Source organism: Actinokineospora guangxiensis (assembly GCF_042657845.1).
Lineage (GTDB): Bacteria > Actinomycetota > Actinomycetes > Mycobacteriales > Pseudonocardiaceae > Actinokineospora > Actinokineospora guangxiensis.
In genome coordinates this window covers 169,813-225,763 of the sequence record NZ_JBHSKF010000005.1, presented here as the reverse complement: position 1 = coordinate 225,763, position 55,951 = coordinate 169,813, and the positions used below count along the sequence as shown (strand labels likewise).

Below are 55,951 nucleotides of genomic sequence, written 5' to 3'. Positions count from 1 at the left end.
GAGTCGTGCGGCGCGGTGAAGGCCACCATCGACACCGTCAACGGCAACGCCCACCTCACCGGCGACATCAGCGTGCTGGTCCGGTCGATCGAGCCCGCCGTCCGGGCCACCCCGGTCGACCCCGACCCCGCGCGCCACCTGGCCGCGTGCGTCGCCGAGCAGACCCGGCGCTCGGCCGCCTACCTGGTCGAGCGGTCGTCGATCATCCGCGAGGCGGTGGCCCACCACGGCGTGAAGGTGGTGCCCGCGACCTACGAGCTGCGCACCGGCAAGGTCACCCGCCTGGGCTAGTTCGTCAGCCCAGGCCCACGCCGAGGTCGAGTGCGGCGAGGCTGACGCGCTTCATCTCGGCCTTGTGCGCCATCGGGTCGGCCAGCGGCATGACCGCGTCGGACTCGGCGATGATCACGTGCCGGTCCAGCACGGTCGAGGCGAAGCCGCCGCGGCTGAGCCGGGGCAGGCCCGGCACGGTGGCCACGCCGTCGCGCAGCACGTCGTTGACGCTGCCGGTGCCGTCGGCGCGGACGAGGTCGCCCAGCCGGGCGGCGTCGTCCGCGCCGCGCATCCGCACCACGGCGACCGAGGTGTGCACGGTGCGGCCGTCGGCCGTGGCGGTGGTGAACAGCGCGCGGACGAGCTGCGCGCAGGGGGTCGCCCGCAGGAACTCCTTCGTCTGGCCGTAGGAGTGGGTGGAGCAGTCGCTGTCCAGCACGGCCTCGCGGGTCTCCTCGGCGCGCTGGAAGGCGAACTCGGCGGCGGGCGGCGGCGCCGCCTGCGGCGCGGGCTGCTCCTCATCGGCGGGCCACCACAGCATCGCCGCGCCCACGACGATCAGCACGAGCCCGACCGCGACGCCGAGCAGCAGTCCCCTGGACCGCTTGGGCTCCTTGGGCTGCGCGACGGGCGCGGTGCGCAGCGTCGCGGGCAGCTGCTCCGGCAGGGAGCTGACGATCAGCGAGCTGCGGTCGTCGGGTCTGGGCGGAAACTTCGGCAGGGAATCCGACACGCGGTAACCGTAGCCAATCCCCCACTTGGGTGACCAAAGACCCACCCAGTGGTCGCCGAACCGTCGCTCAGTCGCGCTTGGTGAGCAGGTTGGGGCCGAGGATCTTGCGCGCGACGCGTCGGGCCAGGCTCTTCTGCGGCCTCGGCGCGACCGGCTTGACCGCGGTGGGCGCATCGGCTTGCGCGGGTGCGCCCGGGGTGACCGGCGGGGCCGCGGCGGAAGGGGCGTCCGCGGACGGGGTGGCAGGCGGGTGGGTGGCTGCGGGGTGGATGGCAGCAGGGTTGCTGGCAGCGGGGTTGGTGGCAGCGGGGTTGGTGACGGTCAGCGCGGCGGCGGTCAGACCGGCGGCGGCCGAGGCGGCGGCGGGCAGGGCGGCGACCGGCGCGGGATTCGGCGTCGGGGACGGCACGGCCCTGGGCACCGGGGTGGGCCGCGGTGCGGAGCGCGGCTGCTCGGGAACCGCCGAGTCGGCGGGCTGCGGGGGGACCACCGGCAGCACGGAGGTGGCGATCTCGTGGGACGGCGGGAGCGTCCCCACCAGGCGAAGGCGGACCGTCGGGGGGTCGTGGGCGGGCAGCGGCTCGGGTTCGCGGCTGGCGGTCATGTCCCCCGATCTTGCCAGGCGTCCGTTCGGCTCATCCCCACCCCCCGGGACAACCCGGAGGTGGGCTTGGGCGATCCTGTCGCGGCTCAGTAGTGGTCACCACCGAAGAAGATCTCCTCCAGCTGGTCGCCGGTCCCGGCCAGCAGCGCCAGCGGGTCGGTGAACTCGTGCAGGTCGAGGGTGGCCAGCGGCAGCGAGTGCCGCAGCACCACGTGCTCGCCCATGATGGCCGCGCCGCAGGCCACCGTGGAGAGGCCGATCTCGGTGAGCAGGGCCGTCAGGTCGACCTCACTGGCCTTGCCGATGGGCGTGGCGATCTGCACCCACTCGTGCTTCTCGTCGAGCAGCTCCCGGACCAGGATCACCACCTGGGTGCGCTCGTCCTCCTCGTCCAGGTGCTCGAAGTCGAAGAGGATGCGGATCTCGTCCTCGGTCTCGGAGAGCACTTCGTACTCGTCCCGGACGTATTCGGCCAGCGCGGCCCAAGTCGACATGTGATCATGCTAATGCCCCGCGCGCGCGTCCTGTGCGGTGAGCGTGGCGAGCGCCTCGGTCAGGACGCCGAGGTCGGCGTGGTGCTCCGGCAGGAACACCGTCGGCAGCACCCGGGGCCCGAGCAGCGGGATCAGCCCGTGGTCGAGCACCCGGGCGTGCGCGGCGAAGGAGCCGACGGCGACCGGCAGCGCGGGCGCGTCGACGTCGAGGAACTCCAGGAGCGTGCGCAGCAGGCCGCTGGTGGCCGCCCGGCGCACGGCGGCGACGACCACCACCGCCTCCGGGCGCGCCCTGAGCAGGTCGGCGACCGGGGTGGGGTCGCGGCGCAGCAGGGCGCGGACGTTCAGGTCGCGGGTCAGGACCAGGCGCGCGTCCGGGACCCGCCCCGCGGCGAAGCCCGCGTACGCCGCGGCCGTGGGCGATCCGCCCGCCAGGATCAGGGTCGCCATGCCCCCAGCCTGTCCGGCCGTGCTGACACCGCACCGACACCCCTTGGCAAGATATATCGGCACGCGATATATTTCGCGTCATGAAGGGCATGTCGGAGCAGGCTTTCCTGGTGCTGACCGCGCTGGCGGAGGAGCCCATGCACGGGTACGCGGTCGTCCAGTCGGTCGACGCGCTCTCCGACGGGCGGGTGCGGTTGCGGGTCGGCACGCTCTACGGCGTGCTGGATCGCCTGGTCGGCGAAGGCCTGGCCGAGCACGACCGCGAGGAGGTCCACCAGGGCAGGCTGCGCCGGTACTACCGGTTGACCGACGCGGGCGTGCGCGCGCTGTCGGCCGAGGTGGCCCGGCTGCGGGCGAACGTGCGCGCCGCGTCGGCGGTCCTGCGGGCCAGGGACGCGCGGTGACCCGCCTGGAGCGCCGCTACCGCGCGCTGCTGGGCGTCCTCCCCCGCGATTACCGCGCGGAGCGGGAGGAGGAGATGGTCGGCACCTTCCTCGCCACCCGTCGCGGCGACCCGGACCTCGACGGCGAGTACGGCTGGCCGGGGTGGTCGGAGACGGCGGCGACGCTGGCGTTGGCCGTGCGGGTGCGCCTGGGCGGGTCCGTCGGGCTGATCGCGGCGCTCGGCCTGGTGTTCGGCGTCGCGGTGGCGGCCGCGTCGGCGGTGTCGCCCGGCTCACAGCCACTGTGGACACTGGCGCACCTGGCGTCGGCGGGCGCGCTGATCGCCGCGGCGCGCGGCGCCCGGGTGGAGACGGCGGTGCTGGCCGGCGTGCCGGTCGCGGTCGGGGTGCTCGCCATCGCGGTCGGCGCGGCGGGCGGCGCGCCCTGGGAACCGGTGCTGGCCGCGGCGCTGCTGCTGCCCTCGGTCGTCACGCTGCTCGCGCTGGTGGTGGATACGCCGCCGTCGGGAACGCGGTGGCTGTGGGCGGGCGCGGGCGCGGCGGCCGTGGGCGCGACCCTCCCCCTGGCCGGCCTCGACCCGGTCACCCTGGCCCCCGCCGCACTCGCGGCGGCGGCGCTTTTCGTTCCACGATGGACCGTTCTGGTCCTCGCCGCGGCCCTGCTCCCCTACGCGGCCCTGTCGGCCGCGCTGCCCGGCGGCCCCGTCCCGTGGCCGCTGCTCGGATTCGCCGCGACCGCCATCACGCTGACGTGGCGAGGAGTTCGGCTTCCTCGGCGGGCGTGAGCCCGGCCTGCCGCTGCCGGTCGAGCCCGCGAGCCCGCTCCTCGGCGAGCGCGGCGACGACGGTCTCGGCGAGCGGGCGCGTGCTCAGCCCGGCGGCGAACGACGGCGCGGGGTCGTGGGCGAACAGGCCGTAGTGCGACGGCGGCAGCCACAGTGGCATCGAGCGCGGCCCAGCCCGCGGCGCGACTCCCGCCTCCGCGAGCGCCGACGGGGCGATCGGCACGACCTCGGTACCCGGCGGGGCGACGAGGGAGCGCACCTCGGCGAGCACGTCCGCCAGCCGCATGACAGGTCCGACCGCGTCGTGGGTGCCGCTCTGGCGCCGCTCCCCGGCTCTGACGATCCAGGCCGCCAGGTCGCGGACGTCGATGTGCAGCACCGGCTGGTCGGGGTTGTCCGGCACGGCGACCCGCCCGCCGCGGGAGAAGCGGTTGGGCCAGTAGCCGAAGCGGTCCATCGCATCGCCCGGGCCGGTGATCTGCCCGGGCCGCGGGAAGAACGCGGGCACTCCGGCGGCGCGCACGACCTCCTCGCACGCGAGCTTGACCCCGCCGTGGACCTCCACCGACGTCTCGTCCAATTCGCTGTGCGGGGCGTCGACGACGGGCAGCAGGGGCGAGGCCGGCGTCTGGCCGAGCGCGGCGGGGTCGGCGTAGACGTTGACGCTGGACACGAACGTCCAGTGCCCGGTCGTCGGCGCCAGCACCTCGACCGCCTCCCGGACCCAGGCCAACCCGGATGGACCCGTTGCGCGCCAGGAGATCCGCCGCGGGCGAAACTCACAACAGCGCGCCCAGGGGCAGGATCACCGCGATCCCGACCACGGAGATCACCGTCTCCATGACCGACCAACTGCGAATCGTCTGACCGACCGTCAGGCCGAAGTACTCCTTCACCAGCCAGAAGCCCGCGTCGTTGACGTGGGAGAAGAACAGCGATCCCGCACCGATCGCCAGCACCAGCAGGGCGTTGTGGGTCGGGTCGAGGGTGGCGGCGAGTTCGGCGACGATGCCCGCCGCCGACACGGTCGCCACGGTCGCCGAGCCGGTGGCCAGGCGGATCGCGACGGCGACGAGCCAGCCCAGCAGCAGCGGGTTGAAGTCCGCACCCGTGGCCAGGCGGGTGACGACGTCGCCGACGCCCGCGTCGACCAACGTCTCCTTGAAGCCGCCGCCCGCGCCGACGATCAGCAGGATGCCCGCGATCGGCGGCAGCGAGCCCGCGAGGGTGTCGGAGAGCCGGTCGCGGCCGAAGCCCGCGGCGCGGCCGAGGGTGGCCAGGCCGAGCAGGACCGCCAGCAGCAGCGCGACGAGCGGATTGCCGACGAAGTCGAGCGCGGCGCGCACGGGGTCGCCCTCGGCCAGCAGGATGTCGGCCAGCGCCTTGCCCATCATCAGCACCACGGGCAGCAGGACGGTGGCCACGGTCGCGAAGAAGCTGGGCCGGGGCCGGTCTTCGGCGTCCGGGTCGGACTCCGGGATCAGGTGCTCGGGAGCCCGCGCGTCGGGCACGAGCCGGGCGGCGAGTTTGCCGAAGAGCGGGCCCGCGATGATCACCGTGGGGATGGCGACGAGCAGGCCGAGCGCCAGCGTCAGGCCGACGTTGGCGCCGAGGGCGCCCGCGGCGGCCAGCGGGCCGGGGTGCGGCGGCACGAGCCCGTGCAGCACGGAGAGCCCGGCCAGCGCGGGGATGCCGAGCATCATCAGCGGCTGCCCGGAGCGCTTGGCGACCAGCAGGACGACCGGGATCAGCATGACGAGGCCGATCTCGAAGAACAGCGGCAGGCCGATCAGCGCGGCCACCAGCGCCATCGCCCAGGGCAGCATCCGCGTGCCCGAGCGGTTGATGATCGTGTCCACGATCTGCTCGGCGCCGCCGGAGTCGGCGAGCAGCTTGCCGAGCATCGCCCCGAGGGCGATCAGCACGCCCACCGACGCGACCGTCTTGCCGACGCCGTTGCCGAAGCTGGTCACGATCTCGTCCAGCGGCATGCCCGCGACCAGCCCGAGCGCCCCCGAGCCGAGGATCAGCGCGAGGAACGGGTGCAGCTTGGCCCAGGTGATCAGCACGACGATCAGCGCGATGGCCAGCAGCGTGGCCACGATCAGCTGGGTGTCCTGGCCGCTCCAGGCGGCGGCGACGGTCACCGCAGCGCCGCCGCGGCCTCGGCCTCGGCGACGACGTCCTCGACCGGGGCGGTGACGTCCACCCGGTGGCCGGGCTCGTCGGACTCCAGCGGGTGCAGGTCGGCGAACTGCGAGGCCAGCAGGGACGGCGGCATGAAGTGGCCGGTGCGCCCGGAGAGCCGTCCGGCGATCACTTCTTGGTCGGCGTGCAGGTGCAGGAACCAGGCGGGACCGCCCGCGCGCAGCAGGTCGCGGTAGGAGCGCTTGAGGGCCGAGCAGGTGACCACGCCGCCGGTCTCGGCGTGCTCGCCGATCCAGGCGGCGATGGCGCGCAGCCAGGGCAGCCGGTCGGCGTCGGTGAGCGCGGTGCCGGAGGTCATCTTGGCGATGTTCTCCTCCGGGTGGAACTCGTCGGCCTCGGCGTACGGGACGCCCAGGCGGGCCGCGAGCGCGGTCCCGACCGTGGTCTTGCCCGAGCCGGACACACCCATCACCACGACTACGACCGCCATTGGCCAACCTCCCGGGTTCGGTGTCGTCGACCAGTGAAACGCACAAGTAATACTTAATCAAGCATTGGTCGTACTTTTACGCCCCACCCGGTAGATTGCCCGCACATGACCACCGGCATGCACGCGCGCGTCGTCGCGGAGCTGGGGGCGGAGATCGTCTCCGGCGCGCTGGCCCCCGGCTCGGTGCTGCGGCTGGAGAGCCTGCAGACCCGCTTCGGCGTCTCCCGCACCGCCGCCCGCGAAGTGGTCCGCGTCCTGGAGGCGCTGCGGCTGACCACCAGCAAGCGGCGCGTCGGCATCACCGTCCAGGCGCCCGACCGCTGGAACCACTACGACCCGCTGGTGATCCGCTGGCAGCTCGACGGCCCCGCCCGGCCCGCCGCGCTGCGCGTGCTCACCGAGCTGCGCCACGCGGTCGAGCCGATCGCCGCCCGCTGCGCCGCGACCAGCGCCACCCCCGAGCAGCGCGGCGCGCTGCGGGCCACCGCCCAGCGCCTGGCGGCCGCCACCGGCGACCTCGACGTGTTCCTCGGCCACGACATCGCCTTCCACGACCTCGTGCTGCGCGCGTCGGGCAACCCGATGTTCGCGCAGCTCTCCGCCGTCGTCGCCGAAGTGCTGACCGGCCGGACCGGGCACGGCCTCATGCCCGCCGAGCCGCACCCGCACGCCGTCGCGCTGCACCTGGAGGTCGCGGACGCCATCGCGGCCGGGGCGCCGGGGCGGGCCGAGTCGGCCATGCGGGCGATCGTCACCCAAGCGCACGCCGAGATCGCCGATCTGACGGGGAAAAGCCCCTAGAGTGCGGACCGTGATCCGTCGACTCGCCACGGCGACCATCGCCGCCGCCTTCGCCACCGTCGTCGCCACGGCACCCGCCTCGGCGCACGAGCGCCTCGTCAGCGCCGACCCCGAGCAGGGCGTCGCGCTCGACACCGCGCCCACCACGGTCACGCTGACCTTCTCCGGGAAGGTCGAGGCGAACGGGGAATCGATCCGCATCACCGGCCGCGACGGCACGGACTGGGCGGTCTCGGACGTGGCCTCCTCCGGCGCCGAGGTCACCGCGAAGGTGACAGCGCAGGGCCAGCCGGGCAAGCAGGTCTTGGCCTACCGGGTCACCTCAGCCGACGGCCACACCCTGACCGGCACCTACACCTTCGACGTCGCGGCCTTCGCCTCGACGACCACCACCCAGCCCACCACCCAGCCCACCACCACCCAGCCACCGAGCACCCAGCCACCGGCCACCCAGCCGACGACCGCAGCACAGCCGACCACCGCGGTCCCGGTCGCCGACAGCCCCGCCCCCGACGAGCCCGGCGGCCCCGGCGCGGTGCTGTGGATCGTGCTCGGCGCGGCCGTCGTCGCCGCGCTCGGCGGGATCGCCGCCGTCGTGTTGAAGAAGCGGCGCGAAGCCGCCTAGAGAACCAGCGAGTCCGACCAGAACCGGCCCTCGCGCCCACTGAGCGCGTCCAGCAATGAGACTGTCTGCCCGTCGGTCAGCGACGCCACGAAGTCGATGACCGCGCGCCCTCGGGCCAGCGCGGGCACGCTCACCTCGCGGCCCTCGGCCCCGACCAGCGTCCGCGGGTTGTCCTCGGCCAGCCGCGCGTACTCCGCGTGCGCCAGCTCGACCAGGTCGAAGAGCCGCCGGGGCAGCCGGTCCGCCTCGAACGGGTCGGCCAGCCACTCGTGCAGCGCCGAGACCAGCGAGGTCAGCAGGCGGGCCTGGCCGCGCTGGTGCAGGGCCAGGTCCGGGCGCAGCAGCACGAACCGGCGGTGCACGAACTTGAGCACCTGCACCTCGTGCCACTGGTCCCTGGCCAGCAGCACGTGCCCGGAGCGCGTCGGCGGGTCGGCGATGACGTGCACGCCCGCGACCAGCCGCCGGGTCCAGCCGGTGGAGAACGCGCCGAAAGCCTGCTCGGCGTCGACCGAGCCGTCGAACGGGACGGCGAGCAGCGCGTCGACCAGGTGCTCGCGGACGCGGGTGACGGCGGCGGCGAAGGCGTCGTCGTCGACCATCCAGCCGTCGCGGCTGTGCAGCCTGCGACGCAGCGCCTCCAGCGAGCGGCCGGGCCTGCGCCGGTCGGCGGCCAGCTGCACCTCCGACAGCCGGGCGAAGTCGGCGCGCTGGCGCTCCCACTGGCCCAGCTCGGCCGAGACCGGGGCGTGCTGCAGGACGCCGATGCGGTGGAAGTCCTCCAGGTCGTGGATCGCGTAGGCGATGTCGTCGGCGTTGTCCATCACCGAGCACTCGACGGTCTGCTGCCAGTCGGCGACCTTGCCGCTGAAGACGGCGCGGCAGTCCAGCAGGTCGTCCAGCTCGGTGACGTAGGCGGAGAACTTCACCGACCCGGTTCCGGGCGCCTCGCGCGGCTCGGCGGCCCCGCGCGGCGGGTCGGCCATGGTCATCGGGTGCGGGGTGGGGTGGGTCAGGCGCGTCCACGGGTACTTGAGGACGGCCGCGCGCACGGCGGCGGTGAGGTCGAGTCCGGCGGCCTTGGGCCCGCGGGTGTCGGTGGTGGTGACGATGCGGAAGCTCTGCGCGTTGCCCTCGAACCCGTCGGGCAGGCCGAAGCGCTCGCGGGCGATGCGGTCGAGCACCTGCTCGCCGAGGTGCCCGAACGGCGGGTGCCCGAGGTCGTGGGCGACCGCGGCGGCCTCGACCACGTCCGGGTCGCAGCCGCCCAGATCCGCCACCAGCGGGTTCTCGGCCAACCGCTCGGCGATCGCCCTGGCCACCTGCGCGACCTTGAGGCTGTGGGTGAGGCGGTTGTGCAGCAGGCCGGACCCGCCCGCGGTCACCACCTGCGTGACGCCGCCGAGCCGGGCGAAGAACGGGGAGGCGACCAGCCGGTCGCGGTCGCCGCGGAAGGGCGTCGCGGCGAGGTCCCCCGGCGCGGGACCGGGGTCCCGGCGGCCTGCGCGGTCGTGGTCGGACATGCCGGTGAGCCTATTGCCGCGCGCCCCGGCCCGGCGTGGTGGGATCGAGCGGTGGAGGCCTACGACGCGGTGATCGCCGGCGGCGGACCGGCGGGGTGGGCGCTGGCCGCCGCGTGCGCGCGGCGCGGCCTGGCCACCGCGCTCGTCGCGCCGAGGCCGGACGCGCCCTGGCCCGCGACCTACGGGCTGTGGGCCGATCAGGCCGTCGGCCTGCCCGCGGTGGTGGCCGCGAGCGAGGTGCGGGCGGCGGGGCGGGTGCTGGAGCGCGGGTACCGGGTGCTCGACAACGCCGCGACGCTCGCGGCGTGGATGTCGTGCGGGGTGGAGGCGGTCCGGGGCTCGGCCGTCCGGGGATGGGTGGGCGGCGGGGTGAGCGCGGTGCGGCTCGACACTGGCCGGGAGCTGCGCGCGCGGGTGGTCGTCGACGCGACCGGACACCACAGGCGCCTGAGCGGGGGCGTGCGCCCCGCGACGCGCGTGGAGCAGACGGCGGCAGGCGTGATCCTGCCCGCCGACGCGGCGGCGGCGTTCGCGCCGCCGGGCGGTGCGGTGTTCATGGACGGCTGGGACACCGCCGACGGCGTGGCGACCTTCCTCTACGTGGTTCCGTTGCCCGGCGGGCGCACCCTGGTCGAGGAGACCTCGCTGGCCGCGCGCCCCGGCATCGCGCTCGGGCTGCTGCGCGAGCGCCTGGCGAGGCGGCTGGACCGCGCGGGGATCGACGCGCGGGACGCGGCCGTCGAGCACGTCCGCTTCCCCATGGACGTGCCGGTGCGCGGGCGCGGGCCGGCGGTGCCGTTCGGGGCGGCGGCGGGGATGGTCCACCCGGCGACCGGCTACAGCGTCGGCGACGCGCTGGCCGCGGCACCCGCCGTCGCCGAGGCGATCGAGCACGGCCCGGCCGCGGCGCGCTCGGCGATCTGGCCCCCGGCCGCCCGCGCGGTGCACGCGCTGCGCGCGCACGGCCGCCGGGTGCTGCTGTCGCTGCCGCCCGCGGAGGTCCCGGAGTTCTTCGAGCTGTTCTTCGCCCTGCCCGCCCACCAGCAGCGCGCGTTCCTCAGCGGCCGCACCGATGTCGCCGGCACCTCGGCGGCGATGGCGGCGCTGTTCGCGGCGGCCCCGTGGCGGCTGCGCAGGCGGCTGGCAATTCTTCGCCAGCCTCCGATGAACTCTTCGTGACGAGCCGCGACCCCGCGCCCCGCCGGGGGCAGACTGGCCGGGTGACTGTGCTGCCGAGCGTCCAGTTCGCGTTCCAGCCGCTGCTCAGCACCCGCACCGGCGAGCCGGTCGCCGTCGAGGCGCTGCCCCGCCCCGAGGACGGCACGGTCTACGACCTGCTCCGGCACGCGGCCAGGATGGGCAGGCTCACCGAAACCGACATGGCGCTCGCCGTCGACGCGATCACCGCCTGCGCCGACCCGCTTCCCCTGCACGTCAACATCTTGGCGGCCACCGCCGCCCGCGCCGAGGAGTTCCTGCGCCTCCTGCGCCCCGCCCTGTCGCGCACCGGCCGCCAGGCCGACACCGTCGTCCTGGAGATCACCCCGCCGTTCAGCCGGGTGCGCCGCGGCGCGCTGGTGCGCGGGCTCGATGTGCTGCGCGGGCACGGTTTCGGCCTCGCCTTCGACTCCGTCGGCGACGGGGACCTGCCCATCAGCCTGCTCACCGACGTCCGCCCCGACCTGGTGAAGGTCGACGCGCGGCTGGTCGCCGGCCTGCCCGACGACGACGCGTGCCTGGCCGCCGTCGAACTGCTGGCCCAGTACTGCGCCCGCGTCGAGGCGCGCCTGGCCGCCGTCGGCGTGGACGACGAGGACATGCTGCTGCGCCTGCACCGCGCGGGCGTGCGCCTCGTGCAGGGCGACCTGCGGCTTCCCGGAGGTGTGGCGCCCACCCAGTTCGCCGAGCCTGCCGCCCGCGTCCCCATGGTCGCCGATTTCCTGCGCCCCGCCCCCACCCTGCCGCAAGACGCCCCCGCCGACGCCGCCCGCGAACTGTTCGCCGACAACCCGACGATCACCGCGATCGTCCTGGTCGACCCGCGCGGCAGACCGGTGTCGGCCGTCTCGCGCAGCCGCTTCCTGCTGGCCGTCACCGGCCTCTACGGCCACGCCCTCAACGCCAACCGCCCCGCCGCCCGCCACGGCGAACCGCCCCGCACCACCCCCGTCGACGCCACCGGCCTGCAACTGCTGGAAGCCGTCGACGACGGCGACTGGGACCGCTCGGGCGGCGACGTGGTGGCCGTGGACGCGACCGGGGTCTGCCAGGGCGTCGTCCGCCTGGGCGAGGTCGTGCGCGCGGTCGCCGCCGCCCGCATCGAACAGGCCGCCGCCCTCAACCCCCTGACCCGCCTCCCCGGCAGCGGCGCCCTCGACCGCGACGTCGACCGCCGCATCCACCGGGGCGAACTGTTCGTCGCCGCGTGGCTGGACGTGGACAACTTCAAGTCCGTCAACGACACCGCCGGCTTCGCCGCGGGCGACGACCTGATCCGCACCATCGGCCGCGAACTCTCCCGCGCCCAGACCGACCTCCCCGGCATCCGAGTGGGCCACGTCGGCGGCGACGACTTCCTCGTCGTCGCGGGCGCGGAGGAGATCTCCACGGTCGCGGGCCGCGTGGTCGACCGCCCGTGGTCAGCCGAGGGCATCCCGGTCAGCCTGTCCTTCGCAACCCTGGTGTGCGCCCCGGGCTCAGTCACCTCCTACCGCGACGTTTCCCGCCTGCTGGCACCGGTGAAGCGCCACGCCAAGTCCGTCCCCGGCCCCAGCTGGGTCTTGGCCCACGCGGGCAGCGACCACGTCGAAGTGCTCCATGGCCGCCCTCCCCTGTCCCCGACGAGGGTCGCGGGCTGAGGTCACCCCTGGCCCGACGTGGTGGCGTCGGGGCCAGCCACTTCGCTTTCCACAGGTGAGTCCGCGCAGAACCGCACGCGCCGGTACTGGCTGATGTCGAACCCTGCGGGCCAGACAGTGCCGGCATCCACCTTGACCCCATCCAGCTTGGCACCGTCAAGGATCGCCTCGGCCAGGTCAGCTCCACGAAGGTCGGACTCGCGAAGGTCGGCACCACTGAGGTCCGCGCCGCTCAGGAAGGCTCCGTTGAGATTCGCCTGAAGGAGACTCGCATCCACGAGTCGGCACCTACGGAGGTCCGCCGACTTCAAGTCGCAACCGTCCAGTCGCGTTCCCTCCAGCCACGAACGCGCCAGGTTCGCGTACCGGAGCTGGGTGTTGACCAACCGCCTTCCCCGATAGAGCTGGACGCCGCGAAGATCCACTCTTGACAGGTAGAGCTTCGGGTCGACGGGAAACTCCCGTCGCGCCCTTGGAGCAGGCAACCTTCGAGCCAGGACCCCCACCGCCGCCTGGATGTCAGGGGCAAGGATCTGCAACCATGGCCGCTCCTCAACGACGACGGTGGGGTGCACAGGACCACCAGAAGAACCGACGTGCCATGGTGCGTGGTTGCGCACGAAGGCGGCCAACGTGAACTGCACCGCCGTGCGGTCGGCGGGGGAATTTCGAGCGATGCGTTCGAGCGCGTACACGGCCCCAATGCGGACGTCGACGTTGTCGTTGCCGAGTTGCTCGATCGCGCGCGTGAAGCGGTCGGTGATCTGCCCCTCGCGATTGACGTGAACTTGCCGCCACGTGGCAGCGGCACCGGCGATCACGAGCAACCCAGCGGTCAGTTGCAGCAACGTGGAGCGGACGCTGTTCTGCAATTGGGCTTGAGCCTGCTGTAGCTGGATCCGAGTTTCGGCGCTGGAGACACCACGTAGGTCGGCCTCAGACAGCATCGGATAGATCGACTGCGGCACTACCGCGACACTGACTATCACGGCGCACAACAGAACAAGGACACTGGCGACGATGCCCAGGACCATCCGCTGCGTCACCAGAACCAACTCCCTACGACCGGCGCCTCTGGCCACCAGGGCTTGCTGACCTCGGTGCGATCAGCAAGCCCTTCCGTGCCACTGGCCAAGATCTACTCGACCGTGACGCTCTTGGCCAGGTTTCTCGGCTTGTCGATGTCGCGCCCCAGTGCCGCCGCCGTGTGATACGCCAGCAGCTGCAACGGAATGCCCAGCACCAGCGGGTCCAGCTCCGGCTCGCCGTCCGGAACCCGGATCACCACGTCAGCGGCGGAGGCGGGCAGGTCGACCGCCGTGACCGCGATGACCGGGCCGCCGCGGGCCTTGACCTGTTCCATGGTGATGAGGTTCTTCGCCACGAGGTCGTCGTTGGGGACGATGACGACGCTGGGCATGTCGGCGTCGATCAGGGCGATGGGGCCGTGCTTCAGCTCCGCGGACTGGTAGGCCTCGGCGTGGACGTAGGAGACCTCCTTGAGCTTCTGGGCGCCCTCGCGGGCCACCGGCCAGCCGGAGACGCGGCCGAGGAAGAACATGTGCTGGGACTTGGCGTAGCGCTGGGCGACCTCGGCGACCTGCGCGTCCAGTTCCAGCGCGGCCTCGATGCGGTCGGGCAGGGCCTGCAGGCCGCCGACGATGCGGGTGCCCGCGGCGGAGGAGAGGTCGCGGACCCGGCCCAGCAGCAGGGCCAGCATGGCGAACGACACGCCCATCGTGGTGACGGCCTTGGTGGAGGCGACGGAGATCTCCGGGCCCGCGTGCAGGAAGACGCCGCTGCCGCACTCGCGGGCGATCGCGCTGCCGACGACGTTGACCGCGCCCATCACGCGTCCGCCCTTGCGGCGCAGCTCCTGCACCGCGGCCAGGGTGTCCAGGGTCTCGCCGGACTGGCTGACCGCCACGTACAGCGCGTCCGGGTCCACGACGGGGTTGCGGTAGCGGAACTCCGACGCCGGTTCGGCGTCGGCGGGGATGCGGGCCAGGGACTCGACCATCCCGGCGCCGATCTGGCCGGCGTAGTAGGCCGAGCCGCAGCCGAGGAACTTCACCCTGCGGACCGCGCGCAGCGCCATCGGGTCCAGGTCCAGGCCGCCGAGGTGGGCGGTGGCGAAGCGGGCGTCGAGGCGTCCGCGCAGGGCGCGGCGGACGGCCTCGGGCTGCTCGGCCATCTCCTTGCGCATGAAGTCGGGGTGGCCGTCGAGGCCGTAGGAGCCGGACTCCAGGTCCACGGTGGTGGGCGTGCGGGTGGTGCTGCGCGCGTCGAGGGTGCTGGTGCGGTACTCCCCCGCCTTGACGGTGGCGACCTCGCCGTCGTCGAGGAAGACCACGCTCTGCGTGTGGTGCACGATCGCGGCCACGTCGGAGGCGACGAACATCTCCCCGTCGCCGACGCCCAGCACGATCGGGCTGCCGTTGCGCGCGACGACCAGCTCACCGGCCCGGGCGCGGTCCATGACGACCAGCCCGTAGGTGCCCTCGACCTGGGCAAGCGCCGCCCGGACGGCGTCCTCCAGCGGGCCGTCGACCGCGGCGATCAGGTGCGCCAGCACCTCGGTGTCGGTGTCGGAGGCGAACTCGACGCCCTCGCCGCTCAGCCGCGCCCGCAGCTGCTCGGCGTTCTCGATGATCCCGTTGTGCACCACCGCGATCCGCCCCGAGGCGTCCAGGTGCGGGTGGGCGTTGCGGTCGGTCGGCTCGCCGTGGGTGGCCCAGCGGGTGTGCCCGATGCCGGTGGTCGCCGTGCCCGGGGACTCCACCCGGTCGCGCAGGTCGCGCACCCGCCCGGCGACCTTCGTCACCGCGATGCGCCCGCGCTTCTGCACCGCGACCCCGGCCGAGTCATACCCCCGGTACTCCAGCCGGTGCAGACCCTCCACCAGCACCGGAGCCACCGGCCGCGACCCCACGTACCCCACGATCCCGCACACAGCGGACTCCTCACCCGTAGACGATCCTGCGCAGCTGCCGCTCCGACAGCGCGTCCGCCGCGAACCGGCGCGCCCCCAGCTCCTCGGCGAGCAGCACCCAGATCTCGGCGTTGCGGTGCTGCTTGCCCCGCAACTCGGCGTGCCGACGGCGCACGTACTCCTCGACGGTCTCGTGGTGGTACGCCAGCACATCGGCGACGACCCGGGCCGCGATGGACGGCGGGAGGCCGGTGCTCAGGGCCACGTGCCTCACTAGCGGGTCGGTCACGGGACGACACTGCCACCGGGCAGGCCGATTCATCAACTTTCGTGCCCGAAATCGGGCAGGAACCTCAGTCCAACGACATCCGCAGCGTCCGGAACTCCGCTGCCAGCTCCGGCAGCTGGTAGTGCGCGTTGAGCCCGCTGGGGTTGGGCAGCACCCACACCGAGGCCTCGCCGATGCCCTCCTCGCGTGCGCCGACTCGGGCGTCGGGGATGCCGAAGGCCACACGGTAGGCGGTCACGCCGACGACGGCGACCACGCGCGGGCGGTGCTCGCCGACGAGGGCGCGCAGGCGCTCCCCGCCCGTCACCAGCTCGGCGGCGGACAGCTCGTCGGCGCGGGCCGTGGCTCTGGCCACGAGATTGGTCACGCCGAGGCCGTGCGCGGGCAGCTCGGACTGCTCGGCGGGGGTCATCCTGCGCGGGGTGAAGCCCGACAGGTGCAGGGCGGGCCAGAACCGGTTGCCGGGGCGGGCGAAGTGGTGGCCGGTGGCCGCCGAGTACAGGCTGGGGTTGATGCCGCAGAACAGCACCGCGAGGCCGGTGGCGATGACGTCGGGGACGGTGCGGTCGCGGGCGGCGTCGAGGTCGGCGCGGGTGGGGTGGGGCACGCTCCCATGGCAGCAGAAGTCGATCACCCCCGCCACCCCCGCCTGCTACACGGTGAAGCCGAGGGCGCGCAGCTGGTCGCGGCCGTCGTCGGTGATCTTCTCCGGGCCCCACGGCGGCATCCACACCCAGTTGATGCGGAAGTCCGACACCAGGCCGCCGCCCGCGCCGCCGGTCAGGGCCGCGCGGGTCTGGTCCTCGATGACGTCGGTCAGCGGGCAGGCCGCCGAGGTGAGCGTCATGTCGATGGTGGCGGTGTTGTCGTCGTCCACGTGGACGCCGTACACGAGGCCGAGGTCCACGACGTTGATGCCCAGCTCGGGGTCGACCACGTCGCGCATGGCCTCCTCGACGTCGTCCAGGTTCGCCTTGTCCACGCGCGGGGCCAGCTCCGGCATGCCCGCGGCGCCGCGCTCGACGGTCTCGGCGGTCTCGTCACTCATGGGGTTTTTCCTCCGGTCTTGGCCAGCGCGTCCTTGAAAGCCATCCAACCGAGCAGCGCGCACTTGACGCGGGCCGGGTACTTGGCCACTCCCGCGAAGGCGATGCCGTCCTCCAGCACGTCCTCGTCCGGCTCGACCTGGCCGCGGCCCTGCATCAACTCGACGAACGCGTCCATCTTGGACAGCGCGTCGGCCACCGGCCTGCCGACGACCAGGTCGGTCAGCACCGAGGTCGACGCCTGGCTGATCGAGCAGCCCTGGCCGTCGTAGGAGACGTCGCCGACGGTCTCGCCGTCCAGCTTCACCCGCAGCGTGACCTCGTCCCCGCAGGTCGGGTTGACCTGGAAGGACTCGGCGTCGAACGGCTCGCGCAGGCCGCGACCGTGCGGGTTCTTGTAGTGGTCCAGGATGATCTCCTGGTACATCTGCTGCAGCTGCATCACGCCACCCCGAAGAACCGCTGGGCCGCCCGCACGCCGTCGAGCAGCGCGTCGACGTCGGAGAGGTCGTTGTAGAGGTAGAAGCTCGCGCGGATGCTGGCCGGCACGGCGAGCCTGCGGTGCAGCGGCCAGGCGCAGTGGTGCCCGACGCGCACGGCGATGCCGAGGTCGTCCAGCACCTGGCCCGCGTCGTGCGGGTGCACCCCGTCGACCACGAAGGACACCGCACCGCCGCGCTCGGCCACCTGCCCGGCGGCGTCCAGGCCCGGCCCCAGCACCCGCACGCCCGGGATCTCGGCGAGGCCGGCGAGGGCGGCCACGGTCAGCGCGTGCTCGTGCTCGGCGACGCGCTCCATGCCGATGGCGTTGAGGTAGTCCACCGCCGCGCCGAGACCGACGGCCTGCGAGGTCATCGGCACGCCAGCCTCGAAGCGCTGCGGCGGCGGCGCGAAGGTCGAGCGGGCCATCTCCACCATCTCGATCATCGACCCGCCGGTGAGGAACGGCGGCATCGCGCCGAGCAGCTCGCGCCGCCCGTAGAGCACGCCGATCCCGGAGGGGCCGAGCATCTTGTGGCCGGAGAACACCGCGAAGTCGACGCCGAGCGCGGTGAAGTCCACCGGTGCGTGCGGCACCGACTGGCAGGCGTCGAGCACGGTCAGCGCGCCCACCGCGCGGGCCCGCCCGACGATCTCGGCGACCGGGTTGACCGTGCCGAGCACGTTCGACTGGTGGGTGAACGCCACGACCCTGGTGCGCTCGGTGACCAGCGAGTCCAGTTCGGACAGGTCCAGCTTGCCGTCGTCGGTCACGCCGAACCAGCGCAGGGTGGCCCCGGTGCGCTGGGCCAGCTGCTGCCACGGGACCAGGTTGGCGTGGTGCTCCATCTCGGTGACCACGATCTCGTCACCGGGACCGAGCACGAACCGCTGCGACTCCGGACCCGCCGTCGCCGCGTTGCCCATCGCGTACGCCACGAGGTTGATGCCCTCGGTCGCGTTCTTGGTGAACACGACCTCGTCGGGCGAGACCCCGACGAAAGCGGCGATGCGGGCGCGCGCGGACTCGTAGGCGTCCGTCGCCTCCTCGGCGAGCTGGTGCGCGCCGCGGTGCACCGCGGCGTTGTGCTGCTCCAGGAACGTCCGCTCGGCGTCGAGCACCTGGCGCGGGCGCTGCGAGGTCGCCCCCGAGTCCAGGTAGACCAGGGGCTTGCCGTCGCGGACGGTGCGGCCCAGGATCGCGAAGTCGGCGCGCAGCGCGGCGACGTCCAGAGAAGCCGATAGTGCGGTCACCGGTCTCCCACCTCTTGTGAGTCGTGCCCCGGGGCGGCCGGCTGAGCGCCGCCCCGGCATCTGCAACCTCAGGAAGCGCTCGTGGCTTCCTGCTTGCCGGTGTACTTCACGTAACCCTCGGACTCCAGCTGGTCGGCCAGCTCCTTGCCGCCGGACTCCACGATCCGCCCGCCCGCGAAGACGTGCACGAAGTCGGGGGTGATGTGGCGCAGGATGCGGGTGTAGTGCGTGATCAGCAGCACGCCGGACTCGCCGGAGGCGCGGAAGCGGTTCACCCCGTCGGAGACCACGCGCAGCGCGTCGACGTCGAGGCCGGAGTCGGTCTCGTCCAGGATGGCGATCTTCGGGTTGAGCAGCGCCAGCTGCAGGATCTCGTGGCGCTTCTTCTCACCGCCGGAGAAGCCCTCGTTGACGCTGCGCTCGGCGAAGGACGGGTCGATGTCCAGCTCGCCCATCGCCGACTTGACCTCCTTGACCCAGGTCCGCAGCTTGGGGGCCTCGCCGCGCACGGCGGTGGCCGCGGTGCGCAGGAAGTTCGACATCGACACGCCCGGGACCTCGACCGGGTACTGCATGGCGAGGAAGAGGCCCGCGCGGGCGCGCTCGTCGACGCTCATCTCCAGCACGTCGTCGCCGTCGAGGGTGACGCTGCCGGAGGTGACCTCGTACTTGGGGTGCCCGGCGACGGCGTAGCTCAGGGTCGACTTGCCCGAGCCGTTGGGGCCCATGATCGCGTGCGTCTCCCCCGCCTTCACGGTGAGGTCGACGCCCTTGAGGATCTCCTTGGGACCTTCGTCGGTCGACACCGAGACGTGCAGGTCCTTGATCTCCAGCGTGGCCATTGCTCGCTCTGCTCCAGGCTCGTAGTTCGGGCTGAGGGGCGCCATGCCCCTAGGTGTTCAGCACAGTTGTGATGTCGACGTGCACTTCGCCGGACTCGACGGTCACGGCGTAGACGTCGATGGGATCGGTCGCGGGGAGCGCGGAGGGACGGCCGGTGCGCAGGTCGAAGCACGACCCGTGCAGCCAGCACTCGATGCCCTTGCGGGACACCTCGCCCTCCGACAGCTCCACCGCCGAGTGGGAGCACTCGTCCCGCAGGGCGTGCACCTCGTCGCCTTGGCGCACCAGCACCACGGCGACGTCGTCAACCTCGACGGCGAGGGGCTTGCCGTCGTCCAGGTCGCTCAGCGCACACACGCGGGTCATACGCCCACGGCCTCCAGCTCGGCCTCGATCGCGGCCTCAAGGCGCTCGCGCACCTCGGGGACACCGATCTTCATCAGCAGCTCGTGGAAGAAGCCCCGCACCACCAGCCTGCGGGCCTGGTCCTCGGGGATGCCGCGCGCCTGCAGGTAGAACAGCTGCTCGTCGTCGAAGCGCCCGGTCGCCGACGCGTGGCCCGCGCCCGCGATCTCGCCGGTCTCGATCTCCAGGTTCGGCACCGAGTCGGCGCGGGCGCCGTCGGTGAGGACCAGGTTGCGGTTGAGCTCGTAGGTCTGCGTGCCCTCGGCCGCCGCGCGGATCAGCACGTCGCCGATCCACACCGTGTGCGCTCCATCGCCTTGCAGAGCGCCCTTGTAGACGACGTTCGACGTGCAGTTCGGCACGGCGTGGTCCACGAAGGTGCGGTGCTCCAGGTGCTGGCCCGCGTCGGCGAAGTACAGCCCCGCCATGTCGACCTCGCCGCCGGGACCGGCGAACGCGGTCGTCGGCGAGATGCGGACCAGGTCGCCGCCCAGCGTCACCACGATGTGCTTGAGCAGCGAGTCGCGGCCCAGCTTGGCGTGGTGGGCGGAGACGTGCACCGCGTCGTCGGCCCAGTCCTGGATGGACACGACGGTCAGCTTGCTGCTGTCGGCCAGGACGAACTCGACGTTGTCGGCGTAGACGCCGGAGCCGCGGTGGTCGATGACGACGACGCCCTCGGCGAACAGCTCGGCCCGCACCTGGAGGTGCCCGTAGGCGACCACGCCCGCGCCGGGACCGGTGACGGTCACCGTGGTCGGCTTCGAGGTCGTGGTCTCCTTCGGCACCGTGACGACGGTGGCCGTGGCGAAGGACGAGTACGCCTGCGCGGCGATCCGGTCGGCGGGGGTGCCCGCCTCGCCGAGCCGGGGGTCGGAGCGCTCGGCGCTCTCCACCACGACCTCGGGCGCGGCGTCCACATCGACCTGCGCCGAGCCGCCCGCGGCCGCACCGGAGTGCAGGCCCGCGAGCCGCTTCGTCGGCGTGAAGCGCCAGATCTCCTCGCGGCCGGAGGGGACCTCGAACGCCTCGACGTCGTAGGAGGTGAACCAGTCGGCCCGCGACGACACGGGCGCGACCGGCTTGTTGACAGAGACGGCCATTTAGCCGACCGCTCCTTCCATCTGCAGCTCGATCAGTCGGTTCAGTTCCAGCGCGTACTCCATGGGCAGCTCGCGCGCGATGGGCTCGACGAACCCGCGCACGACCATCGCCATGGCCTCGTCCTCGGTCAGGCCGCGCGACATCAGGTAGAACAGCTGGTCGTCGCTGACCTTGGAGACGGTGGCCTCGTGGCCCATCTGCACGTCGTCCTCGCGGATGTCGACGTACGGGTAGGTGTCCGAGCGGCTGATCTGGTCGACCAGGAGCGCGTCGCACTTCACCGTGGACTTGGAGTTGTGCGCGCGCTTGTTGACCTGCACGAGACCGCGGTAGGAGGTGCGGCCGCCACCGCGGGCCACCGACTTCGACACGATGGTCGAGCTGGTGTGCGGGGCCATGTGGACCATCTTCGCGCCCGCGTCCTGGTGCTGGCCCTCGCCCGCGAACGCGATCGAGAGGACCTCGCCCTTGGCGTGCTCGCCCATCAGGTACACGGCCGGGTACTTCATGGTGACCTTGGAGCCGATGTTGCCGTCGACCCACTCCATGGTCGCGCCCTCTTCGGCCTTGGCGCGCTTGGTGACCAGGTTGTAGACGTTGTTCGACCAGTTCTGGATGGTCGTGTAGCGGCAGCGGCCGCCCTTCTTGACGATGATCTCCACGACCGCGGAGTGCAGCGAGTCCGACGAGTAGATCGGCGCGGTGCAGCCCTCGACGTAGTGCACGTAGGCGCCCTCGTCGACGATGATCAGCGTGCGCTCGAACTGGCCCATGTTCTCGGTGTTGATCCGGAAGTAGGCCTGCAGCGGGATCTCCACGTGCACGCCCTTCGGCACGTAGATGAACGAGCCGCCGGACCACACGGCGCCGTTGAGCGCGGAGAACTTGTTGTCGCCGTGCGGGATGACCGAGCCGTAGTACTCCTCGAACAGCTCCGGGTGCTCGCGCAGCGCGGTGTCGGTGTCCAGGAAGATGACGCCCTGGCGCTCCAGCTCCTCGTTGATCTTGTGGTAGACCACTTCGGACTCGTACTGGGCGGCGACGCCGGCGACCAGGCGGGCCTTCTCGGCCTCCGGGATGCCGAGCCGGTCATAGGTGTTCTTGATCTCCTCGGGCAGGTCCTCCCAGGACTGGGCCTGCTTCTCCGTGGAGCGCACGAAGTACTTGATGTTGTCGAAGTCGATGCCCGAGAGGTCCGCGCCCCAGGACGGCATCGGCTTGCGGTCGAAGAGTTGCAGCCCCTTCAGACGGGACTCCAGCATCCACTCCGGCTCGTCCTTCTTCGCGGAGATGTCCCGCACGACGGCCTCGGAGAGGCCCCGCTGCGCACTCGCGCCCGCCTTGTCGGCGTCGGCCCAGCCGTACTCGTAGCGCCCGAGCGTGGCAAGGGTCTCTTCCTGAGAAAGCGGCGTGGTGGTGCGCTGCTCGGCAGCGGCAGTCATTCGGACTTCCCTCCATCCGGAACCGGTGGTGCGGTGGCTCCCTTGGTGCTCGCCAGGGGAATGTGGGTGGTGCAGGCGGCGTCACCGCGTGCGATGGTCGCCAGGCGCTGCACGTGGGTGCCGAGCAGCGACGCGAACGCCGCTGTCTCCACCTCGCACAGCTCGGGGAACTCGGCGGCGACGTGCGCCACCGGGCAGTGGTGCTGGCACAGCTGCTCCCCCGCGCCGACCGAGCGGGTCGACGCAGCGTATCCCTCCCGGGTCAGCGCCAGTGCCAGGGCCTCCGCCCGCGCCCCGGGGTCGGCCTCGCCGACCACCTCATCGCGGTGGCGGTCCACCAGGGTGGCCACCCGGCGCTCCGCGAACGCCCGCACCGCCTGCTCTCCCCCGCTCTCGGCGAGGAAGCGCAGCGCGGCGATGGCGAGGTCGTCGTAGGCGTGCCCGAAGCGGGATCGGCCCGCTTCGGTGAGCAGGAAGAGCTTGGCCGGCCGTCCGCGGCCCCGGTCGCCGCGCCGGGGGGCGTCACGCGTGCCCGCCTCGCCGTCGGCGACCAAAGCGTCCAGGTGCCTGCGGACGGCGGCCGGGCTCAGGCCCAGCGCCTCGGCGATCGCGGCCGCCGTGATCGGCCCCTGCTCCAGCAGCAGGCGGGCGACGCTGGTGCGCGTGCGCCCGTCGGCGTGCTGGCCCGGGACCCCGTCTGGGGTCCGCGGAGCGGGGGCCGTCTTTTTCACAACACAAGTGTGTCTTATTTCCCTGGCCGGGGCAAACCAGGTGACGGGTGTCACCGCACGGTGCGAGAACAGCCCTTCCAAACTGCCCCGATACGCTCTCGCCGTGGTGGCGGGAGACACGGACCGGCGCGGAGCCGCGGCGAGCGACGAGGCCCCGGGCACGGCGCTGAACGCCGCCGAGCGCAGGCAGCTCGACGTCATCCGCCGCTTCGGCACCGTCGGTGCGCTGCTGCTGCTCCTCGGCTCGCTGGGCGCGGGCGCGGCCCCGGTCTTCAACCCGGTGCTCCGGCTGCCCGTGCTGAGCCTGTTCAGCCGGATGACGACGGTCTCCATCGCGGTGGGCTTCACCGGCGTGTTCATGCTCGTGCTGGCCTGGCTGGCGCTCGGCAGGATGACCAGGTCCGCGCGCGTGCGGGTGCTGTCGCTGCCGCAGATGGCGCGCACGCTGGTCATGTGGATCACGCCGCTGGTGTTCACCGTCCCCAGCTTCAGCCGCGACGTGTACAGCTACCTGGCGCAGAGCGAGATCGCCGCGCTGGGCATGGACCCCTACACCCAGGGCCCCGCCCAGGCGCTGGGCGTCGAGCACCCGCTGACCCAGGGCGTGCCGACGGTGTGGCGGGAGACGCCGTCGCCGTACGGTCCGCTGTTCCTGTCCCTCGGCCGCATCGTCAACTGGCTGACCGGCGGGCACGTGGTGTGGGGCGTGGCCATGCACCGGCTGCTCGCGCTGGTCGGCCTCGCCATGATCATCTGGGCGCTGCCCCGGCTGGCCCGGCGTTTCGGGGTGAACCAGGTCGGTGCGCTGTGGCTGGGCGCGGCCAACCCGCTGGTGCTGTTCCACCTGGTCGTGGGCGTGCACAACGAGTCGCTGGCCATCGGCCTGATGCTCGTCGGCTTCGAGCTGGCGCTGCGCAGGATGCCGTGGGTCGGCCCGGACGGCCCGTTCCCGCCGTGGCAGCCCGGCGAGCTGCTCGGCTACGCCGTCGGCGCGGCGGTGATCACCCTCGGCGCGGCGGTGAAGATCCCGGCCGCGCTGGCACTGGGCTTCCTCGGGGTGATGATCGCCCGGCGGCTCGGCGGTCGCTGGAAACACCTGTTCGCCGTGGCGGGCGCGCTGATGGTGGTGTTCGGGGTCGTGCTGACGGCGGCCTCGCTGGGCAGCGGGCTCGGCTACGGCTGGGTGGCCACGCTGAACACCGCCTCGACCATCAAGAGCTGGCTGGCCCCCATGACGGCGCTCGGCTTCGCCGCGGGCGGGCTGGGCATGCTGCTGGGCCTGGGCAACCACATCGACGCCGCGGTCACCGTCAGCCGCATGGTCGGCACCCTCATCGGCCCGCTGATCGCGGCCAAGCTCCTGCTGGACAGCTTCCGCTGGAAGCTGCGCCCGCTGACCGGCCTGGGCGTCGCGCTCGGCGCGGTGCTCGTCTTCGGCGCGACCGTGCAGCCCTGGTACCTGCTGTGGGCGGCCATCCCGCTGGCGGCAGCGGCGGGCGACACCAAGTTCCGGGTCGCGGCCACCGGTGTCAGCGTCGTGCTCGCCGTCGTGCTGAACACCACGGGCGCGCCGTTCGACGGGCGCACCTTCCAGCTCCCCTACGCCTACATCGCCGCGACCATCACCACCGCGATCGCCGTACTCATCGCCCGCAAGCACCTGCTCGGCACCGCGTCCCCCTGGCCGCGGCGCCGCACGGCCGCGGGCACCGGCGCATGACGGCCACCCGTGGCGGGAACCCTCGGCCGGGACTGGCGGCCACGGCCGAGCGACTAGGCTCTGCCCCTGTGAGCGAGTCCGCCGTCGAGGTCTGCGACGTGGTCAAGCGCTACGGGCGGACCACCGCGGTGGCGGGGGTCGACCTGGTGCTGCCGCGCGGCTCCGTGCTGGCCCTGCTCGGGCCGAACGGCGCGGGCAAGACCACCACCGTCGAGATGTGCGCGGGCTTCCGCGAGCCGGACTCCGGTTCGGTGCGCGTGCTCGGCCTCGACCCGGCCGACCCGGCCCTGCGCCCGCGCGTCGGCGTGATGCCGCAGGGCGGCGGCGCCTACCCGGGCGTGCGCGCCGCGGAGATGCTCGGTCTGGTCGCCGCCTGCGCGAAGAACCCGCTGGACCCGGCCTGGCTGCTCGACGTCCTCGGCCTCACCGGCACGGCCAAGACCCCGTTCAAGCGGCTCTCCGGCGGTCAGCAGCAGCGGCTGTCGCTGGCCTGCGCGCTGGTCGGCAGGCCGGAACTGGTGTTCCTCGACGAGCCGACCGCCGGTCTGGACCCGCAGGCGCGGCGCCTGGTGTGGGAACTCGTCGCCGCGCTGCGCGCCGACGGGGTCAGCGTGCTGCTGACCACCCACCTCATGGACGAGGCCGAGGCGCTGGCCGACCACGTCGTGATCATCGACACCGGCCGCGTCGTCGCCGAGGGCTCGCCCGCCGCGCTGACCACCGACGGCCAGCTCCTGCGCTTCCGCACCCGCCCCGGGCTCGACCTGAGCCTGCTGAGCGCCGTGCTGCCGGAGGCGTGCGCGGTCACCGAGGCCAGCCCCGGCGCCTACCTCGTCAGCGGCGAGGTCGACCCGCAGGTGGTCTCGGCGGTCACCTCGTGGTGCGCCCAGCAGGGGGTGCTCGCCGAGGAGTTGAGCGTCGGCAGGCGCAGCCTGGAGGACGTCTTCATCGAACTGACCGGACGGGAGCTGCGCTCGTGACCTTCCCGGCGGGCACGTTCACCCCGGCGCCCGGCGCGGCGAGCCCGGCGCGCATGCTGCTCGCCCACGCGCGCACCGAGGCGCGGCTGACCCTGCGCAACGGCGAGCAGGTCCTGCTGACCCTGCTCATCCCCGTGGCGCTGCTGCTCGGCCTGACCCTGGTCTCGGTGATCGATCTGCCCGACCCCAGGGTCGAGGCGGTCACCCCGCGCGTGCTGGCGCTGGCGGTGCTGTCCTCGGCGTTCACCGGCCAGGCGATCGCGCTGGGCTTCGACCGCCGCTACGGGGTGCTCAAGCGCCTGGCCGCGACCGCGCTGCCGCGGTGGCTGCTGGTGCTGGGCCGCGTCGCGGCCGGCCTCGTGGTGGTCGCCGTGCAGGCCGTGGTCATCTCCGCGGTGGCCCTGCTGCTGGGCTGGTCGCCCGGCGGTCTGCTGTGGATCGTCCTGCTGCTGGTGCTGGGCACGCTCGCCTTCGGCGCGCTCGGCGTGCTGCTCGGCGGGGCGCTCAAGGCCGAGATCGTGCTGGCGCTGGCGAACGTGGTGTGGTTCGTGCTGCTGATGGCGGGCGGGATCGTCGTGGTGACCGCGGACCTGCCCTCGGCGATGGCCTCGGTGGTCGAACTGCTGCCCACCGCCGCGCTGACCAACGGGCTCGCGACCGCCGCGGCGGGCGCTGTCCCGCCGCTGTCGGTGTGGCTGACGCTGATCGCGTGGGGCGCGGCGGGTGCGGCGCTGGCCACGCGCACGACGAAGCTGACCTAGGCGAAGTTCCACACAGGACTGTTCAGCTGTCCGCCCGGCCCGCCCCGCGCTCGATGTCGCGCACCCGGATCGCCATCTCCAGCAGCGCGGCGCGGCCCGCCTCCGACAGCTCCCCGGCCCGCATCGCGATCGCGCGCACCTGCGCGTCCCGCCAGGCGGCGACGAGGTCGAGCTGCTCGTCCACCCGGGCGGACTCGGCGTCGTCGCAGAAGTAGGCGACCGGCACGCCGAAGAACTTCGCCAGCGCGGCCAGGTGCCGGAAGCTCGGGTTGTCCCGGGTGCCGCGCCGCCACGCCGACACGGCGCTGTGGGTGAGGTCGCCGCCGTCCGCGCGGACGGCCGCGGCGATCTCCTCGTTGGTGTACGGCCCGCGCCCGGCGGGGTGGACCGTGTCCACGAGTCGGTTCAGCTTCGCGGCCAGGCCGCCGCTCCCCAGTTCCATGACACCTCTCGACGGCTGTCGAACTCGCCCACCGACGATTGCACCAGTGTTGAATCCCCTGCGCAACCAGTATAGGTTTGCTGGCGAGGGGTGGGGCTACCACCGGACGGCTCTTGGGGGGAGTGAGCCGTCCGGTGGTAGCTGGAGGAAGGCGATGGGGGAGGCCGCCTTCCGCGACTTAGTGTAGTGCGCCGTGATCGCTGCGTGGGGACAAATCGCGAACATGGCCACACTTTTGCCGCAGCGCACACAATGAGACCGCCGACACCCTAAGCCCCCCGCACGGTTCGAGCCCGTCGGGGCCCGGCCTACGATGCGGCCGTGACCTCGTTGAAAGCGCGCCTAGAGACCGTCCGCCCGCTGACGCGGCGCGCTCAGCTGAGCATCGCGTGGGCTGTGGTGGCCACCCAGTCGCTCATCGCCTTCACCGGCTCGGTGGTCAGGGTCACCGGCTCCGGTCTGGCGTGCACGACGTGGCCGGAGTGCCACCCGGGCAGCATGGTCCCGACCGAGCACCCCGAGTACGCCGCGCTGAACCAGTGGATCGAGTACGGCAACCGGCTGTTCACCGGCGTGGTCGGCCTGATCGCCCTGGCCGCGTTCTTCGCCGCCTTCGTGGAACGCCCGCGCCGCGACCGCTACTTCACGCTGGCCATGGCCATGCCGATCGGCGTCGCGGTGCAGGCGGTGCTCGGCGGGATGACGGTCCGCCTGGACCTGCTGTGGTGGACCGTCGCCGTGCACCTGCTGGTCTCGGCGCTCATGGTGTGGCTCGCCGTGCTGCTGGTCTACTCCGTCGACGAGCAGGACGGCCCGCCGCTCCCGGTCGGCCCGCCCGCACTGGGCAGGGTGCTGGCCGCCATGACGGCGGTGCTGGTCGGCCTGCTGGTCGCCGGGACCATGGTCACCGGCGCGGGCCCGCACGCGGGCGATGCGAAGACACCGCGCCTGGACCTGCCCGTCGACGTCCTGGCCCACGTGCACGCCGCGTTCCTGTACGGCTTCCTCGCCCTGCTGGTCGCCGTCGGCGCATTCCTGGTGAAGGTGCGCTCGACGCGGCTGTGGAAGCACTACGCGGCGGTCGTGGTCGTCGTTCTGGCCCAAGGCGTGCTGGGCTTCACCCAGTTCTTCCTCGGCGTGCCCGAGCTGCTCGTCGCGCTGCACGTCCTCGGGGCGATGGCGGTCATCACCGTCACCGCGGCCCTGTGGGCGGCGGCGCACCCGCGCCCGAGGGTCGAGCGGGGCTAGCCCCGGGTGCGGGCGGCCATCTTGGCCCGGTGCGCCGCGCCGATCTTGGCCGCCGCCACCGTCTCGCGGTCCCAGTCCTCGGAGATCTCCAGGCCCTCGACCTGGGCCACCAGGGCTTCGCCCACTCCGGGGTCGGCCACGATCACGTCGCCCATCGCGCCGTCCGCGCCGACCAGCACGACGCGCGCCCCGGCGCTGCCGATGTTCTCCACGACCGCGCGGGCGGGCTTGCCGTGCGCGGCGACGAACGCGGCCGCCGCCTTCACGGCCGCGGGCTGGACGGCCTTGCTCGGGTCCCCGGTCTGCGCTGCGTCGCTCATGCGGGGAGCCTAGAACCCGGCGGGCGGGAACACCCGGCGAGCGTGATCGGTTCCACTTGGCGAAGCGGACGAGCGATGGAGGACGTGTGCCCGAGGCAGTCGTGGTGAAGGAGACCGGCGGACCCGAGGTGCTGGAGGTGGTCGACGCCGAGCCGAAGACCCCCGGCCCCGGCGAGGTTCTGGTGGACGTCGCCGCGGCGGGCGTCAACTACATCGACACCTACCACCGCGCCGGCGCCTATCCCCTGCCGCTGCCGTTCGGCATCGGCTTGGAGGGGGCGGGCACCGTCAGCGCCGTGGGCGAGGGGGCGCGGGCCGCCGTCGGCGACCGGGTCGCCTGGTCGGGCACGCTCGGCAGCTACGCGGCACAGGCCGTCGTGCCGGTCGCCGACACGGTTCCCGTGCCCGACGGCGTGGAACTGGAGACGGCGGCGGCGCTGATGCTGCAAGGCCTCACCGCGCACTACCTGGTGACGTCGGTGCACTCGGTGCGCGAGGGCGACACCGTGCTGGTGCACGCGGCGGCGGGCGGCGTCGGCCTGCTGCTGACCCAGCTCGCGAAGGCCCGCGGGGCCCGGGTCATCGGCACGGTGTCGACCGCGGCGAAGGCCGAGCTGGCCGAGGCTGCGGGCGCGGCCCACGTGATCCGCTACGACGAGGTCGACTTCGCCGACGCCGTGCGCGAGCTGACCGACGGCGACGGCGTCCACGCCGTCTACGACGGCGTCGGCGCGACCACCTTCGACGCCAGCCTGTCGGTCGTCCGCAGGCGCGGCGTCCTGGCCCTCTTCGGCGCGGCCAGCGGCCCCGTCCCCCCGGTCGACCCCCAGCGCCTCAACCAGCAGGGCTCGATCTACCTGACCCGCCCCAAGCTCGGCGATTTCGTCGCCACCCCGGAGGAACTGCGCGCCCGCACCGACGACCTCTTCCAGGCGGTCCTCGCGGGCGCCCTCGACGTGCGCGTCGGCGCTCAGTACGCCCTCGCTGAGGTCAGGGCGGCCCACGAGGACCTGGAAGGACGGCGCACCACGGGCAAGCTGCTGCTCATCCCGTAGAAGCCGTCCACACGGGACGGATCAGGTGACGGATCAGGTGACGTCGACGGCGTCCACGACGAAGACAAGGGTCTCGTTCGGCGCGACGCCGTTGCCGCCCTGCCCGTAACCCTTGTCCGGCGGGACGACCAGCAGCCTGCGCATGCCCTTCTGCATGCCGACCAGGCCCTCGTTCCAGCCGTCGATCACGCGCGCCTGGCCGAGGTTGGCCACCGGGAACGGCTCGCCGCGGTCCCAGGAGTTGTCGAGGACCTGGCTGTTGGACCACGTCGTCAGGTGGTAGTGCGCCAGCACCGTGCCGCCCGCGGCGGCCTTGGCGCCGGTGCCGGGGGTCAGGTCCTTGATGACGAGTTCGGCGGGCGGCGAGCAGTTCTCCGGCAGGGTCACGGTCGGCTTGCTGTTCGCCTCGCCCTCGACCTTGATGTCGTCGACCTCGCACTCCACCGCGGGGGCCGCGTCCGAGCTGGTGGTGGTCGCGGGCGGGGCGGGCTGGGTGGGCGCACTGCCCGGGTCGGTGGGTTCCTGACCGCACGCGGCGAGACCGGCCAGCAGTAGCGTCGCGACGACGGGACGAAGTTTGCGCATGCGGCGGACTCTAGGCGGTGACGGTGTGAGGGACCGGTGAGGGTGCGGCGGGCTGAACCGATCTCAGGTCTCACCCGTTTCGCGCATTTTCCCCCGCGATCATCGGGCGTACAGTGACTCATCGCGTCCGTTCGGATACTGAAAGCAGCCGATGCTGCCCGCTCCAGTGCCGCACGGTCGTCCGCCGAGGAGGTGACCTGCCTTGCCAGCGGACGCCCCCGGCTTCCGCACTCACCGGGTTCAGGAGATCTTCTGGACCAGGACATCCCTGCTGCTGACCACGCTTGTCGTGGTCTCGGGACTGGCCTTCTGGATCTCCAGCTCGATCGACCCGGGTACCGGGAAGAACCTGTTGACCGCCGTCGCGACCGGCACGATGGTTTCCGCCGTCGTCGGTTTCGGCCAGACGCTGATCACCGCGCGCGCCGCGCGCGAGGCGATGCTCAACCCGCTCGTGGAGGAAAGCCGCAAGGCGCTGCGCGAGCTGGCCGAGGAGTACCGCTCGCTGAACCAGGAGTTCTTCCCCACGCACGTCTTCGAGGCGAGCGTCGACCCCGACCCGACGTTCAACGCGTTGATGATGCGGGACCTGCGCGGCGCCAGGCAGTACTGGTTCCGCGGGTTTTCCGGCCGCTACGCGGCGGTGCGGCTGCTGGCCGCGCACGCGGAGTGGGAGGTGCGCGCGGTGGTCGCCGACCCCAAGGAGCGCAGCGCGATCAGCGGCCGGGCCCGCTACCTCGCGCGGCGCGAGGGCGCCGAGACCGACCTCGACATCGTCCGCGAGGGCCTGCACCAGGAGATCCGCATCGGACTCGTCGGGCTGTTCCTGGCCCGGTCGCGGTGCACGAGGATCGATGTCACCGTGGTCGCCGACCCGCCGCTGGACCGCGTGGAGATGTTCGACGACAGCGTGTGGATCACCCTGTTCAGCGACCCCGCCACCCCGTCGCCCTACCCCAGGACGCTGCGCTTCGCCGAGTGCTCGTTCATCCACGGCATGGAGCGCGCCGACTTCGGCAGGCTCCACGCCACCCGCGACGCCCGCAGGCTGGTCATCACCCCGGAGACCAGCCGCGCGGAGTTCGCCGCGCAGTTCGCCGGGATCACCGGAACCCCGCTGACCGACGAAGGCTTCGCGGAGCTGGAGGCCGCCTTCCACGGCTTCCGCCGGGAATTCTCCGCCAAAGCCGAACTGGAGAGTTGATACCGTTGCTCACCCGTGTCCACGCGCTCCCCGACCTCGCCGAACGGCTGACGAGCGAGACCCACGGCCCGCACTGGAACTCCGTCCACGCCGTGTTCGAGTCCTGGGTGGACGGTCGTCCGCCGAAGGCGGCGCTGCGCCGCCACCTCACCGACCTCGCCCCCGCCGAATCCGCCGAACTGGTCTCCAGGTCCCGGGAGACCACCACCCACTTCGCCTGGTGCCTGCGCGACCGCCCCGACGAACCGTTCACCTTCTGGCTGCACGAGTACAAACCGCAGCGGGACTGGCGGGCGGGCTACGCCGACTCCGTGCACAACCACCGCTACCACTTCTGCACCGTCATCCTCAGCGGCGGCTACCGCCACGAGCGGTTCTCCGCCACCATCGATCCGGTGACCGGCCTGGTCGACGCGGCGACCATGACCCGCGGCGCCGACTACGCCCTGGGCACCTCCGGCTACCTGCTCGCCAGTGAGTTCCACCGCATCCCGACGGCGCTGGACGGCACGATGACGTTCCTGGTGAAGTCGAGACCGGTGGCCCCGTGGAGCCTCTCGTTCGACCCGGGGACCGGCCTCGGTCACCGGCACGTGCCCGTTGAATGCCGTCTCCCGGAGCTAACCAAGCGCATCTGACTCGATTTACCATCACCCCACCCGACGAGCACGGGAGGGGTTCCCTTGTCAGCGCCTGCCACCAACCGGCCTACCCACCTGCCCACAATCAGCCGCCACTCGATCGCCGCCGTCGAACACGACGTTCGTGATCTCTGCCACCGCTACGCCGAGCGCCTGCCGTTCCACGGCTGGCACCACGTCGGCTTCGTCCGCGACAAGTCCGTCGAGTTCGCCGGGGCCAACGGCGCCGACGTCGCGGTGGTGGAGGTGGCCGCGCTGGTCCACGACGTGAATTACCTGGTCAGGCGCAACTCGGCGGCCGCGGCGGGCTCCGGCCTGCGGCTGCGGCTGCTGGCAGGCGCGGGCGTGCGCCCCACCACGGCGGCCTGGATCGACGCGATCGTGGACGAGGCCGAGATGCGCACGCGGCATCGGGACATCAGCATCGAGGCCCAAGCCCTCTCCGACGCCGACACCCTGTTCAAGGCGCTGCCGGTGACCCCGGTCGTCCTGGCCCACCGCTACCTGGACGAGAACGGCGTCACCCTGCGCGAGCTGGCCGAGAAGATCGTCGGCGAACAGGGCGACGTCCACGACGAAGGCTTCTACTTCTACTCCCCCGACGCCGCCGACCAGTACTCGAAGTGGGCGAGTGCCAATCTGCAACTGTGGCGGTGCATCAAGGAGTCTTTGGACGATCCGACGGTGGAGCGGTTGCTGGCCGCCGTGAGTTGATCCGGGGCGGCGGGTCGCTCCCCAGTCCGGTGGGAGCGGGGCCGGGTTAGAAGGGCCAGCCCAGAACCGGCAGGCCGAGGGCGGAGTCGACCGCGAGCGCCAGGAAGACCAGCGTCAGGTAGCTGTTCGACAGGTGGAACAGCTTCATGGGGTTGGCGGGCTCGTCGCGCTTGATGGCCACGTGCAGCTTGTGGGCGTAGACCAGGAACCAGGCGCCTGCCAGGATCGCGAAGGCGAAGTAGACCCAGCCGGTCGCGGGCAGCAGCAGCAGCGTCCAGGCCACCATCACCCACGAGTAGACGACGATCTGCTTGGCGACCTGCACCGGGGTGGCGACCACCGGCAGCATCGGCACACCCGCCTTGGCGTAGTCGTCGCGGAACTTCATCGCCAGAGCCCAGAAGTGCGGCGGGGTCCAGAAGAAGATCACGCCGAACATGACCAGGGCGGGCCAGGCCACGTCGCCGGTGACGGCCGCCCAGCCGATGACCACCGGCATGCAGCCCGCCGCGCCGCCCCAGACGATGTTCTGCGCCGTCCGGCGCTTGAGCACCATCGTGTAGACGAGGACGTAGAACAGGATCGCGCCGACGGCCATGGCGGCGGCCAGGAGGTTCGTCGTCGCCCACAGCCAGGCGAACGACAAGACCCCGAGGACCACGCCGAACACCAGCGCGTTGCGTGCGGGCACGGTGTGCTGGGCCAGGGGGCGCGACTTGGTGCGCTTCATGAGCGCGTCGATGTCGGCGTCGACCACGCAGTTCAGGGCGTTCGCGCTGCCCGCGGCCATGGTGCCGCCGATGAGCGTGGTCAGCACCAGCCACGGGGACGGGATGCCGCGCTCGGCCAGCAGCATGGCCGGGACGGTCGTGACGAGCAGGAGTTCGATGATCCGGGGCTTGGTGAGCGCGACGTAGGCGCGCAGCACCTCTCCCCTGGACGGGGCGGGGGGTGCGTCGGCGGGCACGGGGGTCACCGACGGCATCTCGCTCCTCATGTGGTGGTGCTCGGCCCTGAGACGCAGGTCACCAGGGTCGTGCGGAGTTTGCGTCCGGTGCCGCTCGGGTACGCGGCACAGGACCGAATGTTAACCGCGCGGTGGCCGGCGCCCGGTATCGGGTGGCGCGATCGGCCGAGTTCGGACGGAGATCACAGCGGCGCGGAGCGTCCGGCGGCCCACCGGACTAGGCTGGCGCGCGGACCAGGGATGACCTGCGGGTCGTGGCAACCCAGCCGTCTGGTGAGCTGGGCGCGACGAACCGCCAGACCTTATGGAAGTGGGAGCGCGAAGTCCGTGTCCGCCAGCAGTGACGTCCCAACGAACCTGACCACAGCCTCGGTGCCCGACGACTGGACCGACCTCGACCGGCGGGCGGTGGACACCGTCAGGGTGCTCGCCGCGGACGCCGTGCAGAACGTCGGCAACGGCCACCCCGGCACCGCCATGAGCCTCGCACCCCTGGCCTACGCCCTCTACCAGCGGGTGATGCAGCACGACCCGAGCGATCCGGAGTGGATCGGCCGGGACCGGTTCGTCCTCTCCTGCGGTCACTCCAGCCTGACCGTGTACCTGCAGCTCTTCCTCTCCGGCTACGGCCTGGAGCTGGAGGACATCAAGGCGCTGCGCACCTGGGGCTCGAAGACCCCGGGCCACCCCGAGCACGGCCACACCGCGGGCGTGGAGATCACCACCGGCCCGCTGGGCCAGGGCCTGGCCTCGGCGGTGGGCATGGCGATGGCCGCCCGCCGCGAGCGCGGCCTGTTCGACCCGGAGGCCAAGGCCGGGCAGAGCGTGTTCGACCACCACGTGTACGTGATCGCCTCCGACGGCGACATCCAGGAGGGCGTGACCTCCGAGGCGTCGTCCATCGCGGGCCGCCAGGAGCTGGGCAACCTCGTCGTGTTCTACGACGACAACCAGATCTCCATCGAGGACGACACCGCCATCGCGCTGTCGGAGGACGTGGCCAAGCGCTACGAGGCCTACGGCTGGCACGTGCAGGTCGTCGAGGGCGGCGAGAACGTCACCGGCATCCTGGAGGCGGTCGAGAACGCGAAGGCGGAGACGACCAGGCCGTCGTTCATCCTCCTGCGCACGATCATCGGCTACCCGGCGCCCAACCTGATGAACACCGGCAAGGCGCACGGCGCCGCGCTGGGCGAGGACGAGGTCGCCGCGGTCAAGGAGATCCTGGGCTTCGACCCGAAGCAGAGCTTCCAGGTCGACCAGGAGGTCCTCGCGCACGCCCGCGAGGTGGCCGAGCGGGGCAAGGCCGCCCGCGCCGCGTGGGAGGGCCGCTTCGCCGAGTGGGCCTCGGCCAACCCCGAGCGCCGCGAGCTGCTGGACCGCGCCACCGAGTACAAGCTGCCCGACGGCTTCGCCGAGGCGCTGCCCTCGTGGGAGCCCGACGCCAAGGGCGTCGCCACCCGCAAGGCCTCCGGTGAGGTCCTCAACGCCATCGGCGGGCTGCTGCCGGAGCTGTGGGGCGGCTCGGCCGACCTGGCCGAGTCGAACAACACCACGATCAAGGGCGCGGACTCCTTCGGGCCCGAGGTGGCGGCGACCAAGGAGTGGAAGGCCACCCCGTACGGCCGGACGCTGCACTTCGGCATCCGCGAGCACGCCATGGGCTCGATCCTCAACGGCATCGTGCTGCACGGCCCGACCCGCCCGTACGGCGGCACGTTCCTGGTCTTCAGCGACTACATGCGCCCGGCGGTGCGGATGGCCGCGATCATGGGCCTGCCGGTCACCTACGTGTGGACGCACGACTCGATCGGCCTCGGCGAGGACGGCCCCACGCACCAGCCGATCGAGCACCTGGCCGCGCTGCGCGCCATTCCCAACCTGGTCGTGCTGCGGCCGGGTGACGCCAACGAGACCGCGGCGGCGTGGGCGGCCATCCTCGGCCAGTCCACCCAGCCGGTCGGCCTGTGCCTGACCCGGCAGAACCTGCCGGTGCTGGCGGGCACGAAGGAGAAGGCGGCCGAGGGCGTGGCCCGCGGCGGCTACATCCTGGAGGACTCCGAGACGGTGCCGAAGCTGGTGCTCATCGCCACCGGCTCCGAGCTGCAGATCGCCGTCGAGGCGCGCGCGGTCCTGGAGGCCGACGGAGTGCCCACCCGGGTGGTCTCGATGCCGTCGGTGGAGTGGTTCGACGCCCAGGACCAGGCCTACCGCGACACCGTCCTGCCGCCGACCGTTCACTCCCGCGTCATCGTCGAGGCGGGTATCGCCCAGCCGTGGCACCGCTTCGCCGGGTCCACGGGGGAGATCGTTTCCATTGAGCACTTCGGCGCGTCAGCGGATTACCAGACGCTGTTCCGCGAGTTCGGCTTCACTACCGAAGCCGTGGTCGCCGCCGCGCGCCGCACCCTCACCGCGAACGGAGGAGCCCAGTGACCGACCTGCTGAAGAAGCTGTCCGAGGCCGGGGTGTCCATCTGGCTGGATGACCTGTCCCGCGAGCGGCTCCAGTCCGGCAACCTGGACGAGCTGATCCGCGACAAGCACGTCGTCGGCGTCACCACCAACCCGACGATCTTCGCCTCGGCCCTGGCCGACGGCGAGGCCTACACCGAGCAGGTGCGCGAGCTGGCCGCGCGCGGGGCCTCCCTCGATGAGTCCGTCCGCGAGCTGACCACCGCCGACGTGCGGCACGCCTGCGACAAGTTCCGCGAGGTGTGGCAGGCCACCGACGGCGTGGACGGCCGGGTGTCGATCGAGGTGGACCCGGGCGTGGCCAGGGACGCCGACGCCACCCTGGCCCAGGCGCTGGACCTGTGGAAGACCGTCGACCGGCCGAACCTGCTCATCAAGATCCCAGCCACCGAAGAGGGCCTGCCCGCGATCACCAAGACCATCGCCGAGGGGGTCAGCGTGAACGTGACGCTGATCTTCTCCGTCGAGCGGTACGAGGCGGTCATGGACGCCTACCTCGACGGCCTGGAGCAGGCCAAGGCCAACGGCCACGACCTGCGCTCGATCCACTCGGTGGCCTCGTTCTTCGTGTCGCGGGTGGACGGCGAGGTCGACAAGCGCCTCGACGCCATCGGCACGCCCGAGGCCCAGGCGCTCAAGGGCCAGGCCGCGGTGGCCAACGCCCGGCTGGCCTACAAGGCGTTCCAGGACGTCTTCGCCACCGAGCGCTTCGCCGCGCTGGCCGCCGACGGCGCCCGGCCTCAGCGTCCACTGTGGGCCTCGACCGGGGTCAAGAACCCGGACTACCCGGACACGCTGTACGTCGACCAGCTGGTCGTGGCCGACACGGTGAACACGATGCCGGAGAAGACGCTGAACGCGGTCGCCGACCACGGCCGGATCACCGACGGCGTCTTCACCGATACAGTGACCGGGACCGACGAGGACGCCACCGAGGTCTTCACTGCCCTGGCGGACGCGGGCATCGACATCGATGCCGTGTTCCTGGCGCTGGAGAACGAGGGCGTGGAGAAGTTCGAGAAGTCCTGGACGGAGCTGTTGGAGACCGTCAAGGGCCAGCTCGACTCCGCGAAGTAGACACTTCGCGAAGTAGACACAGCAGTACCGGACTGGACGAGAGAGGGCAGACGCCGCACATGGCAGACCACCCCGGGGAAGTCGCAGCAACGATCAACGACCAGCGGCTGTCCGAGGAGGCGAGCCCTCTCATCGACCAGCTGGTCGCCGACGCGGTCGCCTCGCGGCTGACCTCGCAGGACCACACGCTGTGGGGCGAGGCGGCCGAGGCCGAGGCGGCGGTCCGGCTGGCCTGGACGACGCTGCACGAGACCTCGCGCCCGCTGCTCGCCGAGATCGACGCCCTCCGCGCGGAACTGCGCGCGGAGGGCGTCGACCGGGTCGTGCTGGCGGGCATGGGCGGCTCGTCGCTGGCGCCGGAGGTCATCACCGCCACCGCGGGCGTCCCGCTGACCGTGCTGGACACCACCGACGCCGACCAGGTCGCCGACGCGCTCGCCGGTGACCTGGAGAACACGGTGCTGGTGGTCTCGTCCAAGTCCGGGTCCACGGTGGAGACCGACAGCCACCGGCGGATCTTCGAGGTCGCGTTCCGCGAGCTGGGCATCGACCCCGGCTCGCGGATCGTGGTCGTCACCGACCCCGGCTCCCCGCTGGAGGAGCTGGCCTCGGGCTACCGCCGGGTCTTCCAGGCCGACCCGAACGTCGGCGGGCGCTACTCGGCGCTCACCGCGTTCGGCCTGGTGCCCGCGGGCCTGGCGGGCGCCGACGTCGCCGCGCTGCTGGACGAGGCCGCCGCGGCGAGCCGGGTGCTCTCCCAGGACACCGCCGACAACCCGGCCTTCGTGCTGGCCGCGGCGCTCGCGGGCGCGCACGCGCGCGGCGCGGAGAAGGTCGTGCTGGCCGACACCGGCTCGGGCATCACGGGCTTCGGCGACTGGGCGGAGCAGCTGGTGGCCGAGTCCACCGGCAAGGACGGCACCGGCCTGCTGCCGGTCGTCGTGGAGAGCCCCGAGGCCCCCGGCTTCGCCGACGCGGGCGAGGACGCCACGGCCGTGGCGATCGGCGCCACGGGCGGCGCGCTGTCGACTTCCGGGTCGCTCGGCGGGCTCATCCTGCTGTGGGAGTACGCGACCGCGATCGCGGGCAAGCTGCTGGGCATCAACCCCTTCGACCAGCCGGACGTGGAGGCCGCGAAGAAGGCGGCCCGCGCGCTGCTGGACAACCCGACCGAGCAGGGCGGCACCGGCCAGTCCTTCGTGGACGGCCCGATCGAGGTGTACGGCGCGCCCGACGGCGTGACCTCCCTCGGCGAGGCCTTGCAGGTGCTGACCGGCGCGGCCCCGGAGTTCGGCTACATCTCCGTGCAGGCCTATCTGGACCGCATCGCCGACGCATCGGCCGCGGTGCTGCGCGGCGAGCTGGCCCGCAAGACCGGCCTGCAGACCACATTCGGCTGGGGTCCGCGGTTCCTGCACTCCACTGGCCAGTACCACAAGGGCGGCCACCAGAACGGCGTGTTCCTGCAGCTCACCGGCGCGGCCGAGATCGACATCGAGGTCCCGGACCGCCCCTACAGCCTCAACACGCTGCAGCTGGCGCAGGCCGCGGGCGACGGCCAGGTGCTCTCCGGCCTCGACCGCCCGCTGCTGCGCCTGCACCTGACCGACCGCGCCGCGGGCCTGGCCCACCTGGTGCACACCCTGGCCGAGGTGGCCAAGTGACGAGGGCTTGGACGAACCCGCTGCGCGATGAGCGGGACAAGCGCCTGCCGCGCATCGCCGGGCCGTGCGGCCTGGTCATCTTCGGCGTGACCGGAGACCTGTCGCGCAAGAAGCTGATGCCCGCCATCTACGACCTGGCCAACCGCGGCCTGCTGCCGCCGGGCTTCTCGCTGGTCGGCTTCGCCCGCCGCGACTGGGCCGACCAGGACTTCGGGCAGGTCGTCTACGAGGCGGTCCGCAAGTACGCGCGCACGCCGTTCCGCGAGGCGGTGTGGGACCGCCTCGCCGAGGGCTTCCGGTTCGTCGCGGGCACCTTCGACGACGACGCCTCCTTCGACAATCTGGCCAAGACGGTCGCCGACCTGGACGAGGCGCGCGGCACCAGCGGCAACCACGCCTTCTACCTGTCGATCCCGCCGGGCGCGTTCCCGACGGTGACCAAGCAGCTGGCGCGCAGCGGCCTGGCCGCGCCGAAGACGCCGGACGAGTGGCGGCGCGTCGTCATCGAGAAGCCGTTCGGCCACGACCTGGCCAGCGCCAAGCAGCTCAACGACATCGTCAACGACGTCTTCCCCGAGGAGTCGGTGTTCCGCATCGACCACTACCTCGGCAAGGAGACGGTGCAGAACCTGCTGGCGCTGCGCTTCGCCAACCAGCTGTTCGAGCCGATCTGGAACGCCAACTACGTCGACCACGTGCAGATCACCATGGCCGAGGACATCGGCCTCGGCGGGCGCGCGGGCTACTACGACGGCATCGGCGCCGCGCGCGACGTCATCCAGAACCACCTGCTGCAACTGCTCGCCCTGACGGCGATGGAGGAGCCGGTCTCCTTCAGCCCGTCGGCGCTGCGCACCGAGAAGATCAAGATCCTGGAGGCGACCAGGGCGACCGGCCCGTTCGCCGAGACCACCGCGCGCGGGCAGTACGCGGGCGGCTGGCAGGGCGGGCAGAAGGTGCCCGGCCTGCTGCAGGAGGAGGGCTTCGCCAAGGACTCGATCACCGAGACCTACGCGGCGATCACCCTGGAGGTCAACACCCGCCGCTGGGCCGGGGTGCCGTTCTACCTGCGCACCGGCAAGCGCCTGGGCCGCCGCGTCACCGAGATCGCGGTGGTGTTCAAACGCGCCCCGCACCTGCCGTTCGACCAGACCGCCACCGAGGAGCTGGGGCAGAACGCGCTGGTCGTGCGGGTGCAGCCGGACGAGGGCGTGACCATGCGGTTCGGCTCGAAGGTGCCGGGCAGCACGATGGAGGTCCGCGACGTGTCGATGGACTTCAGCTACGGGCACGCCTTCACCGAGTCCTCCCCCGAGGCCTACGAGCGGCTGATCCTGGACGTGCTGCTGGGCGAGCCCTCCCTGTTCCCGGTGAACAAGGAGGTCGAGCTGAGCTGGCAGATCCTGGAGCCGGTCCTGAAGTACTGGAAGACCGCGGGCAAGCCCGAGGACTACCCGGCGGGCACCTGGGGCCCGCCATCAGCTGATCAGATGCTGGCGCGCACCAGCAGGCACTGGAGGCGGCCGTGATCATCGACCTGCCCTCGACCACCACGTCGCAGGTCAACACCAAGCTCGTCCAGGTGCGCGAGCAGGGCGGGGCGAACACGCTCGGCCGCGTGCTCACCCTGGTCATCGTCACCGACGACGGCGAGCGCACCGAGGACGCGATCGACGCGGCCAACGAGGCCAGCCGCGAGCACCCGTGCCGGGTGATCGTGGTGGCCCGCGGCGCGCGCAAGGCCGCGGCCCGCCTGGACGCGCAGATCCGCGTCGGCGGGGACGCCGGGGCCAGCGAGGTCGTCGTGCTGCGCCTGTACGGCGCGCTGGCCGACGAGGGCGCCTCCTGCGTCATCCCGCTGCTGCTGCCGGACGCCCCGGTCGTGGCCTGGTGGCCCTTCGAGGCGCCCGCCAAGCCCGCCGACGACCCGATCGGCAAGCTGGCGACGCGCCGGATCACCGACTCGGCCGCCGACCGCAACCCGATCAAGGCGCTGGAGGTGCGGCAGAAGAACTACGCCGAGGGCGACACCGACCTGGCGTGGACGCGGCTGACGCTGTGGCGCGCGGTGCTGGCCGCGGCGCTGGACCTGCCGCCGTACGAGAAGATCAGCGCGGCGACGGTGACCGGCGAGGGCGACTCGCCGTCGACGGACCTGCTGGCGGCGTGGCTGGCCTCGCGGCTGCGGGTGCCGGTGCGCCGGGTCAAGACGACCACCGGGCAGGGCATCTGCACGGTCGTGCTGGAGCGCAAGTCCGGCGTGGTCGAGCTGGACCGCCCGGACGGCAAGGTCGGCACGCTGACCCAGCCCGGCCAGCCGTCGCGCCGGGTGGCGCTGCAGCGCCGTGAGATCCGCGACTGCCTGGCCGAGGAGCTGCGCAGGCTCGACCCGGACGAGATCTACGAGAGCACGCTGAAGTCGCTGACGAAGGTCGACCGCGCCCGCGCCGCCGCCAAGCCGAAGGCCAGGGCGGAGGCCAAGTCCGAGCCACCGGCGGAGCCGAAGCCGCCCGCCAAGCGCGCCAAGGCCGTCGCCGCCGCCCGCTCCGGCCCGGCGGAGAAGGCCGCGCACCCGGCGTCCCCGCCGCGCAAGACCGCCAAGAAGAAGGCCGCGTCGTGACCCGCCGGGTCGACGTGCACCCGACCCCGGACGCGCTGGCCGAGGCCGCCGCCGCCCTGCTGCTCACGCGGCTGGCGGCGGCCCAGGCCGAGCGCGGCTCGGCGTCGCTGGCCCTGACCGGCGGCCGCACGGGCATCGCGGTCCTGGAGCGCGTCCGCGACTCCCCCGCCCGCTCCAGCGTCGACTGGTCCGCTGTGGACATCTACTGGGGCGACGAGCGCTTCCTGCCCGCGGGCGACCCGGAGCGCAACGAGACCCAGGCCCGCGCGGCCCTGCTCGACCACATCCCGGTCGACCCGGCCCGGGTCCACCCGATGCCCCCCTCCGACGGCGACTTCGGCGACGACCCGGACGCCGCCGCCGCGGCGTACGCGGCGGTGGTCGAGGGCAAGCTCGCCTTCGACGTGCACCTGGTCGGCGTGGGCGAGGAAGGCCACACCCTCTCGGTCTTCCCCGACTCCCCCGCCGTCCACGAGACCGAACGCACCGTGGTCGCCGTCCGCGACTGCCCGAAACCCCCGCCGACGCGCGTCAGCCTGACCCTGACGGCCGCCAGGCAGTCCCGCGAGGTCTGGCTGATGACGACGGGCGCGAACAAGGCCGAGCCGGTGGCGGCGGCCTTGGCGGGCGCCTCCGAGGTGGACATCCCGGCAGCCGGGGCGCGCGGCAAGGACCTGACGCTGTGGCTCCTCGACACCGACGCCGCAGCAGGCAGGCGCAACGGCTGAGAGCCGGACGCGGCACCGGATCGCGCGGTCGGGCCGTCGCGTGGGCAATCCCACGACACGCCGCCACAACATGTGGGTGAAGTGTCGACGTTCCGGCCCATGTATTGTGCCTCGTTAGCTGGTTCGGCCACCTCCTCGCAGGGGTGGCCGTCGCAAGAGGGAACCCGGTGCGAGTCCGGGACTGCCCCGCAGCGGTGAACGGGAACGACCGCCGTCAATGAAGCACTGGGCCGCCAGGCCCGGGAAGCGACGGCCAGTAGGAGCGCCTCGACAAGGCGTGCGCCCGTGAGTCCGAAGACCTGCCAGCACCCGCGCGCAGCCGTGCGCGGGGTGTCCGCGGCCCCGAGGGAGGGCGCGAGGACGTGCGGCCGGTGCCGCCCTCCTCGCCTGTCCTCGTGGGCCTGGCTCGCGAGGAGAGGGCTTTGACGGTCTCGGATACCCGGACCACGATGCGCGTGCGCAAGCGCGACGGCGCGCTGGAACCGGTCGACCTCGACAAGATCGTCAGCGCGGTGCGCCGCTGCGCCGACGGGTTGTCCGATGTGGACCCGATGCGGGTCGCCACCCGCACGGTCAGCGGGCTCTACGACGGGGCGACCACCGCCGAGCTGGACCGGCTGGCCATCCAGACCGCGGCTGAGCTGGTGGCCGAGGAGCCGCAGTACTCCAAGCTCGCCGCCGGTCTGCTGGCCGCCTACATCGGCGAGGAGGTGCGCGGGCAGGGCGTCGGCTCCTTCAGCGAGGGGGTCGCGCTGGGGCACGCCGAGGGGCTGATCGGCGACGAGACCGCGGCGTTCGTCAGCAAGCACGCAGAGGAGCTGGACGCGGCGATCGTCGCCGACGCCGATCGCCGCTTCGAGTACTTCGGCCTGCGCACCGTCTACGACCGCTACCTGCTGCGCCACCCGGCCACGCGCGCGGTCGTGGAGACCCCGCAGCACTGGCTGCTGCGCGTGGCGTGCGGCCTGTCCCGCGACTGGGAGGAGGCCGTCGACTTCTACCGGCTGATGTCCTCGCTGGCCTACCTGCCCAGCTCCCCCACCCTGTTCAACTCCGGCACCCGGCACACCCAGATGTCCTCGTGCTACCTGCTGGACTCCCCGCGCGACGAGCTGGAGTCGATCTACGAGCGCTACGCCCAGGTGGCGCGGCTGTCGAAGTTCGCGGGCGGGATCGGGGTGCAGTGGTCGCGGGTGCGCTCCCGCGGCGCGCTGATCCGCGGCACCAACGGGCACTCCAACGGGATCGTGCCGTGGCTGCGGACGCTGGACGCCTCGGTGGCCGCGGTCAACCAGGGCGGCCGGCGCAAGGGCGCGGCCTGCGTGTACCTGGAGCCGTGGCACCCGGACGTGCTGGAGTTCCTTGAGCTGCGCGACAACACCGGCGAGGACGCGCGCCGCACGCACAACCTGAACCTGGCCAACTGGATTCCCGACGAGTTCATGCGCCGGGTGGAGGCCGACACCGACTGGTCGCTGTTCGACCCCGACGAGGTCCCCGAGCTGACCGACCTGTGGGGCGAGCGCTTCGACGAGGCCTACCGGGCCGCCGAGCTTGCCGGGCGCGCGGCGCGCACGGTCAAGGCGCGCGACCTCTACGGCCGGATGATCCGCACGCTCGCCCAGACCGGCAACGGCTGGATGACGTTCAAGGACACCGCGAACCGGACCTGCAACCAGACCGCGTCGCCGGAGAACGTGGTGCACCTGTCGAACCTGTGCACCGAGATCCTGGAGATCACCTCCGACAGCGAGACCGCCGTCTGCAACCTGGGCTCGGTCAACCTGGGCGCGCACGTGCTCGGGTCCGGCATGGACTGGGACCGGCTGCGCGAGACCGTGCGCACGGCCGTCACCTTCCTCGACCGGGTGATCGACATCAACTACTACCCGACCGAGGAGGCCGCGCGCTCCAACCCGCGCTGGCGGCCCGTCGGCCTGGGCGTGATGGGCCTGCAGGACGTGTTCTTCCGGCTGCGCCTGCCCTTCGACTCCCCCGAGGCGCGCGAGCTGTCCACCCGTGTCGCCGAGGAGATCTACCTGACGGCGCTGGAGACCTCGGCCGCGCTGGCGGCCCAGGCGGGCCCGCACCCGTCCTACGAGCTGACCAGGGCCGCGCAGGGCCAGTTGCAGCCGGACCTCTGGGGCGTCACGCCGACGCAGACCGAGCGCTGGTCGGCGCTGCGCGCCCGGGTCGCCAAGGTGGGCCTGCGCAACTCGCTGCTGATCGCCGTCGCCCCCACGGCGACGATCGCCTCCATCGCGGGCTGCTTCGAGTGCATCGAGCCGCAGGTGTCGAACGCGTTCAAGCGCGAGACGCTGTCCGGGGAGTTCCTGCAGGTCAACTCCTACCTGGTGGCCGAGCTGAAGAAGCGCGGCCTGTGGACCGCCGACATCCGGGCCAGGCTCAAGCGCGACGACGGCTCCGTGCAGGGCATCACCGAGCTGCCCGAGGACGTCCGCGCGCTGTTCCGCACCGCGTGGGAGCTGCCGCAGCGCGCCCTGATCGACATCGCCGCCGCGCGCGGCGCCTACATCGACCAGAGCCAGTCGCTCAACCTGTTCGTCGCCTCGCCGACGATCGGGAAGCTGTCCTCGATGTACCTCTACGCCTGGAAAGCCGGGCTGAAGACCACGTACTACCTGCGCTCGCGCCCCGCGACGCGCATCCAGCAGGCCACCGTCCCGACCAGCGCCGCGCCCGCCGCGCCGACCGCCGAGGCGATCGCCTGCTCCCTGGAGAACCCCGAGTCCTGCGAGGCATGCCAGTGACCACCGCCGACACCCCCACCCGCACCCGCGACGCCGCCCTGCTCGACCCGGGCATGGACCTCACGCTGCGGCCGATGCGCTACCCGCTGTTCTACGACCGCTTCCGTGACGCGATCAAGAACACCTGGACCGTCGAGGAGGTCGACCTGCACAGCGACCTCGCCGACCTGAACAAGCTCTCCGACGCCGAGCGGCACCTGGTCAACCGCCTGGTCGCGTTCTTCGCCACCGGCGACACGATCGTGGCCAACAACCTCGTGCTGAACCTCTACGAGCACATCAACGCCCCCGAGGCCCGGCTGTACCTGTCGCGGCAGCTGTTCGAGGAGGCCGTGCACGTCCAGTTCTACCTGACGCTGCTGGACACCTACCTGCCCGATGAGGACGAGCGCGCCGCCGCGTTCGACGCGGTGGAGAACATCCCGTCGATCAGGGACAAGGCCGAGTTCTGCTTCAAGTGGATCGACTCGATCGACAGCCTGAACCGGCTGGAGACCAAGGCCGACCGCCGCTCGTTCCTGCTGAACCTGATCTGCTTCGCCGCCTGCATCGAGGGCCTGTTCTTCTACGGCGCGTTCGCCTACGTCTACTTCCTGCGCTCGCGCGGCCTGCTCAACGGCCTCGCCTCGGGCACCAACTGGGTGTTCCGCGACGAGTCGATGCACATGGCCTTCGCCTTCGACGTGGTCGACGTGGTGCGCCGCGAGGAGCCGGACCTCTTTGACGACGAGCTCAACGCCCAGGTCGTGGAGATGATCTCCGACGCCGTCGACGCCGAGACCCGCTTCGCCGAGGACCTGCTGGTCGGCGGCGTGGCGGGCATGTCGGTGGCCGACATGCGCGCCTACCTTGAGCACGTCGCGGACCGGCGGCTGGCCGTGCTCGGCCTGCCGCCGGTCTACGGGACGGCGAACCCGTTCGCCTTCATGGAACTGCAGGACGTCCAGGAGCTGTCGAACTTCTTCGAGCGCCGCGTCTCGGCCTACCAGGTCGCGGTCAGCGGCTCGGTGGCCTTTGACGAGGACTTCTAAGCGGGACCTCTAGCGCAGTCCGGCCTTCACCGCGACCTCGACCAGCAGGTCGGGGTCGTCGGTGATGATGCCGTCGACGCCGAGGCCGATCAGCCTTTCCATGGTCGGCGCGTCGTTGACGGTGTAGGGCACGACCTTGAGGCCCTTGCCGCGCAGCCGCGGGACCGGCGGCCCGTGGAAGTAGGCGGGGTCCTCGCGGACATACCAGTCCGGTGAGGTGACAGTGCCCTGGCGGGGGTCGTGCACCTGCCAGTTGGCGGAGACGGTGGAAGCGCCGGAGGCGCGGACCAGCTCGGCGAGGTCCCGGTGCTTCCACCAGTCCAGGCCCCCGGTCCACGGGCTCGTGACCCGCGGGTCGCCGTAGACGGCTCGCAGCGAGCACTCATCGGCGAGGCTCGCGCACTCCCGCGGCCCGTACTGCCAGACCAGGGCGACGGTCTCGATGCGGCGGTCGAGCTTGCGCGAGAGCATGATCGTCCGCCAGTCGAAGGACTGGAGCGTCACCCGTCCGGTGAACCCGGCGCGCCGCACCTCGGCCACGACCGTGCGGGTGAACACGTCGTAGGGGGCGGTGTCGTCGGCGATGGGGCTGATCTTGGTCTCGATGTTGAGCCGGACGTCGCCGCGCCCGGAGGCGCGCACGGCGGCGAAGACCTCGGCCAGCGTCGGGACCCGCTCGCCGGGCGCCGGGCGCTGCCGGGGGAACTCCGGCAGCGTCTTGGAGCCGCAGTCGAGGGTCTTGACCTGGGCGAGGGTCAGGTCGCGGACGCGTCGGCCGACATACGGCGATCCCGGGACGGTGTCCTCGCAGTGCGAGCCGTTGACGGTCCGGTCGTGCAGGACGACGACGTGGCCGTCGCGGGTGATCCCGGTGTCCAGCTCCAGAGTGGACACACCGGGGTTGGCCAGGGCGTGCCGGAACGCGGCGAGGGTGTTCTCCGGCAGGACGGCGCGCGCGCCGCGGTGGCCCTGGATGTCGAAGTCCGCGGTGCGGCGCTCGGGCAGGCGGTAGCCGCGCTCGGCGAGCAGGGAGCGCAGGCGGTCGGGGTAGTCGGTGATGAGGCCGTCCGCGCCGTCATCGATCAGCTTGGCCATGGTAGGGGTGTCGTTGACCGTCCACGGGATGACCTTGAGGCCGTTGCGGTGGGCGTGGCGGACCATGGCCTTGGTGACGTACGGGCGGTAGCCGGGATCGGTGACCTTGCCGTTCTGGGGGAAGCCGTGCACGGGGGAGAAAGCGCTTGCGCCCAAGGTCTTGACGGCGGCGATCGGGTCGCCGCTGAAGTCATCGATGTCGAGACCGCCGAGCCAGGGCGACCGGCCGGGCTGATCGACCTGCAGGAACTCGTAGTTGGTGAGCGCGACCCGCGGGATGCGCGGCGCCACCTCCCGCCACAGCATGAGCGCGCCCCAGTCGAAACTCTGGACACTGACCCGGTCGGCGACCCGCGCCTTCACGATCTCCCGGTGGGTGATCCGGACGAACTGCTCCCTGGGCGCGGTTTCCTGCGGAGCGCCCGCCTCCACTTTGGTCTCGATGTTGAAGCGAACATTCGCGCGGTAGCGCTCGGCGAGGGCGAACACCTCGCTGAGCAGGGGCATCCGGGAACCTGGGGCGAGGCGCTGTCCCGGGTGGTCGGGGAGGCGGAGGGAGCCGCAGTCGAGGGTGCGGACCTGGGCGAGGGTCAGGGAGTGGACGAACTTGCCGACGTAGGGGAACTCGGGGTCCCCGGCGGTGGCGGTGTCACGGCACTTGCGCGCGTCGACGCGCCTGTCGTGCGTCACCACGGCATGCCCGTCCTCGGTGATCTGGACGTCCAGTTCGAGGGTGGACACCCCGATCCGGAGAGCGTTTCCGAAGGAGCTGAGGCTGCTCTCCACCCGCAGGCCGAGACCACCCCGGTGCGCCTGAAGGTCGAACTCGCGGTGCCCGCGCGCTTGGGCGGGCAGCACCAACACCCCGGACAGCCCGATCGCGGCGGTGACCGCTGCGGTGAGGATTCGCTTCATGGCGCGCATGCTCGCCTCCTGACGCGTCCGGGCGGTGGATGTCAGGTTAACGAGACGGGGGTTGTCCACAGGACCGCCGATCGGATGGGCGGTGGGGGTTTCCCGGCTGCGGTGCCGCGTGCTTCGGCTATCCCCGGGAAGCCGGGGCGTGGTCGGGGAAAGTGGCGTTCAGCAGGGTCAGCAGGGCTCCCGCTTTGACCACCGTTTCCTCGTGCTCCTCAACCGGGTCCGACAAGGCCACGATCGCGCCGCCCACGCCGAAGGACACCTCGCCCGGCCGCACCACCAGCGTCCTGATCACCATGCTCAGGTCCGCCGCGCCGGTCAGCGAGAACCACCCCAGCGCGCCCGAGTACACCCCCCTCGGTCCCCGCTCCAGCTGATCGATGATCTCCATCGTCCGCTCCTTCGGCGCCCCCGTCATCGACCCCCCGGGGAAGGCCGCCCGCAGACACCGGACCGCTGACACTCCCTCCGCCAACCGAGCACGCACGGTGCTCACCAACTGGTGCACGGTCGCATAGGACTCCACCGCGAACAGCGCGGGCACGTGCACCGAGCCGACCTCCGCGTACACCCCGAGGTCGTTGCGCACCAGGTCCACGATCATCAGGTTCTCCGCGCGGTCCTTCTCCGCCGTCGCCAGGTCGTGGCGCAGCGCCGCGTCCTCCTCCGGTGTTCGGCCGCGCGGGCGGGTGCCCTTGATGGGCCGGGATTCCACCGCGCCGTCGGCCGACACCGCCAGGAACCTCTCCGGCGACGCGCTCAGCACCGACCGGTCCCCGAAGCGCAGGTACGCCGCGAACGGAGCCGGGTTGCCCGCGCGAAGCCTGCGGTAGGCCTGCCACGGATCGATGTCCCCAGGCGCGGTCAGCTGGTTGGTCAGGCAGACCTCGTAGGACTCGCCTTCGTCGATCGCGGTCAGGCACTCGTCGATCATCCGCAGGTACTCGGCCCGGTCGTGGCGGGCGGCGAGGGGGCCCACGGGGGCGACCGGTGCGGGCGGGGGCAGTGGGGACAAGCCCGCCAGGCGGTCGGCGGTCTCGTCCAGCCAGGCGGTCGCGGCGGGCTCCAGGCCCGGGGTGGCCAGGGCGAGCAGGTGGATCTCGCCCAGGTGGTGGTCGAAGGCGATGGCGCGGTCGGCGAAGACGAGGGCGGCGTCGGGGTCGGGGCTGGGGTGGGTGCGGTGGCCGCCGGTTTCGGCCTTCAGTTCGTAGCCGAGGTAGCCGACCCAGCCCAGGGCGAAGCCGAACGGCAGGTGGGGGACGTCGACCACCCAGTCGGCCAGGTCGGTGTCGAGCCAGTCGAGGAAGGGGCCGCGGTGGACGGTGGTTCCCGTTCGGCTGGTCACCGTCACGGTGTCGAGGTCGGTGGTGGCGGTTCGCGCCAGCGGGCCGGTGGCGTCGCCGAGGAAGGAGAAGCGGCCCGCTGTCGCCGAGTCGAGCCAGAAGGCGTGGTCGGTGTCGCGGTAGAGGGCGTCGAAGGCTTCCTCGGCGGTGACCGGGAGGGTGAGGTGGCGGACGAGGACCCTGGCGTTCGGCGGCTTCGGGCGCGGCGCAAGGGTGATCGACTCCCTCGGGTGCTCGGTGTGGTGGCGGCGGGTCATCGCGGCGAAGTTGGCCAGCATGTCCACGCCGTGCTCGGTGCAGATCGACTCGGGGTGGAACTGCACGCCCCAGGCCGGGCGGTCGCGGTGGCGCACGCCCATCAGCACGCCGTCGTCCGACCAGGCCGTGGGCAGCAGGGTCGGCGGCAGGTCGGTGACGGTCAGCGAGTGGTAGCGCACGACGCGCAGGGGGTTCGGCAGGCCGTCGAAGAGGTCGCGGCCGTCGTGGTGGACCGTCGACAGCCTGCCGTGGCGGACCTGGGGCGCGTGGTCGACGGTGGCGCCGGCGAGCAGGCACAGGCCCTGGTGGCCGAGGCAGACGCCCAGCAGCGGCTGGCGGGCGGCGGCGATGACGGCGGCGCTGAGGCCGAAGTCGCGGTGCCTGCCGGGGTGCCCCGGCCCGGGCGAGATGACGATGTTGTCGAAGTCGGCGAGGCCGCCGAGGTCCCAGTCCTCGTCGTTGCGCACGACCGTGGGCCTCGCCCCGTCCAGCGCGGCGAGCGCCTGGTAGAGGTTGTAGGTGAAGGAGTCGTGGTTGTCCACGATCAGCGTCCGCACGGCCCCTCCTCTCGTTTGCGCTCGCACAGGATTCGCGGGTGGGTCGTCCCAGCGCGGCGCCGGATGCGTCTCCTAGGTAACGAGGAGGGGCAATCCATGCCACAGAACCAGCACCACCCGGCCCCGAACCGCGAGAATGCTACCGCCGGCTCGGCGGTGCCCCGGCCCCGCGCCGACGACCACGACCGGGCTGACCAGCCCGAACCGCAGGACGGTGGAGGTGGCAGGCTGACACCCGTGTTGCCCCGCCAGTTCCCCCTGCGCCTACCGCGCGCGTTGGCCCAGGCCAGCCAGCGCACCCGCGCCGTCGCCTCCGACGTCGCCGCCGTCGTGCTGGCCGCGCTGGACGTGTGGCTGGTCGTCCCGGAGGCGCCGCCCTGGTACTCGCCGTGGTTCAGCTGGCTGTCGGTGGCCGCCCTGCTGCTGCGCCGCTACCTGCCCTTCGGCACGGTGCTGCTGTGCGTGCCCGGCTTCTTCTTCGGCTGGGCCCAGCTGGCCGCCATGATCGCGCTGGGGTCGCTGGCCAAGCGCGAACTGCTGTCCTGGAAGACGGTGGTCGGCGCGTCGCTGGTCTGCGTCTGCCGGTTCATCCTGTGGCCGTGGGTGGACTTCCTGGACCTGACCTGGAAGCAGCACGTCCTCGACGCGATGTACGGCGTCCTGGTCTCGGGCATGCCGGTGGCCATCGGCATGCTGATCACCGTCCGCGGCCAGCTCTCGGCCCGCATCCGCGACCTGGCGCGCAGCCGCGACCGCGAGAAACGCCTCTACGCCGCCACCGTGCGCGCCGCCGAACGCGCCAAACTCGCCCGGGAGATGCACGACGTCGTCTCCCACCAGGTCACCCTCATCGCCATGCAGGCGGGCGCCCTGCAGGTCGGCACCGAGGACCCCGAGTCCCGCGAGGCCGCCGCCACGATCCGCGCACTGAGCACCCAGACCCTGGAGGAGCTGCGCGAACTGGTCGGCGTGCTGCGCTCCGGCGGCGACGAGGACGAGATCCAGCCCGGTCTGGACGAAGTCGACACCCTGGCCCAGGACGGCGTGGCGATGACCATCTCCGTCGACCCGGTCGACGTCCCGCCCCCGGTGTCCCGCGCGGCCTACCGGACCGTCCAGGAGGCGCTGACCAACGTCCGCAAGCACGCGGGCGGGGCGCGCACGCTGGTGCTGGTCACCGAGGCCGAGGGGCACCTGGAGATCGAGGTCCGCAACAGCAGGCCGCGCCGAGGGCAGGCGGCGTTCCCGTCGGGCGGACACGGGCTGCTGGGGCTGCGGGAACGGGCGTCACTGCTGTCGGGGACGCTGGACGCTGGGCCGACCTCCGATGGCGGGTACCGGGTCGTCGCGCGCTATCCGCTGTGAAGCAGCGCATAGCCCGATCGGTTGAATAGCGACCAATCGACGCACTTGCCCTCTGCTTCCTGCGTACTTTGGCGCGCAACGAAGGGGGAATAGTGAGTTCCGAAGGATTCACCGTTGCGTTGGACACAGTGGAGCAGTGCGCAACGATAACTCTGCCGAGCATTAGCGCCCGACTCGCGCCCATCACCGCGGCGCTGACGGGGCCACCGGCCTACGACGCAGGCAGCGCCCTGGCGGTGCACATGGCGCACAGCGGTCATGTCGCGGCGATCGCCCGCCGGAACCAAGCAGTGAACGAAGCCTTGGAATCGACCGCGCGGGCACTGCTGGAGATTGTGGCGTTGTACCGCCGCGCCGACGGGCAGGACTGACAAGGATGGTCCAATGGATCACTGATGCCCAGTTGTTCGACGCCGAGGCTTCCGTTGGAAGCAAGGTACAAGAAGCGATGCAGGTGCTGACGGAGATGGACATCGCTCTCCCACCGACCGAGATGACCGGCATGACGGAATGCCTGACGCCATCACCGGAGTCAGTTCTGGTGGAATGCGAGCGGCTTCACCGCCTGTATCTCATGACCATCGACGATGTCCCCGTTGATATCGAGTTAAGAGCCGCCGAGAACCAGCTGCAATCCTGGCAGGGCAGCGCAGCGGCGGAGTTCAAGAATCGGCTTACCGCCATCGGCAGCGTGCACGAGCAACAGAAGCTTCTGCTGGGGAAGGCGACGCTTCACGCGGGCGCGCTACTCAGTCTCATCAAAGGGATACGACAAAGTTACCTCGACGTGGCCCTTGAGACCGTGGCGGCACTCGATGCCGAGATCGGCAACACGGACAAGCGGCAAGCGAAAACATTCATCGCCATCGGATCCGACCTCGTCCGCGACGTGCTCACAATGGACTTCTCCAGGCTGCTCACCGGCTCGATCGCCGTGATGATCGGCGTGGCCAAGAACCTCGCGGACTACCTGATCGAAGGGTCCAGGTATGAAGAGATCATTGAGCGCTACCACACGGGCTGCGGTCAGATCAACGAACAGTACCGCTCTGGCCTAGCGCACTTGGCCAACGAGATCTCGATGGACTTCGAGAACGTGACCTCGATGGCCACCCGCTTGGACGACCCGCTTCCGCCCAACGTGGACATCCATAGCCCGAACTTCGAGTACCGGCACTTCGCCCACGAATCCATGCCGGTTTCGGAATACGACCCCCAGGTGGAGCGGGAAAAGGAGCGCATGGCCGACGCACAGCGCGACCAGCAGTCCGCCATTGACCGCAGGTTGGTGGGCGACCGGTGAGTCTCCCCCGAGTTGCCCGCCTCGTGCTGCTGCTCGCCGTGGTCGCAGGCTGCGCTCCGGAGACGGGTGTCGCCGTTCCCGGCGAGCAGGCCACGACAACCACCGCGCCCGCGGATCCGACAACCCCACGTCAGACTCCGAAGTCGGAGTTCCCCGACGCTCCGCCGAACATCACCGCAGGCCCGGTTGTGCGTCAGGGCTGGGAGCGGCCGTGCGAGTTGTTGGACGACGCCACCGCCAAGCGGATCGGCATCGCCGGGGACGCTGATCCGGGCCCTGGGACTAACATACGGGCCAGTTGCAAGCGCAAGGCGGATGGCGAACGAATGGAGTTCGAGCTTTTCAGCCGGTTCAGCATGTTCTACGACCCGTACTTGGACACGTGGGAGTACTACGCCGAGGCGGATGTGCACGGGCTGCCCGCCGGAGTGTTCTCCGAGCAGGCGCAGCCGACGGAGATGTGTGCCGTCGCCGTCGCGATCAACGAGACCGCCTCGGTCTCCGTCGACCTGCGGACCGCGCAAGGCGATCCCGAGGTGTGCGGCCGGGCGCTCGCGGTCGCCGCGCACGTCGTGGGTGAGGTCATCGGCTGAGCCGATGCGGCGGAGCGAGTCGACGCGACATGACCGCGGCGCGTTCGATGCATGCTTCGGATCCTGTGACGACGGGCCACCGACCTGCTGGTCGGTGGCCCGTCGTCATTGCCTCACAGCTCGCGCTTGGCCTTCAGCTTCGCCAGGGCCTCGGCGAGGATGGCCTCGCCGTCGGCGTCGGAGCGGCGCTCCTTCACGTAGGCCAGGTGGGTCTTGTAGGGCTCGTTGCGGGGCGCCTTCGGGGGCGCCTGCTCGTCGAGGCCTGCCGGGAGGCCGCAGCGGGGGCAGTCCCAGGAATCAGGCCGCTCCGCGTCGACGGCGAAGGCCGGGCGCGACTCGTGGCCGTTGGCGCACCAGTAGGACACCCGCTGCCGAGGGGCGGACTCGCCGCGCTCGGATTCGCCCATCGGACCGGCTCCGACCCGCGTGCCGCGGATCGCGTTGCCACCGGACATCAGGAATTCACTCCCCCACTAATCAGGCGACCTTGACCAGCAGGCCAAGACCCACGATGCAGATCACCCAGATCGCGCCGATGAACAGGGTCGCCCGGTCCAGGTTCTTCTCCACGACGCTCGACCCCGACAGGCTGGACTGCATGCCACCGCCGAACAGCGACGACAGACCGCCACCGCGACCGCGGTGGAGCAGCACCAACAGGATCAGCAGAAGGCTGGTGACGATCAGAGCGATCTGCAGGGTCAGGATCATGTCATCCTCGCTGTCGAACGGTGGAAGCCAAGGCTACCGGGTGCGGTAGCGCCGCCCGACCACCGGCCCGGGTGGGCCTGCGGCGAGCGCGCGGGATCGCGGCCCGATCGGTCAAATCGGGCGAGATCCCGTGATCGTGCCGGGACGCGTCGAACTTAACCCAGCGCGGCACGATTCCGAAACAGTCGAATGGGCCCGAACCGCCGCGGCGGTTCGGGCCCATTCGACGCGGTTACGGCAGCGGGCCGCCCGCCGCCATCGCGCAGAGCTTGGTGAACTCCTCGCCCTGCAGGCTGGCCCCGCCGACGAGCGCGCCGTCGACGTCGTTCTGGGCGACCAGGTCGCCGATGCTGCCGGACTTCACTGAGCCGCCGTAGAGCACGCGGACGGTGGCGGCCACGTCGTCGCCGAAGGCGGCGGCGAGCTGCTTGCGCAGCGCGGCGCACACCTCCTGGGCGTCGGCCGGGGTGGCGACCTTGCCGGTGCCGATGGCCCACACGGGCTCGTAGGCCACGACGACCTTGGCGACCGCGTCGGCCTTGAGGCCCTTGAGGCCCGCCACCAGCTGGTCGGTGCAGTGCTGGACGTGCGTGCCCGCCTCGCGGACCTCCAGCTGCTCGCCTAGGCACAGGATCGGCGTGATGCCGTGCTTGAGCGCCGCCTTGACCTTCTTGTTGACCTGCTCGTCGGTCTCGCCGTGGTACTCGCGGCGCTCGGAGTGCCCGACGGTGACGTAAGAGCAGCCGAGCTTGGCCAGCATCGGCCCCGACACGTCGCCGGTGTAGGCGCCGGAGTCGTGCGGGGAGATGTCCTGCGCGCCGTACTTGAGCAGCAGCTTGTCGCCGTCGACCAGGGTCTGGATGGACCTGATGTCGGTGAACGGCGGCAGCACGGCCACCTCCACCTTGGCGTAGTACTTCTCCGGCAGGCCGAAGGCGATCTTCTGCACGAGCGCGATGGCCTCAAGGTGGTTGAGGTTCATCTTCCAGTTGCCCGCGATGAGCGTCTGCCGCGCCATCAGCCCTCCAGCACCGCTACGCCGGGGAGGTCCTTGCCCTCCAGGAACTCCAGCGACGCGCCGCCGCCGGTGGAGATGTGCGAGAAGCCGTCCTCGGGCAGGCCGAGCAGGCGCACGGCCGCGGCCGAGTCGCCGCCGCCGACCACCGAGAAGGCGGCCGAGTCGACGATCGCCTGCGCCACGCCGCGGGTGCCCTCGGCGAACGGGGCCAGCTCGAACACGCCCATCGGGCCGTTCCAGAAGACCGTGCCCGCCGCGGTCAGCACCTCGCTGTAGCGCTCGACGGTGATCGGGCCGACGTCCAGGCCCTTCCACCCCGCGCTGATGTTCGCCGCCAGCACCGTCTGGGTGGTCGCCTCGGCCGAGAAGTCGTCGGCGATCACGATGTCGGCGGGCAGCAGGATCTTGCCGGGGTGCTCGGCGAGCAGCCGCTTGCAGGTGTCGATCATGTCGGCTTCCAGCAGCGAGTCGCCCACGCCCAGGCCCTCGGCGGCCAGGAACGTGAAGCACATCCCGCCGCCGACCAGCAGCGCGTCCACCTTGGGCAGCAGCGACTCGATGACGGCCAGCTTGTCCGACACCTTCGAGCCGCCCAGCAGCACGACGTAGGGCAGCTTCGGCTCGCCGGTCAGGGTGCGCAGCACCTCGACCTCGGCGAGCACCAGGCCGCCTGCGTACGCGGGCAGCTTGGCGGCCACGTCGTAGACCGAGGCCTGCTTGCGGTGCACGACGCCGAAGCCGTCGGAGACGAACACGTCGGCCAGCGCGGCGAACTCCTCGGCCAGGGCGGCGCGCTCGGCGGCGTCCTTCGAGGTCTCGCGCGCGTCGAAGCGCACGTTCTCCAGAAGCGCGACGGAGCCCTCGGCGAGGGAGGCCACCGTCTCCCGGGCCGAGGGCCCGGTGACGTCGTTGGCCAGCGCCACCGGCGCGCCCAGCAGCTCGCCCAGGCGCAGCGCGACCGGGGCGAGGGAGTACTTGGCGTCCGGGGTGCCCTTGGGGCGGCCGAGGTGCGCGGCCACGACCACCTTCGCTCCCGCCTCGGCGAGGCGGGAGATGGTCGGCAGCGACGCG

The 55,951-nt window shown here is 72.0% G+C and carries 56 protein-coding genes, 2 pseudogenes and 1 riboswitch (2 of these 59 running past the window's edge); of the genes and pseudogenes, 27 read left to right on the top strand and 31 right to left on the bottom strand.

Annotated features, from left to right (window positions below; genetic code table 11):
• Positions 1 to 291, top strand: partial view of a carbonic anhydrase gene (locus ACFPM7_RS13495; protein WP_378247643.1) — the end only. 423 nt of this gene lie to the left of the window's left edge; only the last 291 of its 714 coding nucleotides appear in the window; its start codon lies off the left edge, out of view; it ends in the stop codon at positions 289 to 291.
• 4 nt (positions 292 to 295) lie between these two features.
• Here the strand turns inward: ACFPM7_RS13495 and ACFPM7_RS13490 are convergent, their stop codons facing one another.
• The 4 genes from ACFPM7_RS13490 to ACFPM7_RS13475 all read right to left on the bottom strand — a co-directional run bounded on the left by ACFPM7_RS13490 (position 296) and on the right by ACFPM7_RS13475 (position 2,554).
• Entirely contained in the window at positions 296 to 1,006 is a 711-nt protein-coding gene (locus ACFPM7_RS13490) for a hypothetical protein (protein ID WP_378247641.1), read from the bottom strand.
• Positions 1,007 to 1,073: 67 nt separating this feature from the next.
• Entirely contained in the window at positions 1,074 to 1,610 is a 537-nt protein-coding gene (locus tag ACFPM7_RS13485) for a hypothetical protein (RefSeq protein ID WP_378247639.1), read from the bottom strand.
• Between the two features lie 86 nt (positions 1,611 to 1,696).
• A complete protein-coding gene (locus ACFPM7_RS13480; protein WP_378247637.1) occupies positions 1,697 to 2,104 on the bottom strand; it encodes a type III secretion system chaperone family protein in 408 nt (135 codons plus the stop codon).
• Between the two features lie 9 nt (positions 2,105 to 2,113).
• Positions 2,114 to 2,554 (bottom strand): hypothetical protein, encoded by a 441-nt coding sequence (locus ACFPM7_RS13475; RefSeq protein WP_378247635.1) that lies wholly within the window; start codon positions 2,552 to 2,554, stop codon positions 2,114 to 2,116.
• 80 nt (positions 2,555 to 2,634) lie between these two features.
• Here ACFPM7_RS13475 and ACFPM7_RS13470 point away from each other — a divergent pair, with 80 nt between their 5' ends.
• Together ACFPM7_RS13470 and ACFPM7_RS13465 are read left to right on the top strand one after the other, a co-directional pair.
• The gene (locus ACFPM7_RS13470; RefSeq protein ID WP_465251838.1) at positions 2,635 to 2,958 is read left to right on the top strand and encodes a PadR family transcriptional regulator; all 324 of its coding nucleotides are present in this window, start codon (positions 2,635 to 2,637) and stop codon (positions 2,956 to 2,958) included.
• Positions 2,955 to 3,743 carry a hypothetical protein gene (locus ACFPM7_RS13465; RefSeq protein WP_378247633.1) on the top strand — a complete coding sequence of 263 codons (789 nt, stop codon included), beginning with the start codon at positions 2,955 to 2,957 and terminating at the stop codon, positions 3,741 to 3,743. Before ACFPM7_RS13470 ends, ACFPM7_RS13465 begins: the two co-directional genes overlap by 4 nt.
• Here ACFPM7_RS13465 and ACFPM7_RS13460 read toward each other — a convergent pair.
• Genes ACFPM7_RS13460 through ACFPM7_RS13450 form a run of 3 tightly spaced genes read right to left on the bottom strand, consistent with a single transcriptional unit; the run spans position 3,700 to position 6,381 of the window.
• Entirely contained in the window at positions 3,700 to 4,476 is a 777-nt protein-coding gene (locus tag ACFPM7_RS13460) for a Rossmann-fold NAD(P)-binding domain-containing protein (RefSeq protein WP_378247631.1), read from the bottom strand. The genes ACFPM7_RS13465 and ACFPM7_RS13460 overlap by 44 nt on opposite strands.
• Positions 4,477 to 4,522: 46 nt before the next feature.
• Positions 4,523 to 5,890, bottom strand: a complete 1,368-nt coding sequence (locus ACFPM7_RS13455; protein WP_378247629.1) for a GntT/GntP/DsdX family permease — start codon at positions 5,888 to 5,890, stop codon at positions 4,523 to 4,525.
• The gene (locus tag ACFPM7_RS13450) at positions 5,887 to 6,381 is read right to left on the bottom strand and encodes a gluconokinase (RefSeq protein ID WP_378247627.1); all 495 of its coding nucleotides are present in this window, start codon (positions 6,379 to 6,381) and stop codon (positions 5,887 to 5,889) included. The genes ACFPM7_RS13455 and ACFPM7_RS13450 overlap by 4 nt, the downstream gene beginning before the upstream one ends.
• A gap of 105 nt (positions 6,382 to 6,486) precedes the next feature.
• Between ACFPM7_RS13450 and ACFPM7_RS13445 the strand changes: the two genes are divergently transcribed.
• Both ACFPM7_RS13445 and ACFPM7_RS13440 read left to right on the top strand, forming a co-directional pair.
• Positions 6,487 to 7,182, top strand: a complete 696-nt coding sequence (locus tag ACFPM7_RS13445) for a FadR/GntR family transcriptional regulator (protein WP_378247625.1) — start codon at positions 6,487 to 6,489, stop codon at positions 7,180 to 7,182.
• Positions 7,183 to 7,192: 10 nt separating this feature from the next.
• Entirely contained in the window at positions 7,193 to 7,807 is a 615-nt protein-coding gene (locus tag ACFPM7_RS13440) for a copper resistance CopC family protein (protein ID WP_378247623.1), read from the top strand.
• Here the strand turns inward: ACFPM7_RS13440 and ACFPM7_RS13435 are convergent.
• Entirely contained in the window at positions 7,804 to 9,330 is a 1,527-nt protein-coding gene (locus ACFPM7_RS13435; protein ID WP_378247621.1) for a deoxyguanosinetriphosphate triphosphohydrolase family protein, read from the bottom strand. The two genes, ACFPM7_RS13440 and ACFPM7_RS13435, sit on opposite strands and share 4 nt — an antisense overlap.
• Before the next feature lie 51 nt (positions 9,331 to 9,381).
• Between ACFPM7_RS13435 and ACFPM7_RS13430 the strand changes: the two genes are divergently transcribed.
• Positions 9,382 to 10,509, top strand: a complete 1,128-nt coding sequence (locus ACFPM7_RS13430; RefSeq protein WP_378247619.1) for a lycopene cyclase family protein — start codon at positions 9,382 to 9,384, stop codon at positions 10,507 to 10,509.
• Between the two features lie 41 nt (positions 10,510 to 10,550).
• The gene (locus tag ACFPM7_RS13425) at positions 10,551 to 12,188 is read left to right on the top strand and encodes a GGDEF domain-containing protein (protein ID WP_378247617.1); all 1,638 of its coding nucleotides are present in this window, start codon (positions 10,551 to 10,553) and stop codon (positions 12,186 to 12,188) included.
• Between the two features lie 2 nt (positions 12,189 to 12,190).
• Here the strand turns inward: ACFPM7_RS13425 and ACFPM7_RS13420 are convergent, their stop codons facing one another.
• From ACFPM7_RS13420 to ACFPM7_RS13365, 12 genes are all read right to left on the bottom strand, one after another.
• A complete protein-coding gene (locus ACFPM7_RS13420) occupies positions 12,191 to 13,234 on the bottom strand; it encodes a pentapeptide repeat-containing protein (protein ID WP_378247615.1) in 1,044 nt (347 codons plus the stop codon).
• 92 nt (positions 13,235 to 13,326) lie between these two features.
• Positions 13,327 to 15,141, bottom strand: a complete 1,815-nt coding sequence (gene glmS, locus ACFPM7_RS13415; RefSeq protein ID WP_378247613.1) for a glutamine--fructose-6-phosphate transaminase (isomerizing) — start codon at positions 15,139 to 15,141, stop codon at positions 13,327 to 13,329.
• A gap of 10 nt (positions 15,142 to 15,151) precedes the next feature.
• Complete coding sequence (locus tag ACFPM7_RS13410) at positions 15,152 to 15,409, bottom strand: hypothetical protein (RefSeq protein WP_378247611.1); 258 nt, start codon at positions 15,407 to 15,409, stop codon at positions 15,152 to 15,154.
• 64 nt (positions 15,410 to 15,473) lie between these two features.
• The gene (gene mug / locus ACFPM7_RS13405) at positions 15,474 to 16,016 is read right to left on the bottom strand and encodes a G/U mismatch-specific DNA glycosylase (protein WP_378247609.1); all 543 of its coding nucleotides are present in this window, start codon (positions 16,014 to 16,016) and stop codon (positions 15,474 to 15,476) included.
• A gap of 45 nt (positions 16,017 to 16,061) precedes the next feature.
• Complete coding sequence (locus ACFPM7_RS13400) at positions 16,062 to 16,457, bottom strand: metal-sulfur cluster assembly factor (protein ID WP_378247607.1); 396 nt, start codon at positions 16,455 to 16,457, stop codon at positions 16,062 to 16,064.
• Positions 16,454 to 16,897 carry a Fe-S cluster assembly sulfur transfer protein SufU gene (sufU, locus tag ACFPM7_RS13395; protein WP_378247605.1) on the bottom strand — a complete coding sequence of 148 codons (444 nt, stop codon included), beginning with the start codon at positions 16,895 to 16,897 and terminating at the stop codon, positions 16,454 to 16,456. Before sufU ends, ACFPM7_RS13400 begins: the two co-directional genes overlap by 4 nt.
• Positions 16,897 to 18,189 (bottom strand): cysteine desulfurase, encoded by a 1,293-nt coding sequence (locus tag ACFPM7_RS13390; protein ID WP_378247603.1) that lies wholly within the window; start codon positions 18,187 to 18,189, stop codon positions 16,897 to 16,899. The genes sufU and ACFPM7_RS13390 overlap by 1 nt, the downstream gene beginning before the upstream one ends.
• A gap of 68 nt (positions 18,190 to 18,257) precedes the next feature.
• A complete protein-coding gene (gene sufC, locus ACFPM7_RS13385; protein ID WP_378247601.1) occupies positions 18,258 to 19,031 on the bottom strand; it encodes a Fe-S cluster assembly ATPase SufC in 774 nt (257 codons plus the stop codon).
• 49 nt (positions 19,032 to 19,080) lie between these two features.
• Positions 19,081 to 19,398 (bottom strand): non-heme iron oxygenase ferredoxin subunit, encoded by a 318-nt coding sequence (locus ACFPM7_RS13380; RefSeq protein ID WP_378247599.1) that lies wholly within the window; start codon positions 19,396 to 19,398, stop codon positions 19,081 to 19,083.
• Positions 19,395 to 20,540, bottom strand: coding sequence for a Fe-S cluster assembly protein SufD (gene sufD / locus ACFPM7_RS13375; protein ID WP_378247597.1), 1,146 nt, complete (start codon positions 20,538 to 20,540; stop codon positions 19,395 to 19,397). Before sufD ends, ACFPM7_RS13380 begins: the two co-directional genes overlap by 4 nt.
• The gene (sufB, locus tag ACFPM7_RS13370) at positions 20,541 to 21,983 is read right to left on the bottom strand and encodes a Fe-S cluster assembly protein SufB (protein WP_378247595.1); all 1,443 of its coding nucleotides are present in this window, start codon (positions 21,981 to 21,983) and stop codon (positions 20,541 to 20,543) included.
• Positions 21,980 to 22,714 (bottom strand): helix-turn-helix transcriptional regulator, encoded by a 735-nt coding sequence (locus ACFPM7_RS13365; RefSeq protein WP_378247593.1) that lies wholly within the window; start codon positions 22,712 to 22,714, stop codon positions 21,980 to 21,982. Before ACFPM7_RS13365 ends, sufB begins: the two co-directional genes overlap by 4 nt.
• Before the next feature lie 106 nt (positions 22,715 to 22,820).
• On the opposite strand from ACFPM7_RS13365, the gene mptB reads away from it, so the two are divergent.
• From mptB to ACFPM7_RS13350, 3 genes are all read left to right on the top strand, one after another.
• Positions 22,821 to 24,434, top strand: coding sequence for a polyprenol phosphomannose-dependent alpha 1,6 mannosyltransferase MptB (gene mptB, locus ACFPM7_RS13360; protein ID WP_378248004.1), 1,614 nt, complete (start codon positions 22,821 to 22,823; stop codon positions 24,432 to 24,434).
• 68 nt (positions 24,435 to 24,502) lie between these two features.
• Positions 24,503 to 25,414 (top strand): ABC transporter ATP-binding protein, encoded by a 912-nt coding sequence (locus tag ACFPM7_RS13355; protein ID WP_378247591.1) that lies wholly within the window; start codon positions 24,503 to 24,505, stop codon positions 25,412 to 25,414.
• Between the two features lie 53 nt (positions 25,415 to 25,467).
• The gene (locus tag ACFPM7_RS13350; protein ID WP_378248002.1) at positions 25,468 to 26,175 is read left to right on the top strand and encodes an ABC transporter permease; all 708 of its coding nucleotides are present in this window, start codon (positions 25,468 to 25,470) and stop codon (positions 26,173 to 26,175) included.
• Positions 26,176 to 26,197: 22 nt separating this feature from the next.
• Here ACFPM7_RS13350 and ACFPM7_RS13345 read toward each other — a convergent pair whose 3' ends face one another.
• Complete coding sequence (locus ACFPM7_RS13345; RefSeq protein ID WP_378247589.1) at positions 26,198 to 26,617, bottom strand: helix-turn-helix domain-containing protein; 420 nt, start codon at positions 26,615 to 26,617, stop codon at positions 26,198 to 26,200.
• Positions 26,618 to 26,938: 321 nt separating this feature from the next.
• Between ACFPM7_RS13345 and ACFPM7_RS13340 the strand changes: the two genes are divergently transcribed.
• Entirely contained in the window at positions 26,939 to 27,865 is a 927-nt protein-coding gene (locus tag ACFPM7_RS13340) for a COX15/CtaA family protein (protein ID WP_378247587.1), read from the top strand.
• On the opposite strand, the gene ACFPM7_RS13335 is transcribed toward ACFPM7_RS13340, so the two are convergent.
• Positions 27,862 to 28,185, bottom strand: coding sequence for a hypothetical protein (locus ACFPM7_RS13335; protein WP_378247585.1), 324 nt, complete (start codon positions 28,183 to 28,185; stop codon positions 27,862 to 27,864). The genes ACFPM7_RS13340 and ACFPM7_RS13335 overlap by 4 nt on opposite strands.
• Before the next feature lie 86 nt (positions 28,186 to 28,271).
• On the opposite strand from ACFPM7_RS13335, the gene ACFPM7_RS13330 reads away from it, so the two are divergent.
• Positions 28,272 to 29,240: a quinone oxidoreductase family protein gene (locus tag ACFPM7_RS13330; protein WP_378247583.1), complete on the top strand. Its 969-nt coding sequence runs from the start codon at positions 28,272 to 28,274 to the stop codon at positions 29,238 to 29,240.
• Positions 29,241 to 29,273: 33 nt separating this feature from the next.
• Here the strand turns inward: ACFPM7_RS13330 and ACFPM7_RS13325 are convergent, their stop codons facing one another.
• Positions 29,274 to 29,825, bottom strand: coding sequence for an FKBP-type peptidyl-prolyl cis-trans isomerase (locus ACFPM7_RS13325; protein WP_378247581.1), 552 nt, complete (start codon positions 29,823 to 29,825; stop codon positions 29,274 to 29,276).
• Positions 29,826 to 30,027: 202 nt separating this feature from the next.
• On the opposite strand from ACFPM7_RS13325, the gene ACFPM7_RS13320 reads away from it, so the two are divergent.
• The 3 genes from ACFPM7_RS13320 (at position 30,028) to ACFPM7_RS13310 (ending at position 32,384) form a co-directional block, all read left to right on the top strand.
• Positions 30,028 to 31,029 carry a hypothetical protein gene (locus tag ACFPM7_RS13320; protein WP_378247579.1) on the top strand — a complete coding sequence of 334 codons (1,002 nt, stop codon included), beginning with the start codon at positions 30,028 to 30,030 and terminating at the stop codon, positions 31,027 to 31,029.
• 5 nt (positions 31,030 to 31,034) lie between these two features.
• Complete coding sequence (locus tag ACFPM7_RS13315; RefSeq protein WP_378247577.1) at positions 31,035 to 31,667, top strand: hypothetical protein; 633 nt, start codon at positions 31,035 to 31,037, stop codon at positions 31,665 to 31,667.
• Positions 31,668 to 31,745: 78 nt separating this feature from the next.
• Complete coding sequence (locus tag ACFPM7_RS13310) at positions 31,746 to 32,384, top strand: HD family phosphohydrolase (RefSeq protein ID WP_378248000.1); 639 nt, start codon at positions 31,746 to 31,748, stop codon at positions 32,382 to 32,384.
• Positions 32,385 to 32,430: 46 nt separating this feature from the next.
• Here ACFPM7_RS13310 and ACFPM7_RS13305 read toward each other — a convergent pair whose 3' ends face one another.
• Entirely contained in the window at positions 32,431 to 33,369 is a 939-nt protein-coding gene (locus ACFPM7_RS13305) for a heme o synthase (protein ID WP_378247998.1), read from the bottom strand.
• Between the two features lie 354 nt (positions 33,370 to 33,723).
• On the opposite strand from ACFPM7_RS13305, the gene tkt reads away from it, so the two are divergent.
• The 8 genes from tkt to ACFPM7_RS13265 all read left to right on the top strand — a co-directional run bounded on the left by tkt (position 33,724) and on the right by ACFPM7_RS13265 (position 45,716).
• Positions 33,724 to 35,787 carry a transketolase gene (gene tkt / locus ACFPM7_RS13300; protein WP_378247575.1) on the top strand — a complete coding sequence of 688 codons (2,064 nt, stop codon included), beginning with the start codon at positions 33,724 to 33,726 and terminating at the stop codon, positions 35,785 to 35,787.
• Positions 35,784 to 36,902 (top strand): transaldolase, encoded by a 1,119-nt coding sequence (gene tal, locus ACFPM7_RS13295; protein ID WP_378247573.1) that lies wholly within the window; start codon positions 35,784 to 35,786, stop codon positions 36,900 to 36,902. Before tkt ends, tal begins: the two co-directional genes overlap by 4 nt.
• A gap of 59 nt (positions 36,903 to 36,961) precedes the next feature.
• Positions 36,962 to 38,566 (top strand): glucose-6-phosphate isomerase, encoded by a 1,605-nt coding sequence (locus ACFPM7_RS13290; RefSeq protein ID WP_378247571.1) that lies wholly within the window; start codon positions 36,962 to 36,964, stop codon positions 38,564 to 38,566.
• Entirely contained in the window at positions 38,563 to 40,095 is a 1,533-nt protein-coding gene (gene zwf / locus ACFPM7_RS13285) for a glucose-6-phosphate dehydrogenase (protein ID WP_378247569.1), read from the top strand. Before ACFPM7_RS13290 ends, zwf begins: the two co-directional genes overlap by 4 nt.
• Complete coding sequence (opcA, locus tag ACFPM7_RS13280) at positions 40,092 to 41,186, top strand: glucose-6-phosphate dehydrogenase assembly protein OpcA (protein WP_378247567.1); 1,095 nt, start codon at positions 40,092 to 40,094, stop codon at positions 41,184 to 41,186. Before zwf ends, opcA begins: the two co-directional genes overlap by 4 nt.
• Positions 41,183 to 41,914 carry a 6-phosphogluconolactonase gene (pgl, locus tag ACFPM7_RS13275; protein ID WP_378247565.1) on the top strand — a complete coding sequence of 244 codons (732 nt, stop codon included), beginning with the start codon at positions 41,183 to 41,185 and terminating at the stop codon, positions 41,912 to 41,914. The genes opcA and pgl overlap by 4 nt, the downstream gene beginning before the upstream one ends.
• Positions 41,915 to 42,016: 102 nt before the next feature.
• Positions 42,017 to 42,235, top strand: a riboswitch (cobalamin riboswitch).
• A gap of 101 nt (positions 42,236 to 42,336) precedes the next feature.
• Positions 42,337 to 44,685, top strand: coding sequence for a ribonucleoside-diphosphate reductase subunit alpha (locus ACFPM7_RS13270; RefSeq protein ID WP_378247563.1), 2,349 nt, complete (start codon positions 42,337 to 42,339; stop codon positions 44,683 to 44,685).
• The gene (locus tag ACFPM7_RS13265) at positions 44,676 to 45,716 is read left to right on the top strand and encodes a ribonucleotide-diphosphate reductase subunit beta (RefSeq protein WP_378247561.1); all 1,041 of its coding nucleotides are present in this window, start codon (positions 44,676 to 44,678) and stop codon (positions 45,714 to 45,716) included. Before ACFPM7_RS13270 ends, ACFPM7_RS13265 begins: the two co-directional genes overlap by 10 nt.
• Before the next feature lie 9 nt (positions 45,717 to 45,725).
• On the opposite strand, the pseudogene ACFPM7_RS13260 reads toward ACFPM7_RS13265, so the two are convergent.
• From ACFPM7_RS13260 to pabB, 3 genes and pseudogenes are all read right to left on the bottom strand, one after another.
• Positions 45,726 to 46,670, bottom strand: a pseudogene (locus ACFPM7_RS13260) (glycerophosphodiester phosphodiesterase family protein); the annotation flags it as partial.
• Positions 46,671 to 46,712: 42 nt separating this feature from the next.
• Positions 46,713 to 47,735, bottom strand: a pseudogene (locus ACFPM7_RS13255) (glycerophosphodiester phosphodiesterase family protein); the annotation flags it as partial.
• A 118-nt stretch (positions 47,736 to 47,853) separates the two neighbouring features.
• On the bottom strand, positions 47,854 to 49,890 hold the full coding sequence (gene pabB, locus ACFPM7_RS13250; protein WP_378247559.1) for an aminodeoxychorismate synthase component I: 2,037 nt from the start codon (positions 49,888 to 49,890) through the stop codon (positions 47,854 to 47,856).
• A gap of 237 nt (positions 49,891 to 50,127) precedes the next feature.
• On the opposite strand from pabB, the gene ACFPM7_RS13245 reads away from it, so the two are divergent.
• The 4 genes from ACFPM7_RS13245 to ACFPM7_RS13230 all read left to right on the top strand — a co-directional run bounded on the left by ACFPM7_RS13245 (position 50,128) and on the right by ACFPM7_RS13230 (position 53,151).
• The gene (locus ACFPM7_RS13245) at positions 50,128 to 51,255 is read left to right on the top strand and encodes a sensor histidine kinase (RefSeq protein ID WP_378247557.1); all 1,128 of its coding nucleotides are present in this window, start codon (positions 50,128 to 50,130) and stop codon (positions 51,253 to 51,255) included.
• Positions 51,256 to 51,347: 92 nt separating this feature from the next.
• A complete protein-coding gene (locus ACFPM7_RS13240) occupies positions 51,348 to 51,626 on the top strand; it encodes a hypothetical protein (protein ID WP_378247555.1) in 279 nt (92 codons plus the stop codon).
• A 5-nt stretch (positions 51,627 to 51,631) separates the two neighbouring features.
• Positions 51,632 to 52,558: a hypothetical protein gene (locus ACFPM7_RS13235; protein ID WP_378247553.1), complete on the top strand. Its 927-nt coding sequence runs from the start codon at positions 51,632 to 51,634 to the stop codon at positions 52,556 to 52,558.
• Positions 52,559 to 52,581: 23 nt separating this feature from the next.
• Positions 52,582 to 53,151 (top strand): DUF3558 family protein, encoded by a 570-nt coding sequence (locus ACFPM7_RS13230; RefSeq protein ID WP_378247551.1) that lies wholly within the window; start codon positions 52,582 to 52,584, stop codon positions 53,149 to 53,151.
• A 113-nt stretch (positions 53,152 to 53,264) separates the two neighbouring features.
• On the opposite strand, the gene ACFPM7_RS13225 is transcribed toward ACFPM7_RS13230, so the two are convergent.
• The 4 genes from ACFPM7_RS13225 to ACFPM7_RS13210 form a co-directional block, all read right to left on the bottom strand.
• Complete coding sequence (locus ACFPM7_RS13225) at positions 53,265 to 53,606, bottom strand: RNA polymerase-binding protein RbpA (protein ID WP_378247549.1); 342 nt, start codon at positions 53,604 to 53,606, stop codon at positions 53,265 to 53,267.
• Positions 53,607 to 53,628: 22 nt separating this feature from the next.
• A complete protein-coding gene (secG, locus tag ACFPM7_RS13220; protein ID WP_378247547.1) occupies positions 53,629 to 53,862 on the bottom strand; it encodes a preprotein translocase subunit SecG in 234 nt (77 codons plus the stop codon).
• A 232-nt stretch (positions 53,863 to 54,094) separates the two neighbouring features.
• On the bottom strand, positions 54,095 to 54,880 hold the full coding sequence (tpiA, locus tag ACFPM7_RS13215) for a triose-phosphate isomerase (protein ID WP_378247545.1): 786 nt from the start codon (positions 54,878 to 54,880) through the stop codon (positions 54,095 to 54,097).
• Positions 54,880 to 55,951 carry the 3' portion of a phosphoglycerate kinase gene (locus ACFPM7_RS13210; RefSeq protein ID WP_378247543.1) on the bottom strand. It continues 116 nt past the right edge of the window, so 1,072 of the gene's 1,188 nt are visible here — the last part of the coding sequence; its start codon lies beyond the right edge, outside the window; its stop codon occupies positions 54,880 to 54,882. The genes tpiA and ACFPM7_RS13210 overlap by 1 nt, the downstream gene beginning before the upstream one ends.

Excerpts from the sequence above, each read along its gene's own strand:
- ACFPM7_RS13450 (WP_378247627.1), bottom strand. The coding sequence starts at position 6,381 with ATGGCGGTCGTAGTCGTGGTGATGGGTGTGTCCGGCTCGGGCAAGACC.
- ACFPM7_RS13350 (WP_378248002.1), top strand. The coding sequence starts at position 25,468 with ATGCTGCTCGCCCACGCGCGCACCGAGGCGCGGCTGACCCTGCGCAAC.
- tpiA (WP_378247545.1), bottom strand. The coding sequence starts at position 54,880 with ATGGCGCGGCAGACGCTCATCGCGGGCAACTGGAAGATGAACCTCAAC.
- sufU (WP_378247605.1), bottom strand. The coding sequence starts at position 16,897 with ATGCAGCTGCAGCAGATGTACCAGGAGATCATCCTGGACCACTACAAG.
- ACFPM7_RS13345 (WP_378247589.1), bottom strand. The coding sequence starts at position 26,617 with ATGGAACTGGGGAGCGGCGGCCTGGCCGCGAAGCTGAACCGACTCGTG.
- ACFPM7_RS13235 (WP_378247553.1), top strand. The coding sequence starts at position 51,632 with ATGGTCCAATGGATCACTGATGCCCAGTTGTTCGACGCCGAGGCTTCC.
- ACFPM7_RS13475 (WP_378247635.1), bottom strand. The coding sequence starts at position 2,554 with ATGGCGACCCTGATCCTGGCGGGCGGATCGCCCACGGCCGCGGCGTAC.
- ACFPM7_RS13305 (WP_378247998.1), bottom strand. The coding sequence starts at position 33,369 with ATGCCGTCGGTGACCCCCGTGCCCGCCGACGCACCCCCCGCCCCGTCC.
- ACFPM7_RS13265 (WP_378247561.1), top strand. The coding sequence starts at position 44,676 with ATGCCAGTGACCACCGCCGACACCCCCACCCGCACCCGCGACGCCGCC.
- sufD (WP_378247597.1), bottom strand. The coding sequence starts at position 20,540 with ATGGCCGTCTCTGTCAACAAGCCGGTCGCGCCCGTGTCGTCGCGGGCC.
- ACFPM7_RS13225 (WP_378247549.1), bottom strand. The coding sequence starts at position 53,606 with ATGTCCGGTGGCAACGCGATCCGCGGCACGCGGGTCGGAGCCGGTCCG.
- ACFPM7_RS13435 (WP_378247621.1), bottom strand. The coding sequence starts at position 9,330 with ATGTCCGACCACGACCGCGCAGGCCGCCGGGACCCCGGTCCCGCGCCG.
- ACFPM7_RS13445 (WP_378247625.1), top strand. The coding sequence starts at position 6,487 with ATGACCACCGGCATGCACGCGCGCGTCGTCGCGGAGCTGGGGGCGGAG.
- ACFPM7_RS13400 (WP_378247607.1), bottom strand. The coding sequence starts at position 16,457 with ATGAGTGACGAGACCGCCGAGACCGTCGAGCGCGGCGCCGCGGGCATG.
- ACFPM7_RS13480 (WP_378247637.1), bottom strand. The coding sequence starts at position 2,104 with ATGTCGACTTGGGCCGCGCTGGCCGAATACGTCCGGGACGAGTACGAA.
- sufB (WP_378247595.1), bottom strand. The coding sequence starts at position 21,983 with ATGACTGCCGCTGCCGAGCAGCGCACCACCACGCCGCTTTCTCAGGAA.
- ACFPM7_RS13335 (WP_378247585.1), bottom strand. The coding sequence starts at position 28,185 with ATGAGCGACGCAGCGCAGACCGGGGACCCGAGCAAGGCCGTCCAGCCC.
- ACFPM7_RS13325 (WP_378247581.1), bottom strand. The coding sequence starts at position 29,825 with ATGCGCAAACTTCGTCCCGTCGTCGCGACGCTACTGCTGGCCGGTCTC.
- ACFPM7_RS13485 (WP_378247639.1), bottom strand. The coding sequence starts at position 1,610 with ATGACCGCCAGCCGCGAACCCGAGCCGCTGCCCGCCCACGACCCCCCG.
- sufC (WP_378247601.1), bottom strand. The coding sequence starts at position 19,031 with ATGGCCACGCTGGAGATCAAGGACCTGCACGTCTCGGTGTCGACCGAC.
- ACFPM7_RS13380 (WP_378247599.1), bottom strand. The coding sequence starts at position 19,398 with ATGACCCGCGTGTGTGCGCTGAGCGACCTGGACGACGGCAAGCCCCTC.
- secG (WP_378247547.1), bottom strand. The coding sequence starts at position 53,862 with ATGATCCTGACCCTGCAGATCGCTCTGATCGTCACCAGCCTTCTGCTG.
- ACFPM7_RS13470 (WP_465251838.1), top strand. The coding sequence starts at position 2,635 with ATGAAGGGCATGTCGGAGCAGGCTTTCCTGGTGCTGACCGCGCTGGCG.
- ACFPM7_RS13290 (WP_378247571.1), top strand. The coding sequence starts at position 36,962 with ATGGCAGACCACCCCGGGGAAGTCGCAGCAACGATCAACGACCAGCGG.